The following is a 40,543-nucleotide window of genomic DNA, read 5'->3' as shown; positions in this document are numbered from 1 at the left end:
CCCCCGTGCCGCTCTCCCCCGCACCGGCCTCCCCTGGACCGGTGTTCTCAGGGCCGGCCGCGGCCGCTTCGGACCGGATCAAAGCGCCTCCCGCCTCGTCCGTCACTCCCGCCCACTACCGATCATCTTCCCCGTCATCGGTAGCAACGACCAGAACCCGTTTATTGCGTTGCCACCGGTGCTGGTCGGCGGGCATGCGTGAGCCGCGGAAGAGGGCTGCGCATAAGTGAAGGAAAGGGGCTGGTCAGCGGCCTGATGCCTGCCATGACCATGAGCCCCGGCCGGCGGGCGGGACGGTCCCGCGGCGTCCGCCCCGGCACCGCGGGACCGTCCAGCCCGCCGGCTGCGGCCGGTGAGCCCGACCCCGCCGAGCGGGCCCCCCTCCTGCACGGCCCGCCGGCGGCGTCGCTCTCCGGCTCCCAACTCCTACAGCGCCCGCCTGCCGCGAAATGTCACACGACCGGCCGTAATAGTGGTCTACCTGGGAGGACGTCCCGGCGCGGCTTCCCCGGGACCAGTGCGCGGGTCGGCCCGCGCGCCGCCGCGGGCGTCAGGTGGTGAGGCTGCGCGGGCGCAGATCGGTCCAGTTCGCGGTGACGTAGCCGAGGCAGTCGGGCCGGGACGCGGGGCCGAAGGCGGTCGTCCAGCCGGCGGGGACGTCGGCGAACCCGGGCCACAGGGAGTGCTGGCCCTCGTCGTTGACGAGGACGAGGAACGTCCCTTCGGGGTCGTCGAACGGGTTGGTCATCTCACGCCTCCTGGGCGACGGGGACGGAGCGGCGGGCGATGGAGCGGACGATCTCCCCGGTGCGCACGGCCGTCATGGACAGCAGCGACGACGCGATGCCGTGGCTGTGCTCGGTGGCGCCCTGCAGGTAGACGCCCCAGCGCGGGCCGGGCTGGGTGGCGACGCGGTAGTCGCGCTCCATGACCGGACGCCCGTCCGGCCCGGTCTGGCAGAGCGGCGCCGCCTCGCCGAGCAGGTCGAACGGGTCGCGCTCGCGGTAGCCGGTGGCGTAGACGATCGCGTCGGCGTCCACGTCGCGCACATCGCCGGTCGGCATGAACCGGACCCGCGCCCGCACTCCCCCGGGCTCCTCCCGGACGTCCACGATGCGCGAGACATTGAGGATGCGGAGCCGTTCGGCCCCCGCGACCTTCTCGGCGTAGGAGCGCCGGTACAGCTCGTCGATGAGGTCGAGGTCCACCACCGAGTAGTTGGTGTTGCGCGAGTAGTCGAACAGCATCCGCTTCACGTCGTCGGGGGCGTCGTAGTAGTGGTCGACGGCCTCGGGGTCGAAGATGCGGTTGGCGAACGAGCTGTCGTCGGCGGGCGAGTACCCGTACCGGGCGAAGACGGCGCACACCTCGGCGCCGGCGAAGGTGCGGTGCAGGTACTCGACGGCTTCGGCGGCGCTCTGCCCGGCGCCGACGACGACGAGCCGCTTCGGGGTCCAGCCCGGCCGCTCGGCGAGGCGGGTGAGCAGGTCCTCGGTGTGCCAGATCCGCTCGCCCTGCCGGACGCCCTCCGGCAGGACGGGCTCCAGCCCGGCGCCGATGACGGCGTTGCGGGTCAGGTGCGTCTCCAGCTCGTCGTCGCGCCGCACGACGACCTCGAGCGTCTCGTCGTCGTGCGGGCGCATGGCGACCACTTCGGAGCGGTAGCGGACCCGGTCGGCGAACGCGGCGGCCGTCCATTCGAGGTAGTCGTGGAACTCCACCCGCGTCGGGAACATCGTCTTGTGGTTGACGAAGTCGACGAGGCGGCCCCTGGCGTGCAGGTAGGCCAGGAACGAGTACGGGCTGGCGGGGTTGCGCAGCGTCACCAGGTCCTTGAGGAAGTGGACCTGCATGGTGGCGCCGTCGATGAGCATGCCCCGGTGCCAGCCGAACTCCGGCTGCTTCTCGAAGAACACGGCGTCCGCGGACGCGCCGCCTCCGCCGTCCTTCCCGGCGACGCGGTCCGCCTCGTCGAGCGCGACCGCGAGCGCCAGGTTGGACGGGCCGAACCCGATGCCCACCACGTCATGGACGGGGGTCTGCATGCGCTCCTCCGGCATCTGGCGGGCCTCAGGCGGGCTTCGCCGCGGCGGCCTTGGCGATCTTCGGGACGATCTGCTCGATGACGTACGGGACCGACAGCGGGGTCGGGGTGCGCAGCGGCCAGAACGACTTCAGGTCGAGCGCCACGTACGAGCCGCGCTTGACGACGGCGAGGTCGGCGAAGAGCTTGTTGCCCTCGATCTTCTTCTGCGTGGCCGGGTCGTCGTTGTAGTGGCTGAGCAGGACGTCCACGTCAAGGACGGAGATCTTCTCCATGCTCAGCTCGGCGGCGAAGCCCTCACCGGGCAGCTTCTTCAGGGGCTCGGGCAGCACCATGCCGAACTGCTTGAGCAGCTTGACGCTGGTGTCGCCGTCGGCCTTCATCACGCCGATGTTCCCGTTCGGGAACATACTGGTGAACGCGAACCCCTTGCCGTTCAGCTCGGGGTGCTGGGTCTTCACTGCGGCGAGGCTGGTGTCGAGCCTCCCGACCAGGGCGCCGCCCTCGTCGGACTTGCCGACGGCCTTGGCGACCTGCATGGTGATCTGCTGCCAGGCGTCCTCGGCGGGCCCGGTCTGGTACGCGACGGTCGGGGCGAGCTTGGAGAGCTTGCCGTACTCCTTGTCGATGTAGAAGTCGCCGGCGGCGAGGATGAGGTCGGGGCGCAGCGCCGCGATCTCCTCCAGGTTGAACCCGGCCTCCCCGGCCTTGAGCAGCTTGGGCTTCTCGCCGGTGAGCCTGGGCGCGCTCCAGGGGGCGAGGCCGTCGGGCTGGACGCCGGTCAGCTCGGCCATGCCGACGGGCGTGACGCCGAGGGCGAGCAGCGCGTCCTGGTCGACCTCGCCGAGCGCGACGATCCGCTTCGGCGCGGAGTCGATCTTGGCGGTGCCGAGCTTGTGGGTGATCGTGACCGGGAACGCCCCGGCCCCCGCCTCGGCGCCCGAGGTGTTGTCCGCGGGTTCGTCGTCGCCGCACGCGGCGGCCGTTCCCAGGCTCAGGACGAGCGCGGCGGTGACCGCCATTCGCCGCATAATGGTGCGCATTGAGGACCGGTGTCCTTCCAGAATTCCGGGGTTATCGACCGAGATCTTAGGTTAGGCTCACCTAACTGTGCAATGGGTCGGCATATATGGGCCTTCTCACCTCATCCGGGCCAGCAGGCCCGCCACCGTGGGCGCGGTCATCAGGGCCGCGATCTTCACGGACTCGCATCCGGGCTCCCTCCTGATCCGCCGGACGAGCTTCATGGCGAGCAGCGAATGGCCGCCGAGATCGAAGAAGTCGTCGTCCGGGCCGACCTCGGCGACGCCGAGCTCCTCCGCGAAGATGCGGCACAGGACCGCCTCCCGGTCGTCGTCCCCGGTCCGCGCCGCCGGCGCCGCCGCCTCGGGCGTGGCGGCGCGAGCGGCCGGCACGGCGGGCGTCAGCGGGGCGGGCAGGGCGCTCACCCTCACGCCCGGGTCCGCGGCGACGGCGTCCATCAGCGCGAGGAGGCCGTCGGCCAGGGCGGCGATCGTGTCCCGGTCGAACATGTCGGCGGAGTAGTCGACGATCAGCCGGAGGCCGTCCTCGCCGGCGCCCTCGCGGAAGATGAAGTCGATGTCGAACTTCGCCGCGCCCGGGCCGAACAGCGCCTCCCGCTGCTCCAGTCCGGGGAACCGCACGTCGCCCGCGCCCTGGTTCTCGTAGCCGACCATCACCTGGAACAGCGGGTTGCGGCCGGGCACGCGGCGGGGGCGCAGCGCCTCGACGACCGCCTCGAACGGCAGGTCCTGGTTGGCGAGCCCGGCGAGATCGGCCTCCCGGACGCGGCCGAGCAGCTCGGCGAACGCGGGGTCGCCGGACACGTCGGCGCGCAGCACGAGCGTGTTGACGAAGAAGCCGACGAGGTCCCGCGCGGCCTCCTCGGTGCGTCCGGCGACGGGGCTGCCGAGCGGGACGTCGTCGCCCGCGCCCGTGCGGTGCAGCAGGGCGGCGACGGCGGCCTGGCAGACCATGAACATGCTGGCGTTCGCGTCGCGCGCGACCTGGCGCAGCCGCCGCGTCAGGCCGGGCGGGAAATCGGCGGTCAGGGTGCCGCCGCGCTGCCCGGTGGTGCCGGGGCGCGGCCTGTCCGCGGGCAGCGGGATCTCCTCGGGCAGGCCGGCGAGGGCCCGCGCCCAGTGGCCGAGCTGCCGGGCGTGGACGCTGCCGGGGTCGAGCGGGTCGCCGAGCAGCTCGCTCTGCCACAGCGCGTGGTCGGCGTACTGGACGGGCGGCGCCTCCCAGCCGGGGGCCTTCCCGTCCAGGCGCGCCGTGTACGCCTCGGCGACGTCGCGGGCGAACGGCCCGAACGACCACTCGTCGAACGCGATGTGGTGGAAGACGGCGAGCAGCAGGTGCTCGCGCTCCCCCTCGGGGAACACCGCTACCCGCAGCGGGATGTCCTTGGCGAGGTCGAACGGCCGGGCGATGACGTCCTGCGGCGGGCACGTCGCCACCTCCAGGACGGGACGCGCCTCATCCGGCGCGAGAATCCGCTGGTAAGGGACGCCGTCGTGCTCGGGGAACACGGTGCGGAGGCTCTCGTGCCTGGCGGTGACGTCGCCGATCGCGGCTTCGAGCGCCGCGCGGTCGAGGTCGCCGCGGAGCCGGACGGCCAGCGGCAGATGGTACGCGCCGCGCGGCCCGTCGTCCTCGCGGAGGAGCTGGTCGAGCATCCACAGGCGGCGCTGCGCGGACGACAGCGGAACGCGGTCCGGCCGCTCCTTCGGCTCCAGGACGGGCCGGGCCCCGGCGGCGGCGTTGCGGTGGACGCGTTCGGCGAGTTCCGCGACGGTCGGCGCCTCGAACAGGTCGCGGATCGCCAGCTCGGCGCCGAGCACCGCGCGGGCGCGTCCGACGAGCCGGGTCGCGAGGAGGGAGTGGCCGCCGAGGTCGAAGAAGTCGTCGTCGACGCCCGCCCCGGGCACATCCAGGACCTCGGCGAACAGCGTGCACAGGAGCCGCTCGACGGGCGTGCGGGGCGCCCGCCCGGCGCGGCGCGGCCCGTCCTGACCGGGGTCGGGGAGGGCGCGCCGGTCGAGCTTGCCGTTCACGGTCAGCGGCAGCGCGTCCAGCGTCATGATCGCGCTCGGCACCATGTAGCCGGGGAGGCGTCCCTTCAGCGCCTCCCGGACCCGGGCCGCCAGCACGCCGTGGTCGCGGGCGGCGACCGGGTTGTTCGCGTAGGAGGCGGGCGCGCGTCCGGGCTCGGCCGGAAGGCAGGCCGCTCCCCCGCCGAACACCGCGTCGTAGCAACCGGCCGTCCCGGACGGGGTGAGCACCACGTCCGGGAACAGCGCGTGCAGCGTCTCCGGCTCGACGCCTTCGGTCGCGTCGGGTGGTGTGCCGTTCTGGAGGGCGTGCAGGGCGGCCATCTCGCCGGTCAGCCGCGCGTCGGGGATGCCCCTGACACGCAGCGGGCCGGGCGGCCTGTCGGTCAGGTCGTCCAGGGTGCTCCAGTCGATGACCGGCGTGTCGGGGGCGGGGGCGGCGTCCTTGTGGAGGACGGCGTCGTAGCGGTGGCGGGTCAGCTCGTTGTGGTGCGTGCCGCGCTTGATCAGGACGTCCACGCGCGCAGGGCCGTCCAGGGCCGCGAAGAACGCGGGGTCGAGGAGCAGTTCCTTCTCCATGCGGACGGCGCGCTCGACGGCGTCCAGGTCGCCGCCGCCGCGTCCGTGCTGGATCGCGGCGTGCAAGGCGCGGACCGTTCGCAGGTCGCGGACGTCGCCGATGAACAATGCCCCGCCGGGTGCGAGGAGCCGCATCGCCTTGGCGATGACGTCCTGGAGGTAGGCGGCCCCGGGGAAGTACTGCACCACCGAGTTGATCACGATGGTGTCGTAGTACGCCTCGGGCAGCCCGCCCGTGTCGTGCGCGGGCCGGCAGCTCAGCCGGACGCGCGAGTCCGGCCCGAGGTCCTGCCGGAGTTTGGCGATGACGGGCTCGGAGAAGTCGGTGCCCCAGTACTCGTCGGTCTCGGGCGCGAGGCGGGTCAGGATGAGTCCTGCCCCCACCCCGATCTCAAGGACGCGGCGGGGCCGGAGCGCCCGGATGCGGTCGAGGGTCGTCGCGCGCCATTCGCGCATGTGGTCCAGTGGGATGGGCTCGCCGTCATAGCTGCTGTTCCAGCCGGCGAACTCCTCGTGATGGACGACGGTCCCGACCTCGGTGTACTCGGCGTCGTAGATCTGCCGCCATTCGGCGAGCTGCTCGTCGGCGGCGCCTTCGCGCGTCCCGTCCGGGACGACGCAGCCGACGAGCCGCTTCACGCCGGGGACGTCGGTGTCGGCGGCGACGACCGCGGCCTGCCCGACGCCGGGTTCGGCGGCGAGCGCGGTCTCGATCTCCTCCAGCTCGACCCGGTAGCCGCGGATCTTGACCTGGTCGTCGGTGCGGCCGAGGAAGTCGATGTTCCCGTCCGCGCGGACCCGGACGAGGTCGCCCGTCCGGTACATGCGGCCGCCACTGCTCGGGTCGGCGCAGAACGGGTCGGCGACGAAGCGCTCGGCGGTCAGGTCGGCGCGGCCGAGGTAGCCGCGGGCCAGTCCGTCGCCCGCGATGTACAGCTCTCCGGGGGCGCCGGGCGGGACGGGGCGCAGCCATCCGTCCAGGACGTAGCCGCGGGTGTTCCAGATCGGCTTGCCGACGGTCGGGGTGGCGCTGTCCTCGGTGCCGCCGCCGAGCGTGTTGATCGTGTACTCGGTCGGGCCGTACAGGTTGTAGCCGAGGACGCCGTCGGCCTGCGCGAGCCGGTCCCAGACGGAGGTCGGGACGGCCTCGCCGCCGAGCAGGACGAGCGGCGGTCGGTGTTCCCCATTGAGGAGTCCCTCGTCGAGCAGCTGCTGAGCATAGGTCGGCGTCACGTTGATGACGTCGATGCGGTGCTGCCGCAGGTAGGCGGTAAGCGCTTCGGCGTCGCGGCGCAGGTCCTCGTCGCAGACGTGCACCTCGTGGCCCTCGATGAGCCAGAGCAGCTCCTCCCACGACATGTCGAAGGAGAACGAGACGGTGTGCGCGATCCGGAGCCGTCGGCCCGCGGACTCCACGACCGGATCGAAGATGTTGGCGCGGTGGTTGAACTGCATGTTGGTCAGACCGCGATACGGGGTGACCACGCCCTTGGGACGTCCGGTGGAGCCCGAGGTGTAGATGACGTAGGCGGGGTGGTCGAGGCGGCCCGGCGTGCCCGGGGCGAAGCCGGGCAACTCGTCCGGGGCCAGGTCGGTGCCGGGCAGGGCGGCGAGCGTGCGCGCCACCTCGGGGTCGTCCAGCGCGAGGGTGACGCCGGAGTGGGTCAGACCTGCGGCGATGTCGCGGTGCGAGAGCAGGCAGGTGGGGGCGGCGTCCTGGAGCATGTAGTCGAGGCGCTCGGCCGGATAGTCGAGTTCGAGGGGCAGGTAGGCGGCGCCCGTCCGCAGGACGGCGAACAGCGCGACGACCATCTGCGCGGAGCGGGGCAGCGCGAGCGCGACGACCCGCTCCGGGCCCGCGCCGTTGGCGATGAGCAGCCGGGCGAGCCGGTTGACCTCGGCGTTCAGCTCGCCGTAGGTGAGGCGGACATCGGGGAGCGAGACGAGCGCCAGGGCGCCGGGCTGCTCCGCGGCGCGTTCGGCGAGCAGTTCCGCGACGGTCAGTTCGGGGACGGGACGTCGCGCGTCCGCCCAGTCGCGGCGCAGCCGGTCGTGCTCGTCCGGGACGAGCAGGTCGAGGCGGTGGCACGGCATCCCGGGCGACTCCGCGAGCGTCCGCAGGACCCGGACGTACCGGTCGGTGATCCGCTCGGCCTCGGCCTCGGTGAACGCGTCGCCCCGGTACATCACGCGCAGCCCGGCGCCCGGCTCGACGACCATCGTGATCGGGTAGTGGGTGGCGTCGCGGACCTCGCGGCCGCGGACGCGGAGGGCGCCGTCCGGGCCGAAGCCGCGGCCGGTCGGCATGCCGGGGAAGTTCTGGAAGACGAACAGCGTGTCGAAGAGCGTCCCGAGGCCGGTGGCGCGCTGGACGTCGGCGAGCGCGACGAAGGAGTGGTCGAACAGCTCCGACTGGGCGGTCTGGACGCGGTCGAGCACGGCGGTGAGCGGGTCCGCCGGTCCGGCCTGAACGCGGACGGGGATGGTGTTGAACAGCAGCCCGACCATGGCGTCGACGCCGTCGACGTCCGGGTGGCGGCCGGAGACGGAGGCGCCGAAGACGACGTCGTCGCGTCCGGTCAGGCCCATCAGGACCAGGCCCCACGCGGTCTCGAACAGGGTGCCGGGCGTGACGCCGTGCTCGCGGGCGACGGCGTCCAGGCGGCCGGGCAGGCCGGGTGGCAGCGCGCGGTGCACCTCCCCCGCCGTCGCGAGGTCGGCCGGCCGGTCGACCAGGCCGGGCCGGACGAGGGCCGGTTCGTCGAAGCCGCCGAGCGCGCGGCGCCACGCGTCCACGGCGGCGGCCTTGTCGCGGCCGTTCACCCAGTCCAGGAACGCGCGGAACGGCGGGACGGGACGGGCCGCCTCGGCGGCGGCGTCGGTGTAGGAGTCGAGCAGCGAGGTGACGAGGAGGCCGCCCGACCAGCCGTCCAGCAGGATCAGCTCGGAGGTGAGGATCAGGCGGTGGTCGCCGGCCGCGAGGGTGGCGAGCGCGAACCGGATCAGCGGCGGCTCACCCGGGTCGAACGGCTCGGCGCGCTGCGCGTCGACGAACGCGTCGAGGTCGTCCGGGGCGACGCGGGCGTGCGTCCATGGGGTGTCGAAGGCGTCCGGGACGAACTGGACGGCGCGGTCGCCGTCCGTCCGGAACCCGGCCCGGAGGTTGGGGTACTTCTCCAGGACGGCGCGCACCGCGTCCGCCATCCGCGCCGGGTCGACCGGCCCGGACAGCGTCACCACGGCCTGCTGCACGTAGATGTCGCGGCCTTCCCCGGCCAGCATCAGGTGGAACAGCAGCCCTTCCTGGAGCGGCGAGAGCGGCAGTTCGCCGGCCTGGTCCGCCGCCTGGGCGGGAGCGGCGACGGCGGGCGCGGCCGTCGCCGCGAGCGCCTCGACGGTGCGCAGCCTGAACACGTCGCGGACGGTGAAGGACAGCCCGGCGCGGCGGGCGCGGGCGACGAGGAGCGCCGCGCTGATGCTGTCGCCGCCGGTGCGGAAGAAGTCGTCGTCGGCGCCCACCGCGTCGCGTCCGAGGACGGTCGCGGCGAGGCGGGCGAGGACGCGCTCCGGCTCGGTGGCGGGCGCGCGTCCAGCGCCGGGGCGGCCCGGGTCGGGCAGCGCGCGGCGGTCGACCTTGCCGTTCGGGTTGAGGGGCAGCTCGTCCAGGACGACCAGCTCCGCCGGGACGAGATAGTCGGGCAGCAGCGCGCGCAGCCGGTCGCGGAGATCGTCGGCGTCGACGTCCCCCGCGACATAGCCGGCGAGCCGCGACCCGTGCGCGGCGACGGCGGCCCGCCTGACCCCGGGCTGCGCGGCGAGCGCGGCCTCGACCTCGCCCGGCTCGATCCGGAAGCCGCGGATCTTGATCTGCTCGTCGGCGCGGCCGAGGAAGTCGAGCCCGCCGCCCGGGCGGCGCCGCACGCGGTCGCCGGTGCGGTAGAGGCGGGAGCCGGGCCGGCCGAACGGGTTCGCGACGAACCGCTCGGCGGTGCGGGCCGGGTCCCCGAGGTAGCCGCGCGCGAGCCCGTCGCCCGCGAGGTACAGCTCGCCCACGGGGACCTCGCGGAGCGCGGAGTCCAGGACGTGCGCGCGGGTGTTGGCGATGGGGAACAGCCCGCCGTCCTCTTCGACAAGGCTGTCCCCCGCGGCCTCGGAGCATCCGTAGAGGTTGACGAGCCGGGCCGGGACGCGCTCGGCCAGCGCGGCGGGCAGGGCCTCACCGCTGCTGATCCAGGTGGTGACCGAGGCGGGCAGCCCGTTCTCCACGAGCGCGGCGAGCAGGCTCGGGACGAGCGTGACGAGGCGGGCGTCGTGCCGTTCGATGAACTCGGCGAGCGCGACGGCGTCGGTGGCGGTCGCGTCGTCGGCGATGACGACGGTGTCCCCGGCGACGAGGCCGCCGAGCAGCTCGGTCGTGCCGTCGATGAACGCGGGCGAGCTCTTCGCGACACGGACGCCGCCGGGCGCGGCGAGGCCGGCGCCCCACGCGAGCCGGTTCGCGAGGGCGCGCTGCGTGCCCGCGACGGCCTTCGGCGTCCCGGTCGACCCGGACGTGAAGATCACGTATGACGGGTGCTCCGGATGGACGCCGGGACGTTCGCGGGGCGGCGCGTCCACGGGCGGCTCGTCCCGGCCGAGGACGAGGAGGGGGCGGACGGCGTCCAGCATCGCGTCCACGCGCGCGGGCGGGTAGGCCAGGTCGATCGGCAGGTAGGCGGCACCCGTCTTGAGGACGGCGAGCAGCGCGACCGCGAACTCGTCCGAGCGCGGCAGCGCCAGCGCGACGACCTGCTCGGGCCCGGCGCCGGCGGCGGCCAGCCGGTCGGCGAGCGCCTCGGCGCGGCGGTCGAGGTCGGCGTAGGTCAGGGCGGTGCCGCCGAAGACCACGGCGGTCGCGGCGGGCGTCCGCGCGGCCTGCTCCTCGATGAGGGCGGCGACCGTCCGGACGGGGAACTCGCGCGCGGTGTCGGGGTGCTCGACGGCGGCGCCGAGCGACGACAGCTTCCGCCGCGGGTCGGTGGTGACATGGGTGAGGAGGTCGTCGAGGCCGTCCAGGAGCCGCTCGACGGTCGCGGCGTCGAAGAGGTCGGTCGCGTACGCGGCGAACCCTTCGATCTCCTCGTCGCCTTCGGCGAAGTACACGTCGAGGTCGAACTTGACGCCGCCGGTCTCCGGCAGGAACGGCTCCGCGCGCACGCCCGGCAGCGCGAGGCGCACGTCGTCCAGCCGCTGGTGGACGATCATCACCTGGAACAGCGGGCTGCGGGCCAGCGACCGCTCGGGGGCGAGCCGGTCCACGACCCGCTCGAACGGGACGTCGGCGTGCGAGAACGCGGCGAGGTCGGCGGCGCGCACCCGGTCGAGCAGCTCGGCGAACGACGGGTCGCCGGACAGGTCGGTGCGCAGCACGAGCGGGTTGACGAACACGCCGACCAGGCCGGCGAGGTCCTCGTCGGGGCGTCCCGCGATGGGCGACCCTACGGCCACGTCGTCCCCCGCGCCGGACCGCTGGAGCAGCGCGGCGACGGCGGCGTGCAGCACCATGAACACGCTGGTCCCGGTGTCGCGGGCGAGCCGCCGCGCCCCGGCGGCCCGGAGCCGGAACGGGACGAGCCCGCCGCGGTGGCTCGCCTCCGCCGGACGCGGCCGGTCGAACGGCAGGACGGTCTCCTCCGGCAGCCCGGCCAGGGCCTCTCCCCAGTAGTCGAGCTGGCCGGACGCGTCGGGCGCGCCGTCCCGCTGCCAGGCCGCGTAGTCGGCGTACTGGACGGGCAGCGGCTCCCAATCGGGTGCGCGTCCGTCCCGGCGGGCCTCGTAGGCGCGCGCCAGGTCGGCGAGCAGCGGCGTGAACGACCACTCGTCCGCGGCGGCGTGGTGCAGGAGCAGGATCAGCGACCGGTCCTCGTCGCCGTTCCGGATCAGGCTGCCGCGGATCGGGAGGTCGCGGCCGATGTCGAAGACGTGCCCTGTCGCCTCCCCTTCGGTGCCCGCGACGGCGAGGCTCACGGGGACGTCCGGTTCCAGGACGCGCTGGACGGGCAGCCCGTCCGGCCCTTCGACGAGCAGCGTGCGCAGCGCCTCGTGGCGGGCGACGACGTCGGCGAACGCGGCGTCCAGCGCGGCCTCGTCCAGCGGGCCGCGGAGCCGGAGGCCGAGCGGCAGCGCGTACGAGGCGGACGGCCCGCGCAGCCGCTCCTCCAGCCAGAGCCCCCGCTGCGCCGCCGACGCCGGGACGACCTCCGGCCGCGCCACGTCGCGGACGCGCGCCGTGTCCGCGGTGACCAGCCGGGGCGCGAGCGCGGCCACGGTCGGCGCCTCGAACACGTCCGCGATCGACAGCGACCCGCCGAGGACGGCGCGTGCCTTCGCCGCCACGCGCGTGGCCAGCAGCGAATGGCCGCCGAGCGCGAAGAAGTCGTCGTCGACGCCGATCCCGTCGACGCCGAGCAGCTCGGAGAAGATCGCGCAGAGCGCGGCCTCGCGGGCGTCGCGCGGGACCCGTCCGGACACCTCGGCCTCGGGGGCGGGGAGCGCGGCGCGGTCGAGCTTGCCGTTGACGGTGCGGGGCAGCGCGTCCAGGGCGACGAGCGCGGACGGCACCATGTACTCGGGCAGTGCCCGGGCGAGCGCGTCGCGCAGCGCGGCCTCGTCCACACCATCGCCGCCGGGCACGTAGTAGCCGACGAGCCGGTCGTCGCGGACCACGACCGCCGCCTGCGCGACGCCGGGCCGCGCGGCGAGCACCGCCTGCGCCTCCGCCGGCTCGATCCGGAACCCGCGGATCTTCACCTGGTCGTCGGTGCGGCCCAGGTACTCGATCGACCCGTCGCGGGCGCGGCGCGCGAGGTCGCCCGTCCGGTACATGCGGGATCCGGGCGGGCCGAACGGGTCGGCGACGAACCGCTCCGCGGTCAGGTCGGGGCGGCCGACGTAGCCGCGGGCGAGCTGCGCGCCCGCCAGGTACAGCTCGCCGGGAACGCCCGGCGGGACGGGCCGCAACGCCGCGTCCAGGACGTGCGCCCGGGTGTTCCAGAATGGCGCGCCGATGCCGGCCGCGGGCAGGTCCGCGGACGTCGCCCAGATCGTCGCCTCCGTCGGCCCGTACATGTTCGTCGCGAGCGACGCGGACGCCTCCAGGGACCCGGCGAGCGCGGCGGGCAGCGCCTCCCCGCCGGCGAGGACCCGCAGCCCCTTCAGCGCGGCCGGGTCGAGCGTGCCGAGCAGCGACGGGGTGCCCTGCACGACGGTCGCGCCCTCCAGCAGCGCGGCGAGCGCGGCCGGGTCGCGGACGGTCCGCCTCCCGGCGAGGACGACGGTCGCGCCGCTGATCAGCGGCGCGAACAGCTCCAGCGCCGCGATGTCGAACGCGATCGTCGTCACCGCAACGAGCCGGTCGGCCGGGCCGAGGTTCAGCTGCGAGCGCGTCGTGAGGAGGAAGTTCGTCAGCGCGCCGTGCGGGATGGCCACGCCCTTGGGCCGTCCGGTCGAGCCCGAGGTGTAGATGACGTAGGCGAGGTCGTCCTCGCGTGGCCCGTGGGACGGCTCCGCCGGGACGTCCTCCAGCGGGCCGTCGATGACCAGGAGGTTCGCCGTCGCGGGGAGCAGGCGCGCCGTCTCGTCCGTGACGATCGCGCAGAGCGGCGCGGCGTCGTCCAGCATGTAGGCGAGCCGGTCGGCGGGATGGTCGAGGTCGAGCGGCAGGTACGCGGCCCCCGACTTCAGGACGCCGAGCAGCGCGACGGCCAGATCGGGGGTGCGCGGCAGCGCCAGCGCGACGACGGCCTCCGGCCCGGCGCCCCTGGCCCGGAGGTGCGCGGCGAGCGCGGACGACCGTTCGTCCAGCCCGGCGTACGTGAGGGACCGGTCTCCCGCCTCGACCGCCGTGGCGTCCGGTGTCCGCGCGGCCTGCTCCTCGAATAGCGCGACGACGCTCGTGTCCGGCAGGTCGCGTCCGGTGGCGTTCGCGCGTTCGATCAGGGCGCGCTCGTCCGCGTCCATGAGTTCGAGCGCGCCGATCGGACGGTCGGGGTCCGCGAGGGCGTCCCCGAGGAGCGTCTCCAGATGGCCGAGCAGCGCCTCGATGCGCTCGTCGTCGAACAGCTCGCGGCGGAACGTCGCCTCGACCGTCATGCCCTGCGGCCGGACGAACGCCTCCAGCGACAGGTCGAAATGCGTGGTGCCGTTGTGGACGTGCGTCCAGCTCGACGTGATGCCGGGCAGGTCCAGCTCGCCGATCTCCTGCGCGAGGAACAGCAGCATGGTGTCGAAGAACGCCGACCGTCCGCGTCCCCGCGCCGGGCGGAGTTCCTGGACGATGCGGTCGTAGGGCGGCGACTGGTGCGCGAAGCCGCCGGTGACCGTCCGGCCGACGCGGTGCAGCGCCTCCCGGAACGTCGGCGCGCCGGACAGGTCGGTCCGCATCACCAGCGTGTTGCCGAAGTTGCCGACGAGCCGCTCGACCTCGGCGTGCTCCCGGTTCATCACCGCCGACCCGATCGCCACGTCGGCGGCGCCGGTGTAGCGGTGCAGCAGGACGGCGTAGCCCGCCATCATCACCATGTACGGGGTGAGGTTCTCCTCGGCGGCGAGCTTCCGCATCCCGTCGGTCACGGCGTCGTCGAAGCGCCGCGCCCGCCGCCCGCCCCGTTCGGACACGGCGGCGCCCCGCGCGCGGTCGGCGGGCAGGTCGAGCGGCGCGGGCGGCGGGTCGAGCCGCTCGCGCCAGTAGGCGAGGTCGTCCTCGTCGAGGGGCCGCCGCTGCTCCCATTCGGCGTAGTCGGCGTACTGGACGTCCAGCGAAGGCAGCCCGTCCTTCTCGCCCGTGACGGCCGCACGGTAGAGGGCCGACAGGTCGCGCGACAGCGATCCCCACGTCATGCCGTCCCACGCGATGTGGTGCACGACGAGGACCAGTGCGTGCTCGTCCGCGCCGTCCGGCCGGAGCAGTTCGAGCCGGATCGGCCGCTCGCGGCGCAGCTCGAACGGCACCGCCGCCAGCTCCGCCGCCCGCGCGCCGGGGTCGGCGCAGGCGACCGGCGTCAGCTCCAGCGCGTCGTCATCGGTGACGATCTGCACGGGACCGCCCTCCGCGTCCGAGTACACCGAGCGCAGGACCGCATGGCGCCGGATCAGCCCGCGCAGCGCCTCGCGCAGCGCGCCGGTGTCGAGCGGCCCCGACATGCGGATGAGGAGGCAGACGTTGTAGGCGGGGCTGTCCGGGAACGTCCGATGGTGCAGCCACATGCTCTGCTGCGCGTAGGACAGGGGCGCCGGCCCGTCCGATCCCCGGGGGGCGAGTCCGGCGGAGTCCGGGCCGAGCCCGGCCTCCGCCATCATCCGCCGCATCAGTTCGCGTCGCCGTGCCGTCGTCGTCTGCTCCTGCACGCTCAACTCTCCGTTGTCGGCTTCATCCCGCCGTCGGTTAGGTTAGCCTTGCCTAGGAAAATCCCACAAGGTTAGCCTTACCTAAGTTCGGGACCGTTCCGGCCCGCGAAAGGGAGTTGGCTGCCTTGTCCTTCGCTCTGCGCACTGACGCGAACCCCGCCGAGCTGGTCGTCGAGTACACCGCGGACCCGCTCGCGCTGATGGCCCGGCTGTCCGGATCGGGGCTCTTCGACGACCACGTCGTCTACGAGCGGCCCGGCTCGTGGACGTTCGCCGGCGGCCTGCTCGGCGAGGTCGTCCTCGACGCCGACCGGGTGCACACCCGCTGGCCCGACCGTCCACCGGTCACCAGGCCCTGGACGGAAGGACGTCCGGCCGACGCGCTGCGCGAGGCGTTCGCCGGCGTCCCGCTCCCGGCCTGGAACGCCTACGGCTGGATCGCGTTCGAGTTCGCCGCGCCCTCCCCCCGGGGACGGCTCGCGCACCTGATCGTCCCCCGCGTCGAGGTCCGCGCCGAGGACGGCCGGGCCCGCATCACCGGCGTCGACGCGCACGAGACCGAACAGGTCGCCAAGCTGCTGCTGGCCGAGGCGGAGTCCGGCGCCCCCGCCGCGGGCACCCCCGCACCGGTCGACGTCCGTGTCGGCGACGCCGCGTACCGCGCGCAGGTCGCCGACGCCGTCGCCGAGATCAAGGCCGGCCGCTACCAGAAGGTGATCGTTTCGCGGCGGCTGGACATCTCCTACCCCGTCGACATCGTCTCGACGTTCGTCCAGGGCCGCCGCGCGAACACCCCGGCGCGCTCGTTCCTGCTCGACATGGGCGGCTTCCAGGCCACCGGCTTCAGCCCCGAGGTCCTCGTGAGCGTGGACGCCGCCGGACGCGTCATGACCCAGCCCCTCGCCGGCACCCGCGCGTTCGGCCTGGGCGCCGGCGCCGACGCCGAGGGCCGCGAGGACCTGGAGACCGACCCCAAGGAGATCTACGAGCACGCCGTCTCCGTCCGCACCTCCCAGGACGAGCTGTACCGGGTCTGCGACCCCGCGACCGTCCAGGTCACCGGGTTCATGACCGTCAAGGAGCGCGGCAGCGTCCAGCACCTCGGCTCCACCGTCAGCGGCGTCCTCGCCCCCGGCCGCACCTCGTGGGACGCCCTCGACGCCCTGTTCCCCGGCGTCACCGCGTCCGGCATCCCGAAGCCCGAGGCGATCGACGCGATCACCCGCCTGGACGAGCACCGCGGCCTGTACTCCGGCGCCGTCCTCACCGTCTCCCACGACGGGGCGCTCGACTCCGCGCTCGTCCTGCGCGCCCTCTACAACCGCGACGGCCGCGCCTGGCTCCGCGCCGGCGCCGGAATCGTCGACGCGTCCACCCCCGAACGCGAATACGAGGAGACCTGCGAAAAACTCACCAGCATCGCTCCCCACGTCGTCCCGCTCCCCTAAGGTCCGGCGAACGGAGAGCTCGAGTTGGAGCGCGACCGGCGCCCTCATGGTGTTATGCCGTGAGCCCGGCGGCCAGCCGTTCGGCGGCGCGGCGGAGGTGGTGTTCGGGGCGCTCCATCGCCTCGCGTTCCGAGCCGGCCAGGTCGGTGAGGCTGACCATCGTCACGCCGGCGCGCTCGGTGGCCACGGCTCCGGCGATCACGGCCGCTGGGACGCGGTGTCGCTGCGCGAGCCGGACGACGTGGCCCGTGACCTTGCCCGTGTAGGACTGCTCGTCGTGGCGGCCTTCCCCCGTCACGACGAGCGCCGCGCCGGGGACGCGGCCCGGGAGGCCGCTCAGCTCGGACAGGTATCGGGCGCCGGACGTCATCGTCGCCCTCCAGTACGACGACAGGCCGTACCCGATACCGCCCGCGGCGCCCGCGCCAGGGGCGTCCGGGGCACCGCCCGCCAGGTCCGCCCACCTGCGGAGAGCGCTGTCGAGGAACCGCACCAGCTCCGGACCGGCGCCCTTCTGGGGGGCGAAGACGGCGGCGGCGCCTCGCGGGCCGAACAGGGGTGCGTCGACGTCGCAGAGGAGAAGGACACCGTCCGGCGGAGGGGCCAGGAGGTTTGTGGTGTCGACGCTGGTCACCACGGCGAGCCCGGCGCCACCGGGCGGGACGTCGCGGTCGTCCGGGCCGGTCGTTCGCAGGCCGAGTTCGCGCAGGCAGCCGGCGCCGCCGTCGGTGGAGGCCGACCCGCCGAGACCTACGACGATCCTGCGGGCCGACGCCCGGAGCGCCTCGCGAAGGACGGTGCCTAGTGGGGCGCTGTCGGCGCCCGCGGGGTCGGCAGTGCCGATCAGCGGCAGGCCGCAGCAATCGGCGAGTTCCACTATCGCGGTGCCGTCGTCGAGCATGAGCCAGCGCGCTGTGCGCGGGCCACCGGGCAGGGTCACCGTTGTCGTGCGGACGGCCGCGTCCGTACGCGCGGCCAGGACCGTGTCGAGCGTGCCCTCGCCGCCGTCCGCCTGGGGCAGGCGTTCGGTCACGACGTCGGGGCGCACGCGCCGGAAGCCCTCGGCCATCGCCTCGGCGGCCCGCGCCGCCGTGAGGGTCGACTTGAACGAGTCGGGTGCAAGCACCACCCGGGGTGTCACGGGCGCTCGTCTCCCTCCGCGAGCAGCGGCGCCACGGCCCGCCGCCTGGTCGCGGTCGGGTCGGGGCAGGCCCGTCCACCGGCACCACGCGGCGGCGGCCTGCGCGACCAGCATCCCATCGCGCCTCTTCCTGGCGCGGCATCGGCCGCGGGTACTGGAAGGTCCCGCGTGACGCTCAGGGCTTACCGGACGGCGGCGGCCAGGGCCTTCTTGCTGATCTTGCCTACCGGGGTGCGGGGGAAGGCGTCGGTCGTTTCGAGGCGGTCGGGAAACTTGTAGGCGGCCACGCCGCGGGCGCGGAGGAAGTCCTTCATCTCGCGGAGGCCGGGGGTCTTCTCACCGTCCCTGACGATGAGGAACGCGCAGGTCCGCTCGCCCATCACCGGGTCGGGGAGCCCGACGACGGCGGCGTCGTGGACGGCCGGGTGCGCGAGCAGGTGGTTCTCCAGCTCCTCGGCCGAGATCTTGTCGCCGCCCCGGTTGATCTGGTCCTTCTCGCGGCCCTCCACGATCAGGTGGCCGGACGGGAGCCGGCGGACGAGGTCGCCCGTCCGGTAGAAGCCGTCCGGGGTGAACGAGCGGGCGTTGTGCTCGGGGGCGCGGTAGTAGCCCCGGAGCGTGTACGGGCCCCGGGTGAGGAGTTCCCCGGTCTCGCCCGGCGCGACGTCCTCGCCGTCGGCGTCGACGACGCGGATCTCGTCGGCGGGTGAGAGCGGGCGGCCCTGCGTCTGCTCCACGAGGTCGCGGGGGTCGTCCAGGCGGGTGTAGTTGAGCAGTCCCTCGGCCATGCCGAAGACCTGCTGGACCTGGCAGCCCAGGGCGTCCGGCACTTCGGCGGCGCGTTCGGCGGCGAACTTCGCGCCGCCCACCTGGAGGAGCTCGAGGGAGGAGATGTCCTCGTCCTGCCAGGTCACGGCGTCCAGCCAGAGGAGCGCGATCGGGGGGACGGCCGCGCAGACCGTGGCGCGTTCGCGTTCGATGAGGGGGAACGCGTCGTCCGGGGAGCCCGACGGGGAGAGGACGACCGTGCCGCCGTTGGCGAACACACCGAGGATGCCGGGGCAGGCGAGCGCGAAGTTGTGCGCGGCGGGCAGGACGACCAGGTAGACGGTGGCGGACGTGAACCCGCAGACCTCGGCGCTGGCCTCCAGGTTGTAGACGTAGTCGCGGTGCGTCCGGGGGATCAGCTTCGGCAGGCCCGTGGTCCCGCCGGACAGGAGGAACACACCCACGTCGGACGGGTCGGGCTGGGGAAGGTCGACCGGGTCGGCGTCGACGGAGGACAGCGCGGTGAGGTCCTGCGCGTCGCCGTCCACGATCACGTACTCGACCGGGAGGGTGCGGGCCATCGCGCGGTAGTCGAAGTCGCCGTCGCGGTCGGCGCAGACGTAGGCGCGGGCCTCGGACAGCTCGCACAGGTAGCGGATCTCGCTCTCGCGGTGCGCGGGCAGCGCGAGGACGGGCGCCGCGCCGATGCGGACGAGGGCGAGGAACGTCACCACGAAGCCGGTGGTGTTGGGGAGCTGGACGACGACGCGGTCACCCCGGCGAAGGCCCAGGCGCAGGAACCCGGCGGCGGCACGGGACGCGCGGTCGTCGAGTTCGGCGTAGGTGAGGCGGTCGGCGCCGGCCACGAGGGCGGTCTTGCCGGGGTCACCGCGCAGGACGTCGCCGAGGACGCGGTCGCCCCAGAACCCTTCGGCCTTGTAGCGGGCCTCGAAGTCGTCCGGCCAGGGAACGAAGCCCTCCGTGCTCATCGAACCGGTCATCGGCCGCTCACCGTCCGGCGAGCTGGGCCGGGGCGCCGGGCACCGGTTCGGCCGGGTCGGAGCCGAGCGCGACGATGCGGTTGGCGTCGTCCACGTGGACGACGCGGGGCCGGTGGCGGGGGCGGTCGGCCTCCGCCACGGCCGTGTAGGTGATGATGATGACCAGGTCGCCGGGCTGGACCTGGCGGGCCGCCGCGCCGTTGATGCCGATGACGCCGGTGCCCGCCTCGCCGGTGATGGCGTAGGTGACCAGACGGGAGCCGTTCGTGATGTCGACGACGTGGACCTGCTCCCCCTCCACGATGTCCGCCGCGGCCATGAGATCCGCGTCGATGGTCAGCGAGCCCACGTAGTGCAGGTCCGCCTGGGTGACCGTGGCACGGTGGATCTTTCCGTTCATCAGCATGCGCTGCACCGGTACGCCCTCTTTTCCAAGACCAACTAAGGCTAGGCTTACCTTAGCCATTCCCCTGGCAGAGGAGAACCCCGAGAATGCTCCGGCGACTGGCCCGCCGCCTGGCGATGGACGTCGGCCCGCTGCGCGACAGCCGGCCCTTCCGCAACGTGTTCATCGCCCGCACCGTCTCGGTGTTCGGGATCGGGATGCTGGCGGTCGGCGTCCCCGTGCAGGTCTACGGCCTGACGGGGTCGACGGTGCACGTCGGCGCGGTGTCCGCGGCGGAGGGGTTCGCGCTCCTGGCCGGGTTCCTGTGGGGCGGGGTGCTCGCCGACCGGTACGACCGGCGGCGGCTGATGCTGCACGCCCGGACGGCCGCCGGGATCGGGTTCGTCCTGCTGGCGCTGAACGCGTTCCTGCCGTCGCCGTGGCTCCCGGCCATCTACGTGCTCGCGGCGTGGGACGGGCTCGCGACCGGCGTCAGCGTCACCGCGCTGCTGGCCGCGACGCCCGCGCTGGTGGCACCGGACAAGCTGGTCGCGGCGGGCGCGCTGAACGCGCTGACCGTCCGGCTCGGGTCGATGGCGTCGCCGGCGCTCGGCGGCGTCGTGGTGTCGGCGTTCGGCGTCGGCTGGAACTACGCCGCGGCGGCGGCCGGGACGATCGGCACGCTCGCGCTGCTGACCGGCCTGCCGTCGCTCCGGCCCGATCTCGGGGACGACAAGCCCGCGAACCCGCTGAAGGCCGTCGCGGACGGGTTCCGGTTCGTCGCGTCGCACCGCGTCGTCGGGTCGCTGATGCTGCTCGGGCTGCTGTTCATGGTCGCGGGCGGCATTCCGGTGCTGATGCCCGCGTTCGCGACGCGCAGCCTGGACGGCGGCGCCACCACGGTCGGGCTGCTGTTCGCGGCGCCCGCGTGCGGCGCTGTGCTCGCGTCCGTCACGAGCGGGTGGGCGGGGACGGTTCGGGCGCCCGGCATGGCGCTGCTCGTCGCGTCCGTGACGGGGTTCGCGGCGCTCGGCTGCCTGGGCCTGGCCCGTCACCCGGCACTGGCCGTCGCGATCCTTTTCGCGTACGGGTTCGCCCAGTCGATCGAGGAGATCCTGCGGTACGGGCTGATCCAGTCCCACACCCCTGACTCCCATCTCGGACGCGTCAACGCGCTGTGGGCCGCGCAGGAGACCGGCGGCGGCGCGGTCGGGGCGCTGGGCGCCGGGGCCCTCGGCCGCTACCTCGCGCCGGGCGCGGCCATCGTCGTCTACGGGACGGTCAGCGCCGTCCTCGCGCTGGCCCTGGCGCTGACCCTCACCGGGCTCCGGACGGCGACGCTGCGTCCGGAGCCCGAACCGGAACCGGCGCCCGAGCCGGGCTGATCCGTCAGCCGAGGCGGGCGGCGAGCTCCTCCTCGCTCATGGCCTCGACCTCCAGCCAGATCGCGGCGACGGCCGCCAGGCGTCCCGGCGCCTCCTCCAGCTCGGTGAAGCGGCGGCAGACGCGCGCGACGGTCCGCTCGGCGAACAGCACCCGGACGGGCAGCGCGGTCGTGTCGAGCGCCTCCCGCAGCCGCGCGATCACGGTGGTCGCGAGGACGGAGTCGCCGCCGAGCGCGAAGAAGTCGGCGTCCGCGCCGACGCGCTCCCGCCCCAGCACGCCGGCCACGATCCGGGCCAGGACCTTCTCCAGCGGCGTCTCCGGCTCGACGTAGGCACCGGCCGCCTCGCCCGCCTCGGTGGCGGCCAGCGCGGCGAGCGCCTTCCGGTCGACCTTGCCGTTGGCGGTCAGCGGCAGCTCGTCCACGCGGACGAGCAGCTCAGGGACCATGTGCGGCGGCAGCAGCTCCCGGACGTGCGCCAGCACCGCGTCCCGGTCGAGCCCCTCCCCGGCCTGGACGGTGGCGGAGAGGCGTCCGTTCGCCAGCAGCGCGACGGCCCGGCCCACGGCGGGGTGGTCGCGCAGCGCGGCCTCGACCTCGCCGAGCTCGATCCGGAACCCGCGGACCTTGACCTGGTGGTCGCGGCGGCCGAGGAACTCCAGGGTCCCGCCCGGGCGGTAGCGGGCGAGGTCGCCCGTCCGGTACCAGCGGGCGCCGTCGTGGACGACGAACCGGTCGGCGGTGCGCTCCGGGTCGGCGGCGTAGCCGTCCGCGACGCCGGAGCCGCCGATCCACAGCTCGCCCGCCACCCAGTCGGGACGGTCGCGGCCCAGCTCGTCCACGACCCGGCAGGCGACGCCGCGCAGCGGGACCCCGTACGGGACGGCGTGCCAGTCGGACGGCACCTCCCCCGCGACCTCCTGCACGGTGGAGTGGATCGCGGTCTCCGTCGTCCCGCCGAGCGCGACGAAGCGGCAGCCGGGGGCGCGCTCGTCCAGCAGCGCGGGCAGGTGCGTGCCGACCCAGTCGCCGCCGAGCAGCACCAGCCGCAGGCTCTCGGCGCGGCCGGCGTTCAGCAGCATCTCCAGCACGGACGGGACGCAGTTCAGCACCGTCACCGACCGCCGCCGGACGAGGTCGGCCCAGCGCGCGGCGTCGCGGCGCTCGTCCTCGTCCGGAAGGACGACCGCGCCGCCCGCGTGCCACGGCGCGAACAGGTCGAACACCGACAGGTCGAAGTCGAGCGCGGAGATCCCGAAGGTGACGTCGTCCGGGCCGAGCGCGAACCGCTCGGCGAGGTCGCCGATGGTGTTCATGGCCGCGCCGTGCGGCACCTCGACGCCCTTCGGCTCGCCCGTCGACCCGGACGTGAACAGCACGTAGGCCACCTGTTCGGGGCGGACCTTCACCGGCTCCGCCAGCGGCTCGGCGTCCACGATCCGATCCGGGGTGAGGGACGCCGCGACACGGGCGGTCGCGCGGATCTTGGCGCGGCGGGCCTCGGGCTGCTCCGGGCCGATGGGGACGTAGGCGGCGCCCGCGGCGAGGACGCCGAGGACGGCCGCTGCCTGGTCCGGGCCCTTCGCAAGCTCGACCGACACCCGGTCGCCGGGCCGCACCCCTTCCCCGGCCAGGCCGGACGCGATGCGCAGCGCGCGGGTGGCGAGTTCGCCGTAGGTGAGCGTCCCGTCGTCGCCCCAGTGCAGCGCCGGGGCGTCCGGACGGCGGCGCGCGTTCTCGAAGAACCCCTCGGTCAGGGTGCGCGGCGGCGGCGCCGGGGTCGCGTTCAGGCCGTGCCGGACGCGCAGCTGCGGCGGCGGCGCCGCGATCCCGAGGGGCGCGTCCCAGTCGGCGCCGGGCGCGCCGAGACGGGTGATCGCGGAGGTGTACGCGTCGAACATCGCCTCGGCGACGCCGTCCGGGAACGCCGGACGGCGCACGTCCCAGTTCAGCAGCAGGCCGCCGGACACCTCGGTGACCTGCGCGTCCAGCAGCACCTGCGGGCCCTGCGAGACGATCCAGCCCGGTTCGCCGAAGTGCCCGCGGACGCGGTCGCCGAACAGCTCGCCCAGGTTGAGCGCGCTCGTGTAGACGATCGGCGCGAGGACCTGCTCGCCGCGCAGCCGGGACAGGTCGCGCAGCACCTCCAGGCCGGAGTAGTCGCTGTGCGCGCCCGCCGTGTGCAGGTTCGCCTGCACGGCGCGGGCGCGGGCGATGAAGGTGAGGTCCTCGGTGAGGTCGGCCTCCAGCATGATGGAGCCGGTGAAGTCGCCGACGACCTTGTCCACGTCGGGGTGGACGGGCTCGCGGTGGAACAGCGGCAGGTTCAGCAGGAACCGGGGCGTCGCCGACCAGGCGCCGATGACCTCGGCGAACACCGCCGCGAGGGCCATCGCGGGGGTGACGCCCTCGGCGTGCGCGCGGGCGATGAAGCGGGCCTTGTCGTCCGGCGAGAGCCAGTGGTGCTTGCGCTCGACGCGGTTCCCGGGCTCGGGCACGACCGGCAGCTCCGGCGGCCCCGGCAGGTCGGCGAGCCGGTCGGCCCACCAGCGGCGGTCCTGCTCGCGGGCGCCGGCGCGGGGGTCGTCGGCGAGGTAGCGGGCGTAGCCGTAGCGGATCGGCGCGAGCGTCCCGCCCTCGTACAGGGCGGCGAGGTCGTCCAGCATGACGCGGTAGCTCATCGCGTCGGCGGCGACCATGTCGACGTCCAGGTGGAGGCGGGACGTCCCGGCGGGCAGCAGGCTGAGGCGGGCGTCGAAGACGCGGCCGTCCTCGATCGGGAGACGCTGCTCCGACATTTCCGCGCGGATCGCCTCAAGCCCGGCCTCGGGGTCGGCGGACGCGCGCAGGTCGTGGACGGTCACGGCGGGCCCTGGACGCTCGGGCAGGATGCGCTGCGTGCCGTCGTCGGACACGGCGACGCGGAGCATCGGGTGCCGCGCCACCAGGGCGCGGACGGCGTCCTCCAGCCGGGCGGGGTCGATCTCGCGGCCGTCCAGCTCGACGTACAGGTGCGCGGCGACGGAGCCGAGCGACTGACCGGAGTCGCGGCCGATCCAGTAGGCGTGCTGCATCAGCGCGAGCGGGAACGGCCCGTCGGGCTCGATCTCGGCCGGGTCGAGGTCCGCCGCGCCGGTCTCCGCCGCGCCGGTCTCCGGCTCGGGCGGGCCCGCGGACGCCTCGACCTGGCCCTTCTCCGCGAGCAGGGCCCACCAGCCGGCGAGCGTCGGGCGCTCGGCCAGCTCGGCGAACCGGATCTCGACGCCGCGGCGGCGCAGCCGCCCGGTCAGCTGCATGAGCCGGATCGAGTCCATCCCGAGCTCGATGAGGTTCTCGTCGGCCCCGGCGGGCTCGCCGAGCACCTCCGCCAGCGCGGCGTGCAGGTCTTCCCAGGTCAGCGCGGTGGGCACGGCACTCCCCTCTGTTTAGGTAAGGCTAACCTAATTGAGAGGTTTTCCGGCCGTCAACGCCCGCCGCCGGTCCGCCGGGACGATCAGCGGCGTGTCCGTCTCCGGGTCGGGGATGACGCGGCACGGCAGGCCGAACACGCGCTCCACGAGGTCGGCGGTGACGATCTCGGCGGGCGGGCCCTCCGCGAGGATCTCGCCGCCGCGCATCGCGATCAGATGGGTGGCGTACCGGCAGGCGTGGTTGAGGTCGTGCAGCACCGCGACGAGCGTGCGCCCCTCCTCGTGCAGCCGCGCGCACAGGTCGAGCACCTCGATCTGGTGCGCGATGTCGAGGTAGGTCGTGGGCTCGTCCAGCAGCATGATGCCGGTCTCCTGGGCCAGGACGAGCGCCAGCCAGACCCGCTGCCGCTGGCCGCCGGACAGCTCGTCCACGACGCGTCCGGCGAGGTCGGTGACGCCGACGGCGGCCATGGCCTCGGCCACGGCGGCCTCGTCCTCGCGCGACCACTGGCGCAGCAGCCCCTGGTGCGGGTAGCGGCCCCGCGCGACGAGGTCGGCGACCGTGATGCCCTCGGGCGTCAGCGGCGACTGCGGCAGGAGGCCGAGCCGCCGCGCGAGCCGTTTCGGCGGCAGGGCGGCGATCGGGGCGTCGTCCAGGTAGACGGTCCCCGCGCGGGGACGAAGCAGCCGGGCGAGGGCGCGCAGCAGCGTCGACTTGCCGCAGGCGTTCGGCCCGACGATGACGGTGAACGACTCGTCCGGGATCTCCACGCCGAGGTTCTCGGCGACGACCCGCCTCTCGTAGGCCAGGGTGAGGTCGTCCGCGCGCAACCGGGTCACGCCATCCCCTTCCGTCCGGTGGTCGACAGCAGCCAGGCCAGGTACGCGCCGCCGAGGACGCCGGTGACGACGCCCACCGGCATCGCGACCGGCAGGTGGAGCGAGATCAGATCGGCGGTGGCCAGCAGCGCCGCGCCGGTCAGCGCGGCGGGCAGCAGCTGCGCGCCGGCCCGGCGCGTCATCCGCCGGGCGAGCTGCGGCGCGGCGAGCGCGACGAACGGGACGGGCCCGGCCGCCGCGGTGGCCGCCGCGACGAGGCCCACCCCGGCGACCGTGAGCAGCGCCCGGGTCCGCTGGACGGGCACGCCGAGCGCCTGCGCGGCGTCGTCGCCCAGCTCGCCCATGCCGAGCGGGCGGGCGAGCAGCAGCGCCGCCGGGACGAGCACCGCCAGCGCGATCCCGAGCGGGACGGCCTGGTCCCAGTCCCGCCCGTTCAGGCTGCCGGTCAGCCAGAACGCGGCCTCGTAGCCCTCGCGCAGCTCCGCGCGGGTGATGAGGTAGGAGTTCAGCGCCTGCAGCATCGCCGCCGCCGCGACGCCGATCAGCACCAGCCGGACGCCGTGGACGCCGCCGCCGCGCCGGTAGGCGACCAGGTACACGCCCGCCGCGGTCAGCACCGAGCCCGCGACCGAGCTGACGGTGATCGCGACCGCGCCGCCGCCGAACACGAGGATCTGCAGCAGCGCGCCGGACGCCGACCCGGTGGTGAACCCGATCAGGTCGGGGCTGCCGAGCGGGTTGCGGGAGATGCTCTGGAAGATCGCGCCGCTGAGGCCGAGCGCGAGCCCGGCGAGCAGCCCGGTGACCGCGCGCGGGAGCCGCAGCGTCGTGACGATGAACTCGGTGGCCTGGTCGCCCTGCCCGACCAGGACGCGCACCACGTCCGGCGGTGAGATCGGGAACTCGCCCGACCCGACGACGAGGACGGCCGCGGACGCCGCGACCAGCGCCAGCACCCCGCACACCGCCGCGGCCCGCGGCTCCCAGCGCACCGACAGCGCGCCCGCGCGCATCACTCTCATAGGTCGCGCGTCCTTCCCCGCCGGACCATCACCGCGAACAGCGGCGCCCCGAGGAACGCGGTGACGATCCCGGTCTCCAGCTCGCCGGGCGCGATGACCCGGCCGAAGATGTCCGCGCCGAGCAGCAGGACGGGCGCGAGCAGCAGCGAGTACGGCAGCACGAGCCGCTGGTCGGGCCCGACCGCCGTCCGGACGATGAACGGCACCGCCAGCCCGAGGAACACGATCGGCCCCGCGGCCGCCGTCGCGGACCCGCAGAGCACCACGACCGCGAGGGCCCCGAGCGCCCGCGTCCGGCCCGGGCGGGAGCCGAGCGCCTTGCCCGCCTCGTCGCCCATGCCGAGCGCGTTCAGCGGACGGGCCAGCAGCAGCGCCAGGATCGTCCCGGCCAGCACGAACGGCAGGATGCGGAGGAAGACCGACATCTCCCGGCCGCCGAGGCTGCCGACCTGCCAGAACCGGAAGCCGCCGAAGCTGCCGGGGCTGAGCAGCATCAGCCCGGCCGTGAGCGCGGTGAACACGGCCTCGACGGCGGCGCCGGCGAGCACCAGCCGCGCGGGCGACGCGCCGCCCCGCCCCCGCGCGCCGATCATGTAGACGAGCATCGCCGCGCCCGCCGCGCCCAGGAACGCCGCCCACACGTAGACGAGCGGGTCGTCCACCCGGGTCGATCCGATGACGATGACGACCGCGAGCGCCGCGCCGCCGTTCACGCCGAGCAGCCCCGGCTCGGCGAGCGGGTTGCGGGTGAGCGCCTGCATCACCGCGCCGGCCAGGCCCAGCGCCATCCCGACGGCGATGCCGAGGACCGTGCGCGGCAGCCGCAGCTCGTGGACGATCAGGTCCGGCCGCGAGGCGTCGTCCGGAGAGAAGACTCCGGGCAGGACCCGTCCGAGCGGGACGTCCCCGGCCCCGATCGCGAGGCTCGCCACGACCGTCAGCAGGAGCACGGCCGTGAGCAGCGCCAGCCCTCCCAGGTGGGCGCCGCGACCGCGCGGCCCGCCCGCCTTCTCCGGGGTTCGAGGCGGGCGCCTTCGCACGGGGGACAGCACGAGATAAGGCTAGCCTAAGCTAAACCGGTTGATAAGGGCGCGCCCGGCCGCCGGGACACCGGTCCGGACGCGGCCGCCGGCGCGCTGCATGACCTGCGCTGTCGTGGGTAGGCGAGATCCCTGCGCGATGACGGAAGGTGATCAGGGTGTCGCACGACGCGGAGGGGCGGCCGGACGCCGCGGGCCCCGACCGGCTGCGGGTCCGCAGCGAGGTCCGCGGGCCCTGCCTGCTCGTGGAGGCGGGCGGCGAGCTGACGCTCGTGACGGCGGGCCGGCTGCGGGAGCACGTCCTCGCGGACATCGGCCGGCTGGACGGGCCGCCGAAGGTCGTGATGGACATCGGCGGGGTCGGGTTCTGCGACTCCTCCGGGCTCAACGCCCTGATCGTGCTGTGGAAGGCGGCGCGCGGGGCGGGCGGCGAGCTCGTCCTCGCCCGCCCGGAGCGGCGGTTCCGCACGATCATCGAACGCAGCGGCCTGGACCGCCACCTCATCGCCTACGAGACGCCGGAGCAGGCCATCGCGGCCCTGACCGAGCCCTGACCGAGCCCCGGCCGCCGCCCAGGCCGGGCCCGTACCGCCGGGGCCGGCCGTCGGCCGGTCCCGGCGGGATCGGGGTCAGGGGCCCTCGGGGTCGACGATGTCGCGGTCGGCCCAGAACGGGTCCATCATGGAACGGAGGCGGGACGCGCCGACGCGGTCCAGGAGGTCCAGCGCCGCGATGTTGTCCGTGAGCTGCTGAAGGCTCGTCGAGCCGAACAGCACCGTGCTCGTGGACGGGTGCGTGAGCGTGAACGCGATGCAGAGCTGGGCCGGGCTGGCGTCCAGCTCCCTGCCCAGGTCGGCGAGGCCCTTCGCGGCCTCCTGGATGCGCGGGCGGATGTCGCCCGGGTCGCGGCCGATCTGCCGGGACTCACCCGACTTGCCCGCCAGGATGCCGCCCTCCAGGACGTCCGACGCCTGCAGCGAAACGCCTTCGGCGAAGACGGCCGCGAACGGCTCGCCGTCCGGGATGGAGCGCCGGCACGGGCTGTACTTCAGCTGGGCGAGCTGCGGGCCGGGCGATCCGGCGGCGAGGGCGTGCTCGCGGATCGTCCGGACGGCGGTGGCCGACCAGTTGTTGACGCCCCAGCAGCCGAGCAGGCCCTCCCGCTCCAGCGCGGCGAGGTCCTCGGCGAGCGCCTTGAGGTCGAGGTCATCGCTGCGGATGTCGCCGAGGACGGCCACGTCCGCGTGGTCGGCGCCGACCCGGAACAGCGCGTTGGTCAGCTGGTCGCGCATCGAGTGCTCGGGGTACCCCTCCAGCCACAGCTTCGTGGACAGCAAATAGTCGTCCCGGGCGATCCCGGCGGCGCGGACCATCGCGGAGAACAGCACGTCGGTGAACACCGGCGGATGGACGCCGGGGATGCCGTAGACGGCGACGTCGAACAGGTTGATGCCGGAGTCGACGGCGTGCCGGAGCATCGTCACGGCGTCGCCGAAGTCCATCCGGTCGTAGGTGTGCCAGGAGCCGAGCGACAGGACGGATGCCTCGGGACCGGCGGAGCCGAGGCGGCGATGGGGGACCTTCTGTGGAGACACGAGGGGGGAGTTTCCTTTACCGGTTGGGGTTGATGACGGCCTTGACCTGCTCCAGCCGCGACATGGCCGACAGCGCGCCGGACGCCCCGTCCAGGCCGCCCGGGGCGCTGAACAGGTCGTCCCAGGGGAAGCGGTCCGCGGAGCCGCGCAGGAACTCGATGCTGCGGTAGAGGTCGCCGACGTCGCCGTTCAGCGAGCCGAGCACGTTCAGCTCCTTGCCCATGATCGCGCCGAGGGAGAGCTGGTCCGGCTGGAAGCCGGTGCTGCCGACGATGACGAACCGGCCGCCGAACGCGGCCATGCCGACCGCCTCCGCGCCGATGCCGGGCGCCCCGGCGAGGTCGAGGACGAGTTCGGCGCCGCGCCCCTGCGTGGCCTCCATGACGGCGGCGACCCGGGAGTCGCCGTCACCGTCCAGCCCGATGGTCTCGTCGGCGCCGAAGCGGCGGGCCAGGTCGAGCCGGGCGTCGGGCGCGCCGATCGTGATCACCTTGCCGGCGCCCGACAGGCTCGCCACGGCCGTCGCGACGATCCCGAGCGCGCCCGCGCCCTGCACCACGACGGACGATCCGGGACGCACTCCCCCGGCCCGGTCGAAGGCGTGCAGGACGGTCTTGACCGCGCACCCCGCCGACGCCGCCCAGGTGTCCTTGACCTCGTCGGGCAGGACGAGCTTCAGCGCCCCCGGCGTCACGTAGTTGTGCCCGGCGAGCCCGCCCGTCGCGTAGGGGAAGCGGTCGGCGCGCAGCAGGAACCCGTAGCCGCGCTCGGAGCACGCGACGGGGTTGCGCAGGACGGCGCAGCCGTAGCAGTGCCCGCACACCGACTCCGACCAGCCGATGCGGTCGCCGACCTTGACGTCCCGGCCGAGCGCGTCGCGGGCCCCGGGGCCGACGGCGCAGACGGTGCCCATCGTCTCGTGGCCGAGGACGATCGGCAGCATCTCCGGGAACGACATGGCGCCGGACCACAGGTGCACGTCCGTCGCGCACAGCGTCGCGCAGTCGACCCGGACGAGCGCCGCGCCCGGCTCGCACTCGGCGGGCAGCGGCAGCTCCTCGATGCTCAGGTCCGCGCCGTGCTCGCGCAGCACTGCGGCCCTGGTTGAGGTCGGGTGGAGCATTCTTCCTCGTTTCTTCATCTGGGGGGACGCCCCCCCAGTCCCCCCGGGAGGGCTCGTTTCTCTCTCAGACCGCGCTCAGCGGCTGTGCGCGGTGTCCCAGACCTCGCGGCGGCTGCGCCACCACAGGAGCACGAGGATCACCAGGAAGGGCACGACGCCCTGGTACTTCTGGATGGAGTCGACGGAGGCCGACATGCCCTCCAGGCACCCCACGATGAGGCCGCCGGCGAGCGTCAGCGGCAGGTTGCGGAACGCGCCGACCATCGCCACCGCCAGCGCGGTGCTGATCAGCCCGGCCAGGGTGCCGAAGTCGCCGCCGAGCCGCGGCGCGACCAGGACGATCACCAGCATCGTGATGGCGCCGACGCCGGACCAGACGCCGACGGCGAGCACCGGCGCGGGGATGCCGACGACCTGGGCGGTGGCAGGCCGCTCCGACAGCGCCTGCAGCTTCAGCCCGACCCGGGTGCGGGTCAGCATCAGCCCGACCGCCACCGTGATGAGCACCGCGAACGCCAGCGACACCAGCACCGACTGCGGCACGACGACGCTCCCGACCGTGAAGACGGGATCGCTGAACGGGTTCGGGAACTGGCGCGCGCCGGTGGAGGTGCCGCCGAACAGCCGCACCCCGATCGCGGTCAGCGCCACGAACAGCGCCACCGTGACGGCGGCCTTCGTCCCCTCGCGGTGGCCCGCGAACCAGCGGGCGAGCGCCGCGCCGAACACGCCGGACAGCGCCGCCGCGGAGACCGCGCCGATCAGCAGGGCCAGCCAGACGTTCAGGCCCTCGTCGGTGAGCGTCACCATCACGAACGCGCCCATCGCGCCGACGGCCGTCATCGCGAAGTTGACGACGGCGACGAGCCGGTAGGTCAGCACGACGCACAGGCCGAGCAGGGCGTAACCGCCGCCGCTGCTCAGCCCGGCGATCACAGAGTTCAGCATCGGATACCTCCGGTGGGCCCGGGCGCGCGGGGAGGCCCCGCGCGCCCGGTGCGCACGGCTACTTCTTGGTGGGGACGGTGAAGCCGCCGGGCAGGACCTTCCAGGCGCCGTTCTCGGCCTTGACGAACTGGCTGCCCTTGATCGGGTTGTGCTCGTTGCCGGGGCCGAAGACGTACGGGGTGCCGACCATCGGGTAGTTGATCGGCTTCATCTCCTTGAACGCCTTGGTCACCGACTCGCGGGTGATGTCGCCCTTGATGGTCTTGAGGACCTGGACGAACACGTCCGCGGCCATGACCGCGCCCTGGCTGAACGCCGTCTTCTGGATCCCGTTCTTCTCGATGATCTTGGACCAGCGATCGTTGCCGGGCAGCGTCGGGTCGGTGTACGGCTGCCACTCGGTGCCGGCGTAGGCGTTCATGCCCGCCGGGATCACCTTGGCGTTGGCGTCGGAGTAGCTGTTCGCCGCCAGGATGAAGTCGACGTTCTGCATGCCCTGCGTCTTGGCCTGCTGGAACCACGGCCCGACGGCCGAGTTGTAAGCCACGGCCTGGCAGCCGGCGTTCTTCAGCTGCACCAGGTAGCGGGTCGGGTCGCCCTGGCCGACGGCGAGGTTCTTGACCGTGAGGGTCTTGCCGGTGAGGTTCGTCCACTCCTTGATGGCGGCCTCGATGCCGCCGCCGCTGCCGGGCAGGACGGTGTAGGCGAGGCAGACCTTGTCGCGCTTCAGCGTCTCCGACGCGTAGTACAGCATCGCCGTGGTGAGCGTGTACGGGCCGGGGTTCACCGGCGCGATGTTCGGGCTGGTGAAGCAGGACGGGTCGACGCCGATCGCCGGCACCGAGACGATCTTCTCCTTGCTGTAGGTGGCGCGGTTGACACCGCAGTCCACCGCGCTGGAGGAGCCGGCGAGCGCGACCACGTTCTCGGACGTGATCAGCTGCCGGGCGGCCTGGCCGGACCGCGCCGGGTCCATGGCGTCGTCCTTGCTGATCAGCTCCAGCTTCCGGCCGTTGATCCCGCCGGCCGCGTTGACCTCGTCGAAGACCGCCTTGACGGCCTTCGGGACCTCGGGCGTCTGGAACAGGCCGGTGACGCCGTTGATCGAACCGACCTTGATCGGCCCGTCGCTGCCGCCGGAGTCCGAGCAGCCGGCGCCGGCGATGGAGATGAGAAGTGCGGCCGCGGCCGCCCCCGTGGCTGTGCGCGTGTATGTGCGTTTCATCGTATGGGCCCTTGTTCGCGGGGAAGGTGGGTGGTGGTTGACGGGCTCAGGACGCCGGAACGTCCGCGGCCCCGAGATAGGCGGCCCGGACGGCGGGGTCCTCCAGAACCTCGCCGGTCGGGCCTGAGGCGATCACATTCCCGAAGTCCAGGACGGTGACCTCCTCGCACACCGCCTGGACCAGCTCCATGTCATGCTCGACCAGCAGGATCGACACCCCGAACGCCTCCGGGACGGCGACGAGCCGGGCGCCGAGCGCCAGCGACTCGGCCGCGGACTGCCCGGCGGCGGGCTCGTCCAGCAGCGCGACCTTGGGGCGCGCCGCGATCGCCGCCGCGACGTCGAGGAGCCTGCGGCTGCCGGCGTCCACGATGGACACCGGGACCTGCCCGGGCGGGCAGCCGAAGAACTCCAGCAGCTCGTCCGCCTCGGCGCGCGTCAGCCGCCGGCCCGCGCCGATCGTCAGGTACTCGTACTGGGTGAGCTCGGGCGCGATGACGGTGGTCTGGAAGGTGCGGCGCAGCCCGAGCGTCGCGCGCTTGTTCGGGGAGAGCCGGTCCAGGGGCCGTCCGGCCAGCTCGACCGCGCCCTGGTAGCCGACGAAGCCGCTGACCGCCGCGATGAACGTGGACTTGCCGGCGCCGTTCGGGCCGATGAGCCCGACCACGCCGCCTTCCGGGACGGTCAGGTCGACGGCGTCGAGCGCGACGACCTCCCCGAACTTGACGGTCATCCCCGTGACGGTGAGGAGCGGCGTCCGGTCGCCCGCGGGACGCGGCGCGGCGGGCACGACGAGCGGCGCGGCCGGTGTCCCGGACTTCCCGTCGGCGGCCTTCCCGTCGACGGTGGCCCCGTCGGCGGCGGCCTGCTCCTCGGCGGTCTTCTTGTCCTCGGCCGCTTTCAGCAGCTTGCGGGCGCCGGCCTCCCGCTTGCGCATCCGGGTGAGGTCGGTCTGGCTCAGCCCGCTGCGCAGCGCGAGCAGCGCGCCGACGCCGAAGAGGACGCCGCCGAAGTCCTGCGGCAGCGAGACCTTCTCCATGATCGTGCCCATGATCGCGCCGAAGATCCCGCCGAGCACGGCGCCCTCCGGGTGGTGCGGGCCGATCATGACGGCGACGGCGAACAGCGCGAGGGACTGGCCCATCGCGAAGTTCTGCGGCACCACCAGGCTGAGCTGGCCGACCAACAGCCCGCCGCCGATCCCGGCGACGAACGCGCTGATCGCGAAGGCGGCGAGCTTGCTGCGCGCCACCGAGATGCCGTGCGCGGCGGCGGACCGCTCGGAGTGCCGCAGCTCGTACCAGGACAGGCCGAGCCGGGTCTTGCCGATCATCCCGAGCGCGACGGCCAGGACGGTGAACACGATCACGCAGAAGACGAAGTAGCCGCCGTCGGTGTCGAACGGCGCCGGCCGGTCCAGCATCGTGAGGTCCTTGGCGCCGGGGAACTCGTTGACGTTCAGCACGATGTCGGTGGACACCGCGAACCCGAACGTCACCACGGCGAGGTTGACGCCGCGGATGCGCAGCGCCGGCAGGCCGATCGCGACGCCGACGGGCACCGCGGCGAGGCCGCCGAGGATCAGCCACAGGTAGAAGCCGCCTGGCGCCTCCGCCACGTTGAGCCGCAGCACGACCCACGCGCCGATCGCCGCGAACGACATCTGGCACAGCGACATGACGCCGGCCCGGCCGACGATCACGCCGAAGCTCTGCATGATCACCGCGCTGATGGCCGCGCTGATCGCCAGGTAGACCCAGTACGGCGGCAGCACCACCGGCAGCACCGCGCACGCGAGGACCGCGGCGCCGAGGCCGGCGCCGAGGCTCCGCTTGTCCAGCACGTTCATTCAAGCTCGCTCTCTGTCTTGCCCGCGTCCGATCCGTTGTGGGGGGCGGTCCCCCCACCGGAGTCCGCCGCGGCGGGGTCCGCTCCGGCGGCGGCGCTCAGGGGCGGTCCGCCGAAGTAGAGCCGGTGCAGGCGCCGTTCGTCGCCGCGCAGCTCCTCGCACGGGCCGGAGAAGACCACGCTGCCCTTGCGCAGCACGTGGACGTGGGCGCCGACGTCGAGGGCCAGGTTCGCGAACTGCTCGATCAGCACGACCGCGATGCCCATCCCGGCCAGCTCGCCGACCGTGCCCATGAGGCGGCGCACCACCATCGGCGCGAGGCCCAGCGACATCTCGTCGATCAGGACGACCTTCGGCGCCGAGACCAGCGCGCGGCCGAGCACGAGCATCTGCTGCTCGCCGCCTGAAAGGTACCCGGCCTGCAGGGTCCGCCGCTTGTCCAGCTCGGGGAAGAGCTTGTAGACGGTCCCGAGGTCGCCGTCGCCCGACTGGGAGACGACGAGGTTCTGCTCGACGGTGAGGGTCCGGAACGTGGTCCGCGCCTGCTCGACGTAGCCGAGGCCGGCCCTGGCGCGCTTGTAGGGCGCGAGCTTCTCGATGGGCGTCCCGTCCAGCCGGATCGTCCCGGACTTGACGGGGGCGAGGCCGGCGATGCCGTCCATCAGGGTCGTCTTCCCGGCCCCGTTCGCGCCGAGGACGACGGTGACCTCGCCCGGGGCGGCGTCGAGCGTGACGTCGTGGATGACCGGGACCTCGGCCCGGTTCACCTTCACGCCGTCCAGGGCGAGCGCCGGAGCGGTCATCGGTCGCCTTCCGTGCCGAACGCGGCGCGGAGCGCGGCGGCGGCCTTGGCCTGGGCGTCCTTGGCGGCCGACAGCTCGGTGGCGAGCGGGCCGAAGAACGCGTGGATGATCCCGTCGTAGCGGACGAGCTCGGTCTCGACGCCCGCCTCCTTCAGCCGCGCGGCGTACTCCTCGCCCTCGTCGCGGAGCACGTCGCACTCCGCCTCCAGGACCAGCGCGGGCGCCAGCCCCTTCAGATCGCCGGAGCGCAGGGGCAGCAGATAGGGGTCGTCAAGGTCGGCGGGCCCGGTCGGGTAGGTGGTGAAGAACCAGTCCATACTCGACTTGGAGAGGAAGTACCCGTCGGCGAACTCCGCGTAGGAGGCGCGCCCGTCGTCCGGGTGTCCGAGGACGGGAGACACGAGCAACTGGAGGGCCAGTTCGGGGCCGCCGAGGTCGCGGGCCTTGAGAGCGGCGACGGCGGCGAGGTTGCCGCCCGCGCTCTCCCCGCCGACGGCGATCCGGGACGGGTCCGCCCCGATCTCCGCGCCGTGCTCGGCGACCCAGGCGACGGCGGCGTAGGCGTCCTCGGCCGCCGCCGGGAAGGGGTTCTCCGGTGCGAGCCGGTAGTCGACGGAGAGGACGATCGCGTCCGCGGCGCCGCAGACGGCGCGGCACGAGTACTCGTTCTCGTCGAGGCCGCCGATCGTCCAGCCGCCGCCGTGGTACCAGACGAGGGTGGGGAACGGGCCCGGCCCCTTGGGCGTGTACACGCGGACGGGCAGCTCTCCGGCCGGGCCGGGAATCGTGGTGTCGGCGACGGAGCCGACCTCGGGGAGGTCGTCCGGCATGACCCACATCTGGCGGAACCCCTCGCGCATCGCGGCGACGTCGAGTGGTCCTGATGCGTTCGGGTCCTCGGCAGGGGTGCGGTCGATGATCCGCTGCGCCTCGGGATCCAGGGGCATCGTTAACCTCCGAAGGCCCAGTGTGTCCGTGCCCGTCGGGCTGGACACTCCAAAATCGTATCTGATTCCGTGTACGTTAATTGCATCCCATCGACGGTGTCCAGAGTTGGAGCAGGATATGCCGGATGTTTCCCCCGCCGACCTTGTCCTGACCGGTGGCAGGGTCCACACGGTCGACGGGCGCGACCGCGTCGCCGAGGCGGTCGCCGTCCGCGGCGGCCGCATCGCGCGCGTGGGCGCGGCCGAAGAGATGGCCCCGCTGACCGGCCCCGGCACGCGTGTCGTCCGGCTGGAGGGACGGTCCGTCCTACCCGGCATCAACGACTCCCATCTGCACGGTATGTGGCTCGGCGCGATGTGGCCGAACCTGCTCATGGACCAGCTGGCCGGTTCCGGCGGCGGCCACGCGCACGAGCCCCCGTCGGCCCCGTCCCGGCTGGAGACCGCCGACGACCGGCGCCGGGCCATCCTGCGCACCGCGGACCTGCTCGCCTCCTTCGGGATCACCAGCTACACCGAGCCCGGCCTCGGCCCCGGCGAGGACGACGGCGCCACCGGCTGCTTCGGCTCGGCCGCCCTGTACGACTACGCCGAGCTGGCCGCGCAGGGCGGGCTCAAGGCCCGGGTGACCGCCCTGATGCTGTTCGGGGAGCTGGACGGCCGCAGCTCCGCGCAGGAGTTCTTTGACGGCCTGCGCGACTTCAAACCGCCCGCTGACGTGCAAGGACGCTTCAAGGTCGCGGGAGTGAAGATCTTCGCCGACGGCATCCCGCCGATGCGCACCGCGTGGACGGACCGTCCGTACACCGACGGCTCCCACGGCGCCCTGCTGATCGAGGGCCGCTCGGACGACCGGCGCGAGGAGGCGCTGCGCACGATGATCGACGCGGCGCACGACGCCGGGCACCAGATCGGCGTGCACGCGACCGGCGACGCCACGACCCGGGTCGTGGCGGACGCGCTGGCGGCGGCGCTCCGGCGGAACGAGCGCGACGCCCGGCACTACGTCATCCACGGCGACCTGCTCGCGCCGCGGACGCTGACCGTCATGTCGGCCGCCGGGATCGGGCTGAACACCCAGGCCGGGATCCCGGTCGCGACCGAGCCGATGCTGGCCGACGCCCTCGGCGAGGACGCCCTCCGGGACGCGTGGCCGACCCGCGACGCCCTGGACGCCGGCGTCCGGCTGTGCCTCAGCTCGGACTCCCCGGTGCTGACCCCGGACTGGCGGGCCGGGCTGGCGGCGGCGGTGACCCGGCGCGGCCTGGACGGCTCCGTCCGCGGGGAGGCGCAGCGGCTCGCGCTCGCCGAGGCGCTGCGCGCCTACACGATCACGCCCGCGTGGCAGGACGGCGAGGAGGACGTGAAGGGCTCGATCGAGCCGGGAAAGGTCGCCGACCTGTGCGTCCTCGACGGCGACCTGTACGGCGCGGAACCTGAGGCCCTGCCGTCGGTGCCGGTGCGGATGACCGTCCTGGACGGCGAGGTCGTCCACGAGCTCTGAGCCGTCCATGCGCCCTGAGCGGGCCGGGCGGGCCGGGTCGGCGGCCCGCCTGATCAGCGGTCCGTCATCCGCACGGGACGGCGTCGTCGCGGGCCGCGGAGGGCGCGTCGGTTCCCCAGGAGGCCGCGGGGTCCACCACGCCCTCGTCCAGCCACAGCCCGGCCGCGGCGTCGCGCAGCTCGTCGCCGTGCCGGGCGCAGAGGCCGAGAGCGGCCAGGTTGTCCTCGAGCTGCTCGGACCTGCTGACGCCGACCAGGACGTTCGCGACCGCGGGGTGGGCCAGGCAGAACGCGACGGCCAGTTGGGCGGGGGTGACGCCGAAGCCGTCCGCGATGTTGCTGATCTCGGGGAAGGCGGCGCGGATCCGGTCACGGATCCCGCCGGGGTCGGCGCCGATCTTGCGCTCCGGGTCGAGCTTCCCGGCGAGGATGCCGCCCTCCAGCACGTCCGACGCCTGCAGCGCGAGCCCCTCCTCGGCGAACAACCGGGCATACAGCGGGCCCTCCGGCACCGAGCGCCGGGCCAGGTTGTACTTGAGCTGGGCGAACGACGGCGGCACCAGGCCCTCGGCGGCCGCGAACCGGCAGGCGAACAGCACGTCGCAGGCCGACCAGTTGTTGACGCCCCAGGACGAGAACCGCCCGGCGCGGACGAGCTCCGACACGTCCGTCACGACGGCGTGCAGGTCGGGCCGCTCCATGAAGTCGCCGACCACGACCGTGTCCGCGTGGTCGGTGCCGATACGGCCGAGCGACACCTTGATCTGTTCGGCGAACGAGGACGCCGGATACTCCCACAGCCAGAGCTTCCCGCACAGAAGGTAGTCTTCGCGTGCGATTCCGGCATCTCGGATCGCCTGCCCAAAGAGGACGTCCGTGACGGCGTTCTCGGAGTGCGGGCCGAAGTTGTAGTGCGCGACGTCGAACATGTTCACACCGCGGTCGACGGCGAGCCGGGCCAGCTCCGCCGCGTCCTCGCGGTCCATGCGGTCCCAGGTGTTCCAGGAGCCGAGCGCCAAGAGCGGGACCTCCGGGCCGTGTACGCCGAGTCGCCGCCTGGGCACCCGTTCTGCGAACTCCATCGCGTCCTCCGGTGAGGGGGTGGGTCGGCCCGGACAACCCCTGGCCGTCTCTATGCTAGATCGTATAGCATCCTGCATATTCTCACCGCGAAGGAGACAGTTTGATGTCGCATCCCTCCCCGGGCGCCGACCCCTCGTCCATTCTCGGCGTCGCCACCGGCTATATGGCCGCCAAGCAGCTGTTCGCGGCGAGTGAGGCCGGCGTGTTCGCCGCGCTGGCGGACGGCCCCGCGACGGCGTCCGAGCTGGCCACCCGGGCCGGGCTGCCGGAACGCACCGCCCGCATCCTCGCGGACACCATGTCCGGTTTCGGCCTGCTGAAGCGCGAAGGCGGCCGCTACACCAACTCCCCCGCCACCGCCGCGTACCTCGCGGGCGGCGAGGACGCCGTCGACCTGCGCCCGTTCCTGGCCTTCCTCGACGCGATCAGCTACCCGCACTGGCTCGGCTTCGCCGCCACCACCGCCAGCGCGGAGCCGCAGCCGCTCGACTTCTCCGGCGACCGGATGCAGACCTTCATGACCGGCGTGATGACCTACAACGCGCTGCACGCGAAGATGCTGGCGGAGAACTTCGACTTCACCCCCTTCTCCCGCATCCTGGACTTCGGCGGGCTGTCCGGCGCGTTCCTCGTCGAGGCGCTGCGCACCGCCGAGAAGGCGCACGGCACCTTCGTGGCGCCGGGCGACTTCCTTGAGTTCACTCGCAAGGCCCTGGAGGACGCCGGTCTCGCCGACCGCAGCGACGTCGTCGAGTCCGACCCGCTGACCGGCGAGATCCCGGACGGCTTCGACTGCGTCCTGCTGGAGCATGTCGTCCACCGCTTCGACGCCGAGCAGAACAAGGCCCTGATCGAGAAGGCCCGCCGCGCCGCCGTGCCCGGCGCCACCCTCGTCCTGCTCGACTTCTTCCTCGACGAGGACCCGGAGCAGCGCGCCATCGACGCCCTGCACGCCGGCGAGTACCTGGTCATCGACGGCACGGTCGTCTACCCCGAGGACGAGGTCCGCGGCTGGCTGACCGCCGCGGGCTGGGAGCCGGTCGAGACCCGAGCGCTGCCCGGCAGCCCGCGCATCATCATCGCGGAGGCGAAGTGAGCACGCCTTCCCCCCAAGGGGGGACGGCCCCCCACACCCCCCTGAGCGCCTCCGGCGCTGGCACAGGACGCGTCGTCCTGGTCACCGGCGGGGCGAGCGGCATCGGCCGCGGGGTGGCGGCCGCGTTCGCCGCCGCGGGCGACCGCGTCGTGATCGCCGACCGGGACGCCGAGGCCGCCGCGAAAGCGGCCAAGGAGCTGGACGGCCACGCCGTCACCATGGACATCACCGACCCGGCGGCGGTCGCCGCCGGGGTCGCGCACGTCGCCGACACCATCGGCCCGGTCGAGGTCCTGGTCAACAACGCGGGCCTCGTCGCGGGCGGCGGACCGCTGACGTCGCTGCCCATGGAGATCTTCGACACCGTCGTCGCCGTCAACCTCCGCGGCACGTTCACGGTCACGCAGGCGGTGGCCAACCAGATGATCGAGCACGGCACCAAGGGCCGCATCGTCAACATCAGCTCGATCGGCGCCCGCCAGCCGACCCCCGGCCTCGGCCACTACGAGGCCACCAAGGCGGCCGTGGACGCCCTCACCCGCACCGCCGCACTGGAGCTGGCGGGGCACGGCATCCGCGTCAACGGCGTCGCGCCTGGACCGGTCCACACCCCGATGACGGCCGGTCTCATGGAGAACGCCGAGGCCCGCGCCGCCTGGGAGTCCCGCATCCCACTGAGCAAGATCGCCACCACGGACGACGTCGCCCCCCTGGTCCTGTTCCTGGCCTCCGACCAGGCAGGCCACATCACCGGCACGGTGATCCAGGTAGACGGCGGCCAACTCCTGACGTAGTCGCCCAGGGGGGCGACCCCCTGGAACCCCCGTTGCGGGTCGGGCGGCCTCCGGCGC

26 protein-coding genes are annotated in these 40,543 nt (G+C 73.8%); 7 read left to right on the top strand and 19 right to left on the bottom strand.

Annotated elements, in window-relative coordinates:
- On the top strand, positions 1-202 hold a 202-nt coding region (locus ETD83_RS43620; RefSeq protein ID WP_205717616.1), incomplete at its 5' end, for a hypothetical protein.
- A 348-nt stretch (positions 203-550) separates the two neighbouring features.
- Here the strand turns inward: ETD83_RS43620 and ETD83_RS12230 are convergent.
- From ETD83_RS12230 to ETD83_RS12215, 4 genes are all read right to left on the bottom strand, one after another.
- Positions 551-748, bottom strand: a complete 198-nt coding sequence (locus ETD83_RS12230) for an MbtH family protein (protein ID WP_138645214.1) — start codon at positions 746-748, stop codon at positions 551-553.
- A 1-nt stretch (position 749) separates the two neighbouring features.
- Entirely contained in the window at positions 750-2,045 is a 1,296-nt protein-coding gene (locus tag ETD83_RS12225) for a lysine N(6)-hydroxylase/L-ornithine N(5)-oxygenase family protein (protein WP_205717615.1), read from the bottom strand.
- Between the two features lie 25 nt (positions 2,046-2,070).
- Positions 2,071-3,066 (bottom strand): iron-siderophore ABC transporter substrate-binding protein, encoded by a 996-nt coding sequence (locus ETD83_RS12220; protein ID WP_205717614.1) that lies wholly within the window; start codon positions 3,064-3,066, stop codon positions 2,071-2,073.
- 117 nt (positions 3,067-3,183) lie between these two features.
- A complete protein-coding gene (locus ETD83_RS12215; protein WP_138645212.1) occupies positions 3,184-15,081 on the bottom strand; it encodes a non-ribosomal peptide synthetase in 11,898 nt (3,965 codons plus the stop codon).
- Between the two features lie 125 nt (positions 15,082-15,206).
- Here ETD83_RS12215 and ETD83_RS12210 point away from each other — a divergent pair, with 125 nt between their 5' ends.
- On the top strand, positions 15,207-16,529 hold the full coding sequence (locus ETD83_RS12210) for a salicylate synthase (protein WP_230420847.1): 1,323 nt from the start codon (positions 15,207-15,209) through the stop codon (positions 16,527-16,529).
- Positions 16,530-16,581: 52 nt separating this feature from the next.
- On the opposite strand, the gene ETD83_RS12205 is transcribed toward ETD83_RS12210, so the two are convergent.
- From ETD83_RS12205 to panD, 3 genes are all read right to left on the bottom strand, one after another.
- On the bottom strand, positions 16,582-17,655 hold the full coding sequence (locus ETD83_RS12205; RefSeq protein ID WP_205717613.1) for a glycerate kinase family protein: 1,074 nt from the start codon (positions 17,653-17,655) through the stop codon (positions 16,582-16,584).
- A 197-nt stretch (positions 17,656-17,852) separates the two neighbouring features.
- Positions 17,853-19,427, bottom strand: a complete 1,575-nt coding sequence (locus ETD83_RS12200) for a (2,3-dihydroxybenzoyl)adenylate synthase (protein ID WP_230420846.1) — start codon at positions 19,425-19,427, stop codon at positions 17,853-17,855.
- A gap of 19 nt (positions 19,428-19,446) precedes the next feature.
- Positions 19,447-19,854: an aspartate 1-decarboxylase gene (gene panD, locus ETD83_RS12195; protein WP_138645209.1), complete on the bottom strand. Its 408-nt coding sequence runs from the start codon at positions 19,852-19,854 to the stop codon at positions 19,447-19,449.
- Positions 19,855-19,931: 77 nt separating this feature from the next.
- Between panD and entS the strand changes: the two genes are divergently transcribed.
- Complete coding sequence (gene entS, locus ETD83_RS12190; RefSeq protein WP_138645208.1) at positions 19,932-21,209, top strand: enterobactin transporter EntS; 1,278 nt, start codon at positions 19,932-19,934, stop codon at positions 21,207-21,209.
- A gap of 4 nt (positions 21,210-21,213) precedes the next feature.
- On the opposite strand, the gene ETD83_RS12185 is transcribed toward entS, so the two are convergent.
- The 4 genes from ETD83_RS12185 to ETD83_RS12170 are packed head-to-tail and all read right to left on the bottom strand — an operon-like array spanning position 21,214 to position 27,532.
- Entirely contained in the window at positions 21,214-24,618 is a 3,405-nt protein-coding gene (locus ETD83_RS12185) for a non-ribosomal peptide synthetase (RefSeq protein ID WP_230420845.1), read from the bottom strand.
- A 30-nt stretch (positions 24,619-24,648) separates the two neighbouring features.
- The gene (locus tag ETD83_RS12180) at positions 24,649-25,458 is read right to left on the bottom strand and encodes an ABC transporter ATP-binding protein (protein ID WP_138645207.1); all 810 of its coding nucleotides are present in this window, start codon (positions 25,456-25,458) and stop codon (positions 24,649-24,651) included.
- Positions 25,455-26,480, bottom strand: coding sequence for a FecCD family ABC transporter permease (locus ETD83_RS12175; RefSeq protein WP_138645206.1), 1,026 nt, complete (start codon positions 26,478-26,480; stop codon positions 25,455-25,457). Before ETD83_RS12175 ends, ETD83_RS12180 begins: the two co-directional genes overlap by 4 nt.
- The gene (locus tag ETD83_RS12170; RefSeq protein WP_230420844.1) at positions 26,477-27,532 is read right to left on the bottom strand and encodes a FecCD family ABC transporter permease; all 1,056 of its coding nucleotides are present in this window, start codon (positions 27,530-27,532) and stop codon (positions 26,477-26,479) included. The genes ETD83_RS12175 and ETD83_RS12170 overlap by 4 nt, the downstream gene beginning before the upstream one ends.
- A gap of 146 nt (positions 27,533-27,678) precedes the next feature.
- On the opposite strand from ETD83_RS12170, the gene ETD83_RS12165 reads away from it, so the two are divergent.
- Complete coding sequence (locus ETD83_RS12165) at positions 27,679-28,074, top strand: STAS domain-containing protein (protein WP_171064159.1); 396 nt, start codon at positions 27,679-27,681, stop codon at positions 28,072-28,074.
- A gap of 75 nt (positions 28,075-28,149) precedes the next feature.
- On the opposite strand, the gene ETD83_RS12160 is transcribed toward ETD83_RS12165, so the two are convergent.
- From ETD83_RS12160 to ETD83_RS12130, 7 genes are all read right to left on the bottom strand, one after another.
- Positions 28,150-29,115, bottom strand: coding sequence for an aldo/keto reductase (locus ETD83_RS12160; RefSeq protein WP_138645204.1), 966 nt, complete (start codon positions 29,113-29,115; stop codon positions 28,150-28,152).
- 16 nt (positions 29,116-29,131) lie between these two features.
- Positions 29,132-30,238 (bottom strand): zinc-binding dehydrogenase, encoded by a 1,107-nt coding sequence (locus ETD83_RS12155; RefSeq protein ID WP_138645203.1) that lies wholly within the window; start codon positions 30,236-30,238, stop codon positions 29,132-29,134.
- Between the two features lie 75 nt (positions 30,239-30,313).
- Complete coding sequence (locus ETD83_RS12150) at positions 30,314-31,186, bottom strand: branched-chain amino acid ABC transporter permease (protein WP_138645202.1); 873 nt, start codon at positions 31,184-31,186, stop codon at positions 30,314-30,316.
- Positions 31,187-31,244: 58 nt separating this feature from the next.
- On the bottom strand, positions 31,245-32,411 hold the full coding sequence (locus tag ETD83_RS12145; RefSeq protein WP_138645201.1) for an ABC transporter substrate-binding protein: 1,167 nt from the start codon (positions 32,409-32,411) through the stop codon (positions 31,245-31,247).
- Between the two features lie 46 nt (positions 32,412-32,457).
- On the bottom strand, positions 32,458-34,260 hold the full coding sequence (locus ETD83_RS12140) for a branched-chain amino acid ABC transporter ATP-binding protein/permease (protein WP_138645200.1): 1,803 nt from the start codon (positions 34,258-34,260) through the stop codon (positions 32,458-32,460).
- Positions 34,257-35,063, bottom strand: coding sequence for an ABC transporter ATP-binding protein (locus tag ETD83_RS12135; protein ID WP_138645199.1), 807 nt, complete (start codon positions 35,061-35,063; stop codon positions 34,257-34,259). Before ETD83_RS12135 ends, ETD83_RS12140 begins: the two co-directional genes overlap by 4 nt.
- Complete coding sequence (locus ETD83_RS12130) at positions 35,060-36,010, bottom strand: alpha/beta hydrolase (protein WP_138645198.1); 951 nt, start codon at positions 36,008-36,010, stop codon at positions 35,060-35,062. The genes ETD83_RS12135 and ETD83_RS12130 overlap by 4 nt, the downstream gene beginning before the upstream one ends.
- Positions 36,011-36,128: 118 nt before the next feature.
- Here ETD83_RS12130 and ETD83_RS12125 point away from each other — a divergent pair, with 118 nt between their 5' ends.
- Entirely contained in the window at positions 36,129-37,514 is a 1,386-nt protein-coding gene (locus tag ETD83_RS12125; protein WP_138645197.1) for an amidohydrolase, read from the top strand.
- 64 nt (positions 37,515-37,578) lie between these two features.
- On the opposite strand, the gene ETD83_RS12120 is transcribed toward ETD83_RS12125, so the two are convergent.
- On the bottom strand, positions 37,579-38,595 hold the full coding sequence (locus tag ETD83_RS12120) for an aldo/keto reductase (RefSeq protein WP_138645196.1): 1,017 nt from the start codon (positions 38,593-38,595) through the stop codon (positions 37,579-37,581).
- A 104-nt stretch (positions 38,596-38,699) separates the two neighbouring features.
- On the opposite strand from ETD83_RS12120, the gene ETD83_RS12115 reads away from it, so the two are divergent.
- Both ETD83_RS12115 and ETD83_RS12110 read left to right on the top strand, forming a co-directional pair.
- Positions 38,700-39,692 (top strand): methyltransferase, encoded by a 993-nt coding sequence (locus tag ETD83_RS12115; protein WP_138645195.1) that lies wholly within the window; start codon positions 38,700-38,702, stop codon positions 39,690-39,692.
- Entirely contained in the window at positions 39,689-40,486 is a 798-nt protein-coding gene (locus ETD83_RS12110; protein ID WP_230420843.1) for an SDR family NAD(P)-dependent oxidoreductase, read from the top strand. The genes ETD83_RS12115 and ETD83_RS12110 overlap by 4 nt, the downstream gene beginning before the upstream one ends.
- The last annotated feature ends 57 nt before the right edge of the window (positions 40,487-40,543 follow it).

Origin of the sequence: Actinomadura soli (assembly GCF_005889715.1) — a bacterium.
Taxonomy (GTDB): domain Bacteria; phylum Actinomycetota; class Actinomycetes; order Streptosporangiales; family Streptosporangiaceae; genus Spirillospora; species Spirillospora soli.
Note: the sequence above shows the minus strand (reverse complement) of the source record. Positions and strands in the feature narration are given on the sequence as shown.

Coding starts and splice junctions, on each gene's coding strand:
- ETD83_RS12230 (WP_138645214.1), bottom strand. CDS start 748: ATGACCAACCCGTTCGACGACCCCGAAGGGACGTTCCTCGTCCTCGTC.
- ETD83_RS12225 (WP_205717615.1), bottom strand. CDS start 2,045: ATGCAGACCCCCGTCCATGACGTGGTGGGCATCGGGTTCGGCCCGTCC.
- ETD83_RS12220 (WP_205717614.1), bottom strand. CDS start 3,066: ATGGCGGTCACCGCCGCGCTCGTCCTGAGCCTGGGAACGGCCGCCGCG.
- ETD83_RS12200 (WP_230420846.1), bottom strand. CDS start 19,427: ATGAGCACGGAGGGCTTCGTTCCCTGGCCGGACGACTTCGAGGCCCGC.
- entS (WP_138645208.1), top strand. CDS start 19,932: ATGCTCCGGCGACTGGCCCGCCGCCTGGCGATGGACGTCGGCCCGCTG.
- ETD83_RS12175 (WP_138645206.1), bottom strand. CDS start 26,480: ATGAGAGTGATGCGCGCGGGCGCGCTGTCGGTGCGCTGGGAGCCGCGG.
- ETD83_RS12155 (WP_138645203.1), bottom strand. CDS start 30,238: ATGCTCCACCCGACCTCAACCAGGGCCGCAGTGCTGCGCGAGCACGGC.
- ETD83_RS12150 (WP_138645202.1), bottom strand. CDS start 31,186: ATGCTGAACTCTGTGATCGCCGGGCTGAGCAGCGGCGGCGGTTACGCC.
- ETD83_RS12145 (WP_138645201.1), bottom strand. CDS start 32,411: ATGAAACGCACATACACGCGCACAGCCACGGGGGCGGCCGCGGCCGCA.
- ETD83_RS12140 (WP_138645200.1), bottom strand. CDS start 34,260: ATGAACGTGCTGGACAAGCGGAGCCTCGGCGCCGGCCTCGGCGCCGCG.
- ETD83_RS12135 (WP_138645199.1), bottom strand. CDS start 35,063: ATGACCGCTCCGGCGCTCGCCCTGGACGGCGTGAAGGTGAACCGGGCC.
- ETD83_RS12130 (WP_138645198.1), bottom strand. CDS start 36,010: ATGCCCCTGGATCCCGAGGCGCAGCGGATCATCGACCGCACCCCTGCC.
- ETD83_RS12125 (WP_138645197.1), top strand. CDS start 36,129: ATGCCGGATGTTTCCCCCGCCGACCTTGTCCTGACCGGTGGCAGGGTC.
- ETD83_RS12120 (WP_138645196.1), bottom strand. CDS start 38,595: ATGGAGTTCGCAGAACGGGTGCCCAGGCGGCGACTCGGCGTACACGGC.
- ETD83_RS12115 (WP_138645195.1), top strand. CDS start 38,700: ATGTCGCATCCCTCCCCGGGCGCCGACCCCTCGTCCATTCTCGGCGTC.